50 protein-coding genes are annotated in these 51,397 nt (G+C 65.9%); 30 read left to right on the top strand and 20 right to left on the bottom strand.

What is annotated here, in order from left to right; translation table 11 throughout:
- Positions 1 to 127: 127 nt before the first annotated feature.
- A complete protein-coding gene (locus tag IP86_RS02045) occupies positions 128 to 463 on the bottom strand; it encodes a hypothetical protein (RefSeq protein WP_054160904.1) in 336 nt (111 codons plus the stop codon).
- A gap of 71 nt (positions 464 to 534) precedes the next feature.
- On the opposite strand from IP86_RS02045, the gene IP86_RS02040 reads away from it, so the two are divergent.
- Together IP86_RS02040 and rpoH are read left to right on the top strand one after the other, a co-directional pair.
- A complete protein-coding gene (locus IP86_RS02040; protein WP_054160912.1) occupies positions 535 to 1,509 on the top strand; it encodes an RluA family pseudouridine synthase in 975 nt (324 codons plus the stop codon).
- Between the two features lie 219 nt (positions 1,510 to 1,728).
- The gene (gene rpoH, locus IP86_RS02035; protein ID WP_054160903.1) at positions 1,729 to 2,628 is read left to right on the top strand and encodes an RNA polymerase sigma factor RpoH; all 900 of its coding nucleotides are present in this window, start codon (positions 1,729 to 1,731) and stop codon (positions 2,626 to 2,628) included.
- 295 nt (positions 2,629 to 2,923) lie between these two features.
- Here the strand turns inward: rpoH and IP86_RS02030 are convergent, their stop codons facing one another.
- The 3 genes from IP86_RS02030 to IP86_RS02020 all read right to left on the bottom strand — a co-directional run bounded on the left by IP86_RS02030 (position 2,924) and on the right by IP86_RS02020 (position 6,090).
- On the bottom strand, positions 2,924 to 3,286 hold the full coding sequence (locus IP86_RS02030) for a hypothetical protein (RefSeq protein ID WP_054160902.1): 363 nt from the start codon (positions 3,284 to 3,286) through the stop codon (positions 2,924 to 2,926).
- 268 nt (positions 3,287 to 3,554) lie between these two features.
- Positions 3,555 to 5,168, bottom strand: a complete 1,614-nt coding sequence (locus IP86_RS02025; RefSeq protein ID WP_054160911.1) for a phosphoenolpyruvate carboxykinase — start codon at positions 5,166 to 5,168, stop codon at positions 3,555 to 3,557.
- Positions 5,169 to 5,355: 187 nt separating this feature from the next.
- Positions 5,356 to 6,090 (bottom strand): HugZ family pyridoxamine 5'-phosphate oxidase, encoded by a 735-nt coding sequence (locus IP86_RS02020; RefSeq protein ID WP_054160901.1) that lies wholly within the window; start codon positions 6,088 to 6,090, stop codon positions 5,356 to 5,358.
- 212 nt (positions 6,091 to 6,302) lie between these two features.
- On the opposite strand from IP86_RS02020, the gene IP86_RS02015 reads away from it, so the two are divergent.
- The 5 genes from IP86_RS02015 (at position 6,303) to IP86_RS01995 (ending at position 10,345) form a co-directional block, all read left to right on the top strand.
- On the top strand, positions 6,303 to 7,004 hold the full coding sequence (locus tag IP86_RS02015) for a response regulator transcription factor (protein WP_054160910.1): 702 nt from the start codon (positions 6,303 to 6,305) through the stop codon (positions 7,002 to 7,004).
- Between the two features lie 153 nt (positions 7,005 to 7,157).
- Entirely contained in the window at positions 7,158 to 8,957 is a 1,800-nt protein-coding gene (locus IP86_RS02010) for a sensor histidine kinase (RefSeq protein WP_082363732.1), read from the top strand.
- 10 nt (positions 8,958 to 8,967) lie between these two features.
- Entirely contained in the window at positions 8,968 to 9,432 is a 465-nt protein-coding gene (locus IP86_RS02005) for an HPr kinase/phosphorylase (RefSeq protein WP_054160900.1), read from the top strand.
- Positions 9,433 to 9,620: 188 nt separating this feature from the next.
- Positions 9,621 to 10,022, top strand: coding sequence for a PTS sugar transporter subunit IIA (locus tag IP86_RS02000; protein WP_054160899.1), 402 nt, complete (start codon positions 9,621 to 9,623; stop codon positions 10,020 to 10,022).
- Positions 10,019 to 10,345, top strand: a complete 327-nt coding sequence (locus IP86_RS01995; RefSeq protein ID WP_054160898.1) for an HPr family phosphocarrier protein — start codon at positions 10,019 to 10,021, stop codon at positions 10,343 to 10,345. The genes IP86_RS02000 and IP86_RS01995 overlap by 4 nt, the downstream gene beginning before the upstream one ends.
- Positions 10,346 to 10,542: 197 nt before the next feature.
- On the opposite strand, the gene IP86_RS01990 is transcribed toward IP86_RS01995, so the two are convergent.
- Entirely contained in the window at positions 10,543 to 12,078 is a 1,536-nt protein-coding gene (locus tag IP86_RS01990) for a glycosyltransferase family 39 protein (RefSeq protein ID WP_054160897.1), read from the bottom strand.
- 143 nt (positions 12,079 to 12,221) lie between these two features.
- Here IP86_RS01990 and lepA point away from each other — a divergent pair, with 143 nt between their 5' ends.
- Positions 12,222 to 14,033 (top strand): translation elongation factor 4, encoded by a 1,812-nt coding sequence (gene lepA, locus IP86_RS01985; protein WP_054160896.1) that lies wholly within the window; start codon positions 12,222 to 12,224, stop codon positions 14,031 to 14,033.
- A 5-nt stretch (positions 14,034 to 14,038) separates the two neighbouring features.
- On the opposite strand, the gene IP86_RS01980 is transcribed toward lepA, so the two are convergent.
- Positions 14,039 to 14,668 carry a RipA family octameric membrane protein gene (locus IP86_RS01980; protein WP_054160895.1) on the bottom strand — a complete coding sequence of 210 codons (630 nt, stop codon included), beginning with the start codon at positions 14,666 to 14,668 and terminating at the stop codon, positions 14,039 to 14,041.
- 268 nt (positions 14,669 to 14,936) lie between these two features.
- Here IP86_RS01980 and IP86_RS01975 point away from each other — a divergent pair, with 268 nt between their 5' ends.
- Complete coding sequence (locus IP86_RS01975; RefSeq protein WP_054160894.1) at positions 14,937 to 15,155, top strand: DUF2283 domain-containing protein; 219 nt, start codon at positions 14,937 to 14,939, stop codon at positions 15,153 to 15,155.
- 11 nt (positions 15,156 to 15,166) lie between these two features.
- On the opposite strand, the gene IP86_RS01970 is transcribed toward IP86_RS01975, so the two are convergent.
- Positions 15,167 to 15,445: a DUF2442 domain-containing protein gene (locus tag IP86_RS01970; RefSeq protein ID WP_197279591.1), complete on the bottom strand. Its 279-nt coding sequence runs from the start codon at positions 15,443 to 15,445 to the stop codon at positions 15,167 to 15,169.
- Positions 15,432 to 15,704: a DUF4160 domain-containing protein gene (locus IP86_RS01965; protein ID WP_054160893.1), complete on the bottom strand. Its 273-nt coding sequence runs from the start codon at positions 15,702 to 15,704 to the stop codon at positions 15,432 to 15,434. The genes IP86_RS01970 and IP86_RS01965 overlap by 14 nt, the downstream gene beginning before the upstream one ends.
- 96 nt (positions 15,705 to 15,800) lie before the next feature.
- Here IP86_RS01965 and IP86_RS01960 point away from each other — a divergent pair, with 96 nt between their 5' ends.
- Complete coding sequence (locus IP86_RS01960) at positions 15,801 to 16,043, top strand: antitoxin MazE-like protein (protein WP_054160892.1); 243 nt, start codon at positions 15,801 to 15,803, stop codon at positions 16,041 to 16,043.
- 87 nt (positions 16,044 to 16,130) lie between these two features.
- Here the strand turns inward: IP86_RS01960 and IP86_RS01955 are convergent, their stop codons facing one another.
- Positions 16,131 to 17,978 (bottom strand): phospholipase D-like domain-containing protein, encoded by a 1,848-nt coding sequence (locus IP86_RS01955; RefSeq protein ID WP_054160891.1) that lies wholly within the window; start codon positions 17,976 to 17,978, stop codon positions 16,131 to 16,133.
- 253 nt (positions 17,979 to 18,231) lie between these two features.
- Between IP86_RS01955 and aceK the strand changes: the two genes are divergently transcribed.
- The 4 genes from aceK (at position 18,232) to IP86_RS01935 (ending at position 24,844) form a co-directional block, all read left to right on the top strand.
- A complete protein-coding gene (aceK, locus tag IP86_RS01950) occupies positions 18,232 to 20,103 on the top strand; it encodes a bifunctional isocitrate dehydrogenase kinase/phosphatase (RefSeq protein WP_502693980.1) in 1,872 nt (623 codons plus the stop codon).
- Between the two features lie 338 nt (positions 20,104 to 20,441).
- Positions 20,442 to 21,188, top strand: coding sequence for a sulfate transporter family protein (locus IP86_RS01945; protein ID WP_054160889.1), 747 nt, complete (start codon positions 20,442 to 20,444; stop codon positions 21,186 to 21,188).
- 731 nt (positions 21,189 to 21,919) lie between these two features.
- Positions 21,920 to 22,870 (top strand): alpha/beta fold hydrolase BchO, encoded by a 951-nt coding sequence (gene bchO, locus IP86_RS01940; protein ID WP_054160888.1) that lies wholly within the window; start codon positions 21,920 to 21,922, stop codon positions 22,868 to 22,870.
- A gap of 426 nt (positions 22,871 to 23,296) precedes the next feature.
- Positions 23,297 to 24,844, top strand: a complete 1,548-nt coding sequence (locus IP86_RS01935) for a S10 family peptidase (protein WP_054160887.1) — start codon at positions 23,297 to 23,299, stop codon at positions 24,842 to 24,844.
- Between the two features lie 119 nt (positions 24,845 to 24,963).
- On the opposite strand, the gene nth is transcribed toward IP86_RS01935, so the two are convergent.
- Entirely contained in the window at positions 24,964 to 25,746 is a 783-nt protein-coding gene (gene nth, locus IP86_RS01930) for an endonuclease III (RefSeq protein WP_054160886.1), read from the bottom strand.
- Positions 25,747 to 25,768: 22 nt separating this feature from the next.
- On the opposite strand from nth, the gene IP86_RS01925 reads away from it, so the two are divergent.
- Positions 25,769 to 26,281: a DUF2244 domain-containing protein gene (locus tag IP86_RS01925; RefSeq protein ID WP_054160885.1), complete on the top strand. Its 513-nt coding sequence runs from the start codon at positions 25,769 to 25,771 to the stop codon at positions 26,279 to 26,281.
- 49 nt (positions 26,282 to 26,330) lie between these two features.
- Positions 26,331 to 27,230 (top strand): methylated-DNA--[protein]-cysteine S-methyltransferase, encoded by a 900-nt coding sequence (locus IP86_RS01920; RefSeq protein WP_054160907.1) that lies wholly within the window; start codon positions 26,331 to 26,333, stop codon positions 27,228 to 27,230.
- A 177-nt stretch (positions 27,231 to 27,407) separates the two neighbouring features.
- Here IP86_RS01920 and IP86_RS01915 read toward each other — a convergent pair whose 3' ends face one another.
- The 8 genes from IP86_RS01915 to dnaK all read right to left on the bottom strand — a co-directional run bounded on the left by IP86_RS01915 (position 27,408) and on the right by dnaK (position 34,588).
- Positions 27,408 to 28,028: a 2,3-bisphosphoglycerate-dependent phosphoglycerate mutase gene (locus tag IP86_RS01915; protein WP_054160884.1), complete on the bottom strand. Its 621-nt coding sequence runs from the start codon at positions 28,026 to 28,028 to the stop codon at positions 27,408 to 27,410.
- 33 nt (positions 28,029 to 28,061) lie between these two features.
- Positions 28,062 to 28,877 (bottom strand): 4-hydroxy-tetrahydrodipicolinate reductase, encoded by an 816-nt coding sequence (gene dapB / locus IP86_RS01910; protein WP_054160883.1) that lies wholly within the window; start codon positions 28,875 to 28,877, stop codon positions 28,062 to 28,064.
- 90 nt (positions 28,878 to 28,967) lie between these two features.
- Entirely contained in the window at positions 28,968 to 29,276 is a 309-nt protein-coding gene (locus tag IP86_RS01905; protein ID WP_054160882.1) for a DUF1330 domain-containing protein, read from the bottom strand.
- Between the two features lie 15 nt (positions 29,277 to 29,291).
- On the bottom strand, positions 29,292 to 29,999 hold the full coding sequence (gene pyrF, locus IP86_RS01900) for an orotidine-5'-phosphate decarboxylase (RefSeq protein WP_054160906.1): 708 nt from the start codon (positions 29,997 to 29,999) through the stop codon (positions 29,292 to 29,294).
- 6 nt (positions 30,000 to 30,005) lie between these two features.
- Positions 30,006 to 30,587 (bottom strand): NADPH-dependent FMN reductase, encoded by a 582-nt coding sequence (locus IP86_RS01895; RefSeq protein ID WP_054160881.1) that lies wholly within the window; start codon positions 30,585 to 30,587, stop codon positions 30,006 to 30,008.
- A gap of 121 nt (positions 30,588 to 30,708) precedes the next feature.
- Entirely contained in the window at positions 30,709 to 31,314 is a 606-nt protein-coding gene (locus IP86_RS01890; RefSeq protein WP_054160880.1) for a class I SAM-dependent methyltransferase, read from the bottom strand.
- A gap of 91 nt (positions 31,315 to 31,405) precedes the next feature.
- The gene (dnaJ, locus tag IP86_RS01885; RefSeq protein WP_054160879.1) at positions 31,406 to 32,542 is read right to left on the bottom strand and encodes a molecular chaperone DnaJ; all 1,137 of its coding nucleotides are present in this window, start codon (positions 32,540 to 32,542) and stop codon (positions 31,406 to 31,408) included.
- Between the two features lie 144 nt (positions 32,543 to 32,686).
- Entirely contained in the window at positions 32,687 to 34,588 is a 1,902-nt protein-coding gene (gene dnaK / locus IP86_RS01880) for a molecular chaperone DnaK (protein WP_054160878.1), read from the bottom strand.
- A 381-nt stretch (positions 34,589 to 34,969) separates the two neighbouring features.
- Here dnaK and IP86_RS01875 point away from each other — a divergent pair, with 381 nt between their 5' ends.
- A complete protein-coding gene (locus tag IP86_RS01875; RefSeq protein WP_054160877.1) occupies positions 34,970 to 35,914 on the top strand; it encodes a hypothetical protein in 945 nt (314 codons plus the stop codon).
- A 40-nt stretch (positions 35,915 to 35,954) separates the two neighbouring features.
- Here IP86_RS01875 and grpE read toward each other — a convergent pair whose 3' ends face one another.
- Both grpE and hrcA read right to left on the bottom strand, forming a co-directional pair.
- Positions 35,955 to 36,572, bottom strand: coding sequence for a nucleotide exchange factor GrpE (gene grpE, locus IP86_RS01870; RefSeq protein ID WP_054160876.1), 618 nt, complete (start codon positions 36,570 to 36,572; stop codon positions 35,955 to 35,957).
- 106 nt (positions 36,573 to 36,678) lie between these two features.
- Positions 36,679 to 37,767, bottom strand: coding sequence for a heat-inducible transcriptional repressor HrcA (gene hrcA, locus IP86_RS01865; protein WP_054160875.1), 1,089 nt, complete (start codon positions 37,765 to 37,767; stop codon positions 36,679 to 36,681).
- Positions 37,768 to 37,917: 150 nt separating this feature from the next.
- Here hrcA and rph point away from each other — a divergent pair, with 150 nt between their 5' ends.
- The 13 genes from rph (at position 37,918) to IP86_RS01800 (ending at position 51,327) form a co-directional block, all read left to right on the top strand.
- Positions 37,918 to 38,631 carry a ribonuclease PH gene (gene rph / locus IP86_RS01860; RefSeq protein ID WP_054160874.1) on the top strand — a complete coding sequence of 238 codons (714 nt, stop codon included), beginning with the start codon at positions 37,918 to 37,920 and terminating at the stop codon, positions 38,629 to 38,631.
- A 51-nt stretch (positions 38,632 to 38,682) separates the two neighbouring features.
- Positions 38,683 to 39,315, top strand: coding sequence for an RdgB/HAM1 family non-canonical purine NTP pyrophosphatase (gene rdgB / locus IP86_RS01855; protein ID WP_054160873.1), 633 nt, complete (start codon positions 38,683 to 38,685; stop codon positions 39,313 to 39,315).
- Positions 39,305 to 40,462: a radical SAM family heme chaperone HemW gene (gene hemW / locus IP86_RS01850; protein WP_054160872.1), complete on the top strand. Its 1,158-nt coding sequence runs from the start codon at positions 39,305 to 39,307 to the stop codon at positions 40,460 to 40,462. The genes rdgB and hemW overlap by 11 nt, the downstream gene beginning before the upstream one ends.
- A gap of 231 nt (positions 40,463 to 40,693) precedes the next feature.
- Entirely contained in the window at positions 40,694 to 41,032 is a 339-nt protein-coding gene (locus tag IP86_RS01845; RefSeq protein ID WP_054160871.1) for a P-II family nitrogen regulator, read from the top strand.
- A gap of 72 nt (positions 41,033 to 41,104) precedes the next feature.
- Entirely contained in the window at positions 41,105 to 42,439 is a 1,335-nt protein-coding gene (locus IP86_RS01840) for an ammonium transporter (protein WP_054160870.1), read from the top strand.
- A gap of 312 nt (positions 42,440 to 42,751) precedes the next feature.
- Entirely contained in the window at positions 42,752 to 43,090 is a 339-nt protein-coding gene (locus IP86_RS01835; protein WP_031337443.1) for a P-II family nitrogen regulator, read from the top strand.
- A gap of 39 nt (positions 43,091 to 43,129) precedes the next feature.
- Entirely contained in the window at positions 43,130 to 44,572 is a 1,443-nt protein-coding gene (locus IP86_RS01830) for an ammonium transporter (RefSeq protein ID WP_054160869.1), read from the top strand.
- A gap of 180 nt (positions 44,573 to 44,752) precedes the next feature.
- Positions 44,753 to 45,049 carry a nucleotidyltransferase family protein gene (locus tag IP86_RS01825; protein ID WP_054160868.1) on the top strand — a complete coding sequence of 99 codons (297 nt, stop codon included), beginning with the start codon at positions 44,753 to 44,755 and terminating at the stop codon, positions 45,047 to 45,049.
- A complete protein-coding gene (locus IP86_RS01820) occupies positions 45,039 to 45,392 on the top strand; it encodes a HepT-like ribonuclease domain-containing protein (protein ID WP_054160867.1) in 354 nt (117 codons plus the stop codon). The genes IP86_RS01825 and IP86_RS01820 overlap by 11 nt, the downstream gene beginning before the upstream one ends.
- A 124-nt stretch (positions 45,393 to 45,516) precedes the next feature.
- On the top strand, positions 45,517 to 46,743 hold the full coding sequence (locus IP86_RS01815; RefSeq protein WP_054160866.1) for an aminotransferase class I/II-fold pyridoxal phosphate-dependent enzyme: 1,227 nt from the start codon (positions 45,517 to 45,519) through the stop codon (positions 46,741 to 46,743).
- 16 nt (positions 46,744 to 46,759) lie between these two features.
- Positions 46,760 to 49,243, top strand: coding sequence for a DNA translocase FtsK (locus tag IP86_RS01810; RefSeq protein WP_054160865.1), 2,484 nt, complete (start codon positions 46,760 to 46,762; stop codon positions 49,241 to 49,243).
- Positions 49,244 to 49,467: 224 nt separating this feature from the next.
- Positions 49,468 to 50,211, top strand: coding sequence for an outer membrane lipoprotein carrier protein LolA (locus IP86_RS01805; protein ID WP_502693981.1), 744 nt, complete (start codon positions 49,468 to 49,470; stop codon positions 50,209 to 50,211).
- Positions 50,212 to 50,514: 303 nt separating this feature from the next.
- Positions 50,515 to 51,327: an exodeoxyribonuclease III gene (locus IP86_RS01800; protein ID WP_054160864.1), complete on the top strand. Its 813-nt coding sequence runs from the start codon at positions 50,515 to 50,517 to the stop codon at positions 51,325 to 51,327.
- Positions 51,328 to 51,397: the final 70 nt, after the last annotated feature.

Below are 51,397 nucleotides of genomic sequence, written 5' to 3'. Positions count from 1 at the left end.
CCGTGCTCGGCGTCTCTGGATTGCTTCGCTTCGCTCGCAATGACGGAAAACGCAGCTGATTTCGCTGCGGCCAGGCTCTCAGGACGAGGTCGGTGGCTGTGGACCGGCGCAGCGGCGGCGGAAGCCCCTATGGCTCGTTCGCGAACGTCAGCCGGCCGGCCGGCTTCATGGTTTTGGCGTCGAAGGTGCGGATTTCGGTGGCGCCGGCGATGTCGAGAGTGACGACGATGTGGTCGCCGGCGATGGCGGTGGAGAGGACGCGGGCGCCCTTGGGCAGCCGCAGCGTGGTCTCGGCCGCCACCGGGGCGCTTCCCTCGGCGCGGAAAAGCTTATAGCCGATGGCGATGAGGACCGCCGCCACGGCCAATGTCGTGGTCAGGCCCGCGATCAGCATCATCCGCCGCACCCGCGCAAACAGCGCGGCCTGTTCGGGGGAGGGGTCGGGCAGGGCGGTGTCGGTCATGCAAAGCTCTGGTTTGTCAGTCGGTTGAAGAAAGCGCGCTCGTGAATTGGTCGTCCGAACATCTGCTGGAAGTGGTCGTGGCCGGTGACGAAGGCTCGCCGCGGCTCGACCGGGTGCTGGCCACGCGCTGCCCGGCGCTGTCGCGGTCGCGGCTGAAAGCCCTGATTCTCGACGGCCGGGTCGCGATCGCCGGCAACGCCGTCCGCGACCCCGCTTATCACGCAAGCCCGGGCGAGACGATCACAATCGACGTGCCGCCGCCGGTGGCGCCGGAGCCGCAGGGCGAGGAGATCGCGCTTCACATCGTCTACGAGGACGACGATCTGATCGTGATCGACAAGCCGCGCGGCCTGGTGGTGCACCCGGCGGCCGGCCACGAGACCGGAACCCTGGTCAACGCCCTGATCGCGCATTGCGGCGCCTCGCTGTCCGGGATCGGCGGCGTCCGCCGGCCCGGCATCGTGCACCGGCTCGACAAGGACACCACGGGCCTGATGGTGGTGGCCAAGAACGACAAGGCGCATCAGTCGCTCAGCGCCCAGTTCGCCGACCACGGCCGCACCGGGGAGCTGCGCCGCGGCTATTACGCCTTCGTCTGGGGCGTGCCGAACCGTGCCCGGGGCACCATCGAGGCGCCGATCGACCGGCATCCTTATTCCCGCGAGAAGATGGCGGTGCGCGACGGCGGCCGCGAGGCGATCACCCATTGGGAGGTGCTGCAGACCTTCACGGGCCGCAGCGGCGGCGAGGTGGTGTCGCTGATCGCCTGCCAGCTCGAGACCGGCCGCACCCACCAGATCCGCGTCCACCTGGCGCATCTCGGCCACCCGCTGCTCGGCGACGAGACCTACGGGCCGCATTTCAAGACCAAGGCCAGCCAGCTCAGCTTGGCCGCCCGCGGCGTCCTGACCGAGCTTGGGCGGCAGGCGCTGCATGCCTATCTGCTGGTCCTGGAGCACCCTTCCACCGGCGAGGTCATGGAGTGGCAATCTGCCCTCCCGCCCGACCTGAGCCGTCTCAAGGCGGCACTTTCGGCGACGGAATGACGCAGTCGGGTCAGAAAACGGTAAGCATTTCAGCGCGTTGTTTATACGTCACAGTCAAGTGACAAGACCGTAACTAAACTCGCACGACTAATCTCGTGTATATTGCAGGTGCGTTGGGATGGCTCAACGCGGAACATCGCAGGCCGGTCGGCTTTAGCAGAGCGACCCGTCTGCCAGGCCGCCCGCGGATCGGGGGCCTGAAACCACTGGAGGGCGCTGATGGCCCGTGCAGCTACGTTACCCGTTCTCAACGGTGAATCCGGCCTCGCTCGGTATCTGGCGGAAATCCGCAAGTTCCCGATGCTTGAGCCCGAGCAGGAATATATGTTCGCCAAGCGCTGGCGCGAACACGATGATCGCGACGCCGCGCATCAGCTCGTGACCAGCCACCTTCGGCTCGTGGCGAAGATCGCCATGGGCTACCGCGGCTACGGCCTGCCGATCTCCGAAGTCGTCTCGGAAGGCAATGTCGGCTTGATGCAGGCGGTGAAGCGGTTCGAGCCCGACAAGGGCTTCCGCCTCGCCACCTACGCGATGTGGTGGATCAAGGCGTCGATTCAAGAGTACATTCTGCGTTCGTGGTCGCTCGTGAAGATGGGCACCACCGCGAACCAGAAGAAGCTGTTCTTCAATCTGCGCAAGGCGAAGAGCAAGATCTCGGCGCTGGACGAGGGTGATATGCACCCCGACCAGGTCAAGCTGATCGCCACCCGCCTCGGCGTCGCCGAGCAGGACGTGATCGACATGAACCGCCGCCTCGGCGGCGACGCGTCGCTCAACGCCCCGATCCGCGACGACGGCGAGCCCGGCGAATGGCAGGACTGGCTGGTCGATCAGTCGCCCAACCAGGAAGCCGTGATGGCCGAGCACGAGGAGCTCGATCATCGCCGCCGCGCGCTGACCGGCGCGATCGGCGTGCTCAACCCGCGCGAACGGCGGATCTTCGAGGCCCGCCGCCTCGCCGACGAGCCGATGACGCTGGAAGACCTCGCCGCCGAGTTCGGCGTGTCGCGCGAGCGCGTCCGCCAGATCGAGGTGCGGGCGTTCGAGAAGGTGCAGAGCGCCGTCAAGGGCACCATCGCCCGGCAAGAACAGGCCGCGCTCGAAGCCGCGCACTGACATCCAGGCACGTCCTCGCGCCGATCAAAGACCACGAACCCCGCCCTCACCGGCGGGGTTTTTGTTTTGTCGTTCGAGCTGCTGATCAATCTGACGTTCTTCAAGCGCTCAAAACCAGCGCAACCTCATGGTGAGGAGCATCGCGCAGCGATGCGTCTCGAACCATGGGCCACCAGCACCCGTGGTCTCATCCTTCGAGACGCGCGGCTTCGCCGGGCTCAGGATGAGGATTCAGTGCGTTTGGAAGACGCCACAACGCCGCGATGTATTAAGCGGCTCGAAGATAGGCCGCCCCTCAGCTGCGCTTGGCGTTGCCGGTGACGAGCTGGGTCTGGCCGGTGGCCGGGTCGGTGACGACGTTGCGGATCGAGGCGTTGTCGCCCTTGCCGAGCGTGAACTTGGTGTCGCCGACGCGGAACGAGCCGTCCTTGATCAGCACGCTCTGATACTTCACCGTGCCTTCGCTCTGGTACTTCACCTGCGCGCGAAAGCCCTGCACGTCGTTGACGGTGATCGAGAACTTCTTGGTGTTCGAATAGGTGCCGGTCCAGGTGCCCTGATAGAGCGTGGGATCGACATTGACGTATTTGGTGTTCGACGGCGTCTGCAGCGCCGCGGAAGTGTAGCCGGACGCGAGCACGCTCATGATATCAGCCATCGCCTGCCTCCAGTCTCCCGAGCTACAGCTGGGCGTACTCGACACCCGCGGCAGTTAAGATGGCGTTAAGGTTTGGTTGTTGGCCGTCATTGCCGGGCTTGACCCGGCAATCCATCACTTCGGAAAAGCGCAGCCCCCTTTGGCCCGCTTGCGCGGACGATGGATGCCCGGGTCAAGCCCGGGCATGACGACCTTGTGAGATGAGTCCAACCGAAAAGGGCGGCCCCGCGGGACCGCCCTTCCGGTATCCATCACTCGGCTGCAGCGCTTACTCGGCCGCCAGCTTGACGTCCGGCGCGGCGGCGCGGACTTCGGCGTCGACCTGCGCTTCGAACTTGGCGAAGTTCTTCTGGAACATGCCGACCAGCTTGCGGGCGGTGGTGTCGAACGCCGCCTTGTCGGCCCAGGTCTTCACCGGGTCGAGGATCTCGCTCGGCACGCCCGGCAGCGCGGTCGGGACCGCGAAGCCGAAATACGGATCGGTGCGGAATTCGACATTGCGCAGCGAGCCGTCCAGCGCCGCAGTGAGCAGCGCGCGGGTGACCTTGATCGGCATGCGGTGGCCGGTGCCGTAGATGCCGCCGGTCCAGCCGGTGTTGACCAGCCAGCAGTCGACATTGTGCTTGGCGATCAGCTCGCGCAGCATGTTGCCGTACACCGACGGATCGCGCGGCAGGAACGGCGAGCCGAAGCAGGTCGAGAATTCCGGAGTCGGCTCGGTGACGCCGCGCTCGGTGCCGGCCACCTTGGCGGTGTAGCCCGACAGGAAGTGATACATCGCCTGCGCCGGGGTCAGCTTGGCGATCGGCGGCATCACGCCGAACGCGTCGGCGGCGAGCATCACCACGTTCTTCGGCTGGCCGGCGCGGCCGGTGCGCGAGGCGTTCGGGATCGACTCGAGCGGATAGGCCGAGCGGGTGTTCTCGGTCTTGGAGCCGTCGTCGAAGTCCGGCTTGCGGGTGACTTCGTCGAGCACGACGTTCTCGAGCACGGCGCCGAACATGTTGGAGGCCGCGAAGATCTCCGGCTCGGCTTCCGGCGACAGCTTGATGCACTTGGCGTAGCAGCCGCCTTCGAAGTTGAAGACGCCGTCCTTGCCCCAGCCGTGCTCGTCGTCGCCGATCAGCGTGCGGTTCGGATCGGCCGACAGCGTGGTCTTGCCGGTGCCGGACAGGCCGAAGAAGATCGCGGTGTCGCCGTTCGGGCCGACATTCGCCGAGCAGTGCATCGGCATCACGCCCTTCTCGGGCAGGTAGTAGTTCAGCGTGGTGAACACGCTCTTCTTCATCTCGCCAGCGTACTGCGTACCACCGATCAGCACGATCTTGCGGGCGAAGTCGATCGCGACGACGTTTTCGGAGCGGCAGCCGTGGCGCGCCGGGTCGGCGCGGAAGCTCGGCAGGTCGATGATGGTGAGTTCGGGAACGAAGGAGGCGAGGTCAGCGCGCTCGGGACGGCGCAGCAGCGTGCGGATGAACAGCGAGTGCCAGGCGAGTTCGGTGAAGACGCGGGTCTTGATCTGGAACGACGGATCGGCGCCGCCGTAGAGATCCTGCGCGAACAGCTGCATGCCCTCGGCGTGCTTCAGGAAATCCTGATACAACGTCTCGAACTGATCGGCGGTGATCGACTGATTACCACCCCACCACATGGTGTTTTCGGTGGTGGCGTCGCGGACGGTGAACTTGTCCTTCGGGCTGCGGCCGGTGAACACGCCGGTGTCGGCGCACAGCGCGCCATCGGCGGACAGCACGGCCTCGCCGTTCCTCAGCGCATGCTCGTAGAGCTGCGGCGCGCCGAAATTCCAGTACACGCCTTTGAGATTTTTAAGCCCGAATTTATCGGCGCCATGAGCACCGTTATGCACGCCCGTCTCTTGCACGAATAGATCCTCCTCGAAGTCCGCGTTGTCCCGGTCGCGCGATTGCCGCCAATGCGCTTCAGCCCGCGGTGACGCCAATATATACCGGCTGTGTCCAGTGGCGCGACTCAATAGTGGCGAACGATGGCGTTGCCAAGCCGGGCGGCAGTATTTCGTTTACCGCCGGAGGACATTGAGGTGGCTCAAGTCACGGCGCGGCGCGCGCCATGTCTGCCATGCGTTTGAGCATGTCGCGAAGCTGCGCGGCCGAGGTGACCCGTTGCGGGAAATCGAGTCGCAACATCTGAGCATCTGCCTGCAGATCGAGCCCTTCGGGATCGAGCCCTGTGCAGCGCCAATCTGCCGCGGCGGCGCCGAGCAGCCGGGTCGCATACAAATTCAGCGCGATCAAATGATCTGCATTCAGGTGCTCGACCGCCGATGCTTCGGCATCGAGCAGATCGTCGGCGCCGCCGAGATCGGTGAGGTAGTCCGACGCCGCCAGATCGACGATGCGGCCGAAGCCGGCGACCAGATGCGCGCCGCTGGTAATAATCCGGAACAAGGAAAAATCCTTGAAGTCGATATAGGCCTCGGCGCCCGGATGGGCCGCCAGATACCGCCTGCGCAGCGTCGGCAGCTCCGCCGGATCGGCCGCGACGGCTTCGCCCATCAGCATGATGCGGGCGCCCTGCAGCGGGTCGCCCGCGGCGCGCTCGTCCAGCATCAGCGACACCCGGGGATCGGCCAGCAGGTTGCGGGTGTGGACCGCCAGACGGGAAATCAGCAGCACCGGCGAGCCGTCCGGCGCGCTCGCCAGGTTCACCAGTGAGCAATACGGGGCGCCGCCGTCCCGCATCAGCGTCGCCAGCGCGCCCTCGCGCCGGCGCCGCAGCAGCGATTTGGCGACCCGGGCGGGATCAAAATCGTCAGTCGGCTGCATCGGGTTTATTCCGCCAATCGTGACCGGAGGGGTGTTGATGCCCAGAAAACCGGCCTATATCAATGCCCGCACGCCTCCCGCTCGCGGGTTTTGGGAACCGGCCACATTTCAGCCCAGCTTGCATTGCTCGTTGACTGTGCTTTTTGGGCAACCGCCAACCCGAGATCGCCGAATCGCTTCGCGGTCTAGCCACGCCTTTCGGAAAGAGCTTCATGCCGACAATCGCTTTGGTCGACGACGACCGCAACATTCTCACATCCGTTTCGATCGCTCTGGAAGCCGAGGGCTACCGGATCATGACCTATACGGATGGCGCGTCGGCCCTCGATGGCTTCCGCACCTCACCGCCTGATCTGGCCATCCTGGATATCAAGATGCCGCGGATGGACGGCATGGAGACGCTCCGGCGGCTGCGGCAGAAGTCCGACCTGCCAGTGATCTTCCTCACCTCCAAGGACGAGGAGATCGACGAGCTGTTCGGCCTCAAGATGGGCGCCGACGATTTCATCCGCAAACCGTTCTCGCAGCGCCTCTTGGTCGAGCGCGTCAAGGCGGTGCTGCGGCGCTCGGCGCCGAAGGACCCCGCCGCGGTGCCAAAGGAGAACGACGCCAAGGCGCTCGACCGCGGCCTGCTGCGCATGGACCCGGAGCGCCATACCTGCACCTGGAAGAACGAGCCGGTGACGCTGACAGTCACCGAATTCCTGATCCTGCAGGCGCTCGCGACCCGGCCCGGCGTGGTGAAGAGCCGCAATGCGCTGATGGACGCCGCCTATGACGATCAGGTCTATGTCGACGACCGCACCATCGACAGCCACATCAAGCGGCTGCGCAAGAAGTTCAAGATGGTCGACGACGACTTCGAAATGATCGAGACGCTGTACGGCGTCGGCTACCGCTTCAAGGAAACCTGATCGCGCCGCGGCGGCGATCGGGGCATCGAGCCTGACGCCGCCGTGCCGCTGCGATATGCTGGCGCATGATGCCGAAACGTGGAGACCGCTTTTCGGACAGGATCATGCGGCAACGACAATCGCTGATCGCCAACATCCGGGCAGGCTTGGCCATTGCTGGATCGCACCGCGCCTGATCAAGACCCCCGCGCCGGGGACGAGGCTGCCGCGCCCGACGATGTCGAGGCGACGGCGCCGCAATGGCCGCGGCCGCTCGCCTGGCTGCGCCGCGCCGGGCAGTTCTTCTTCACGCTGAGCTTCTCCAGCCTGACGCGGCGTATCCTGTCGCTCAATCTCGCCGGCCTGCTCGCGCTCTCCACCAGCATCCTCTACCTCTCGCAATTCCGCGCCGGCCTGATCGACGCCCGCGCCCAGAGCCTGCTGGTGCAGGCCGAAATCATCGCCGGCGCGATCGCCGCCTCGGCGACGGTCGAAACCAACACCATCACGATCGATCCGGACCGCCTGCTCGACCTCAAGCCCGGCGAGACCTACGGGCCGCCGGACGAATACGCGGTGCTGGATTTTCCGATCAATCCGGAGCGCGTTGCGCCGGTGCTGCGGCGGCTGATCTCGCCGACCAAGACGCGCGCCCGCATCTACGACCGCGATGGCGTGCTGATCCTCGACAGCCGCAGCCTGTATGGCCGCGGCGACGTGATGCGGTTCGAGCTGCCGCCGCCCGCGACCGAGAAGCCCGGCATCGTCGAGCGGGCGATGATCGCGATCCGCACCTGGCTCAATCGCGGCGACCTGCCGCTGTATCGCGAGCTCGGGCCGGAGAACGGCAACGGCTATCAGGAAGTCGCCGACTCGCTGAAAGGCCAGAAGAACTCGATGGTCCGCATCAACGACCGCGGCGAGGTGATCGTCTCGGTCGCGGTGCCGGTGCAGCGCTTCCGCGCCATCCACGGCGCGCTGATGCTGTCCACCCAGGGCGACGACATCGACCAGATGGTCACCGCCGAGCGGCTCGCCATCCTCAAAGTCTTCGGCCTCGCCGCCGTGGTGATGTTCGTGCTGTCGGTGCTGCTGGCCTCGACCATCGCCGGCCCGGTGCGGCGACTCGCCGACGCCGCCGAGCGGGTCCGCCGCCGCATCCGCGCCCGCGTCGAGATCCCCGACTTCACCACGCGGCGCGACGAGATCGGCCATCTGTCCGGCGCGCTGCGCGACATGACCGATTCGCTCTACAACCGCATCGAGGCGATCGAGGCGTTCGCCGCCGACGTCTCGCACGAGCTGAAGAACCCGCTGACCTCGCTGCGCTCCGCGGTCGAGACGCTGCCGCTGGCCAAGAACGAAAAGAGCCGCGCCCGGCTGCTGGCGGTGATCGAGCACGACGTCAAACGGCTCGACCGGCTGATCTCCGACATTTCCGACGCCAGCCGGCTCGACGCCGAACTGCAGCGCCAGGACGCCGCCCCGGTCGATCTGCGCCGGCTGCTGACGACGCTGACGCTGGTCGCCAACGAGACCCGGCTCGGCACCCATGCGGCCGTCGAGGTCCGGTTCGAGGGCCCGCCGACCGACACCTTCTCGGTGCCGGGTCATGATTCCCGGCTCGGCCAGGTGATCTCCAACCTGCTGTCGAACGCGCAATCGTTCTCCTGCGAGGGCGGCAAGGTGCAGATCGTCTGCCGCCGCCGCAAGACCGAGATCGAGATCGTGGTCGACGACGAAGGCCCGGGCATCCGCGACGACGCCTTCGACAAGATCTTCGAGCGCTTTTACACCGACCGGCCGCATCAGGGGTTTGGCCAGAATTCCGGCCTCGGCCTATCGATCTCCAAGCAGATCGTCGAGGCCCATGGCGGCAAGATCCGCGCCGAAAACCGCCCCGGCCCGCGCGGGCCGGACGGCGAGCCGACCGTCGCGGGTGCGCGCTTCGTGGTCCGGCTGCCGTCGACATGAGCGCGGCAACATGAGCGCGGCGCCGAGCGTCCACGCCACTGCCGTCAGGGTCGGCGGCCGCGCGGTGCTGATCCGCGGGCCCAGCGGCTCCGGCAAATCCCGCCTCGCCTTTGCGCTGATCGTCGCAGGGGGCTGCGGCCAGATCCCGCCGGCGGAACTGATCGGCGACGACCGTGTCTTGCTGCAGCGGCAGGGCGGCGAGCTGTGGGTGCGTCCGGTGCCGGAGCTCGCCGGGCTGATCGAAATCCGCGGCCTCGGCATCCGGCGCTGTCCGGTCGCGGCCGAAGCGGTGGTCGGCCTGGTCGTCGACCTCGCGGCGGACGATGCGGACCGCCTGCCGGCCGCGGCCGCGCTGGCGGTCGGACTGCAGGGCGTCCAATTGCCGCGGGTTCCGGTGGGTGCGGGCTACGATCCGCTACCCCTGGTCGTGGCGGCGCTGACGACGACCGACGCGCTGGCGCCTGCGACACAGTAGGACGATTGTTGGAAGGATTTTGGTAACCATATGAGCCACACTATCGTCACTGATTAGACCCGCCCTGGTTCCCGGTTTGTCCCTTTCTGGCAGGGAGAATCGCGAAGACCCCCTTGCGTAGGGGCTCTGGATGGTCAAAGTGACCCGTTCGCGCGGTGCACCCAAGAAGCGCCCGCGAGGAGTTTCCGATGATTGGTCTGGTACTTGTGACCCACGGGCGCCTTGCCGACGAGTTCAAGGCAGCGCTGGAACACGTGATGGGGCCGCAGAAACAAATCGAAGCCGTCACGATCGGCGCCGAGGATGACGCCGACTTGTGTCGCAGCGACATCATCGAGGCGGTGAATCGCGTCGACAGCGGCGACGGTGTGGCAATTCTGACCGACATGTTCGGCGGCACGCCCTCGAACCTGGCGATCTCCTGCATGAGCCGGCCGAAGGTCGAGGTGCTGGCGGGGATCAATCTTCCCATGCTGGTGAAGCTCGCCAAGGTCCGCGAGGAACGCACCCTGCCCGATGCGATCGCGCTGGCCCAGGAGGCCGGCCGCAAATACGTCACCATCGCCAGCCGGGTGTTGGCCGGCAAATGACCGCAGACGTGCCCCAGACCGCGCCGGACGCACAGGCGGGCACGCCCGCCGGAAAAATCTCCCGCGAAATCCCCGTCACCAACAAGCGCGGCCTGCACGCCCGGGCCTCGGCCAAATTCGTGCAGATGGCCGAGAAGTTCGACGCCGACATCACGGTGACCCGCAACGGCGAGACCGTCGGCGGAACCTCGATCATGGGCCTGATGATGCTGGCGGCCGGCATCGGCACCAGCGTCATCGTCGCGGCGACCGGCCCGCAGGCGAAGGAAGCCGTCGACGCGCTGGCCGAACTGATGGCCGGCAAATTCGGCGAAGAAGAGTAAGCCTCAGAGCCCCTCATCGGTGGATCGAGGCATGATTCCCTGTACACATTGCACTGAGTCCTCATCCTGAGGAACCCGGCGAAGCCGGGTGTCTCGAAGGATGGGGCCACGCGGGATGAGCAGCCCGTGGTTCGAGACGGCGCTTCGCGCCTCCTCACCATGAGGTCGTGTTTGAGGCTCGCCGGTGAGGTCGTCGCTTACTTCGCCGGGCCTTCCGGCAGCACCAGGAAGAACACGTCCTGCACGGTGCCGCCGGCGAGGCCGAACAGCGGGCGGCTGAGCCAGACCTTGCTGCGCAGGATCTGCTTCTGCCCCGCCACGATCTGCTCGGCCTTTGCCAGGCACGGCTGATCCGCCGCGGAACACACCAGCGCGCCGCCGCGCGCCGTGATCTCCGCTTTCAGCGCCGCGATGTCCGAGGTCTCGAACGCCCGCGTATCGGTGCGCAGGTAGTAGGCCGTGGTCTCGGCCAGCACGGTTTCGCCCGCCACCAGGCCGATCCGCTGGCTGCTATGGCGCTGCCACTCCTTGGCGATATCGTCGGCGAGCAGCGAGGCGTATTCGTACGGTTCTGGAGCGTTGGTGGTGTGGATCACCACCGCGACGCCCGGCGCCGCCGCCAGGATCGCCAGCGCCAACGCGGCGGCGCCGATCAGCACCTTGCGAAGCGCCGCGCGGCTGACCTCGATCAGGGGTGACGACAGCAGCACGATCGGCAGCAACGTATAGGCCGGCATCGCCCACAGCGGCACGATGCGCACGCCGGTCAGCAGCGCCACCGGCGCCGGCGCCACCAGCATCAACAGCTGCACCGTGAAGATCAGCCGGCGCTGCGGATCGGCCGGCCAGGCGCTCTCGGCCAGCGCCGCCCGCGACGGCCGCAGCAGCACCGCCCAGACGATCAGCGCCAGCGCCGCGTAGCCGACACAGCCGGCCAGATAGCTCAGCGTGTCGCGCGCGTTATGCAGCAAGCCGTCGGATTCATGCGCGGCCGCATAGGCGAACGACGGAAACCGGTGCTCGACCAGCCACGCCAGATGCGGCGCCAGCACCAGGCCGCCGACCACGATCATCAGCCACGGCGCCGGCGAGGCAAAGAACCGCCCCCGTCGCGCATCCAGCAGCGCGCCGAGCCCGAGCGCGCCGACCAGCACGATCGACCAGTATTTGCCCAGCATCGCGGCGCCGGCGAACAGCCCCGCCAGCGCCGGCCACAGCCAGCCCCGCGCCTCGAACGCCCGTAGAAAGCAATAGATCGTCAACGCCCAGAGCGGCAGCAGCACCGCATTGGCGTTGTATTTCAGCGCGATGAAATTGAAGAACGGGATGAAGGTCAGCAGCGCCAGCCCGAACAGCGCCTTCTCGGGCGCGAGATAGCGCCGCATCGTCCGCCAGGCGATGTAGAGCGTCAGCGCGATATTCACCGTCGCCAGCAGATGGAACGTGACGTCCGACACCGGCACCACGCTGAACCAGGCGCGGGTGACCAGCGCCGAGAACGGCGGATGCTTGTCATAGCCGAACGCCAGATGCCGCGACCAGGCATACAACTCCGAGACGTCGGCGTGGACGTCGCGCGGCCAGGTGGCGATCGTCCGGTAGGCCGTCCAGATCGCCGCATAGACCGCCAGCGACAGCACCACGGTGCGCTCCTGCCGCTGCGGATCGAGCAGCGCGGCGATCCAGCGATCGATCAAGGGCAGGCGGGTGCGGGAGGTGGCGAGCGAGGTCATCCGGACCCTGGGCTGGAGGCATCGGCGGCGGACATGATCCGCTTCCGCCGGCCCCGTCAAGCACGCCAAAAGCGGCGGTTTTTCGGGCGGTTGCGCCGTCCGTTCGCCTTGCCGGGCCGGAGTCCGGGTGCTATCTCGCGGCCATGACCACCGTCCCGATCGACAACATCCGCAACTTCTCCATCGTCGCCCATATCGACCATGGAAAGTCGACGCTCGCCGACCGCCTGATCCAGATCACCGGCGGCATGTCCGACCGTGAAATGGCCGGCAAGGAGCAGGTGCTCGATTCGATGGACATCGAGCGCGAGCGCGGCATCACCATCAAGGCGCAGACCGTGCGGCTGCATTACCGCGCCAAGGACGGCAAGGACTACATCTTCAACCTGATGGACACGCCCGGCCACGTCGACTTCGCTTACGAGGTGTCGCGGTCGCTGGCGGCCTGCGAGGGCTCGCTGCTGGTGGTCGACGCCTCGCAGGGCGTCGAGGCGCAGACCCTCGCCAACGTCTATCACGCGCTCGACGCCAATCACGAAATCGTCCCGGTGCTCAACAAGGTCGACCTGCCGGCCGCCGAGCCCGACAAGGTCAAGCAGCAGATCGAGGACGTCATTGGCCTCGACGCCTCCGACGCGGTGATGATCTCCGCCAAGACCGGCGTCGGCGTGCCCGACGTGCTGGAGGCGATCGTCACCCGCCTGCCGCCGCCGAAGGGCGACCGCGATGCGACGCTCAAGGCGCTGCTGGTCGATAGCTGGTACGACGTCTATCTCGGCGTCGTCGTGCTGGTGCGCGTCGTCGACGGCGTGCTGAAGAAGGGCCAGCGCATCCGCATGATGGGCACCGGCGCCGCCTACGATGTCGAGCGCGTCGGCTTCTTCACCCCCAAGATGGTCAATGTCGACGAGCTCGGCCCGGGCGAAGTCGGCTTCATCACCGCCGCCATCAAGGAAGTCGCCGACACCCGCGTCGGCGACACCATCACGGACGACAAGAAGCCGATCACCGAGATGCTGCCGGGCTTCAAGCCGGCGATCCCAGTGGTGTTCTGCGGCCTGTTCCCGGTCGACGCCGACGATTTCGAAACGCTGCGTGCCGCGATGGGCAAACTACGTCTCAACGACGCCAGCTTCTCGTTCGAGATGGAGACCAGCGCAGCGCTCGGCTTCGGCTTCCGCTGCGGCTTCCTCGGCCTGTTGCATCTGGAGATCATCCAGGAGCGGCTGTCCAGAGAGTTCGATCTCAACCTGATCGCGACCGCGCCGAGCGTGATCTATCACATGAAGCTCACCGACGGCACCGAGATGGAGATCCACAATCCGGTCGACATGCCGGACGTGGTCAAGATCGCCGAGATCCAGGAGCCGTGGATCGAAGCCACCATCCTGACGCCGGACGAGTATCTGGGCAGCGTGCTGAAGCTGTGCCAGGACCGCCGCGGCAATCAGAAGGAGCTGACTTACGTCGGCGCCCGCGCCATGGTGAAGTACGAACTGCCGCTCAACGAAGTGGTGTTCGACTTCTACGACCGGCTGAAGAGCGTGTCCAAGGGCTACGCCTCGTTCGACTATCACCTCACCGACTACAAGCCGGCGGATCTCGTCAAGATGCAGATCCTGGTCAACGCCGAGCCGGTGGATGCCCTCTCGATGCTGGTGCACCGGACCCGCGCCGAAGGCCGCGGCCGCGCCATGGTCGAGAAGATGAAAGAACTGATCCCGCCGCACATGTTCCAGATCCCGATCCAGGCGGCGATCGGCGGCAAGGTCATCGCCCGCGAAACCGTCCGCGCCCTGCGCAAAGACGTCACCGCCAAATGCTACGGCGGCGACATCACCCGAAAGCGCAAACTTCTGGAAAAGCAGAAGGAGGGCAAGAAAAAGATGCGGCAGTTCGGCAAGGTGGACATTCCGCAGGAGGCGTTCATTGCGGCGTTGAAGGTGGATGGGTGAGGCAATTACTTAAACTCCCGGTACCGTCGCGATATCGAGATTTGATCGTCTCTTCTCCGAGAGTTACCTTTCCAACATAGCGCGACTGTGCCGACCGCTGTGAGCAGGGACATTGCAATGAATGTTCCCGAGTACGGCGGATTCAGAAGGTCTTGTTTGACTAAAGTGCGCATTATCAAGATCAGCCACGCGATCGTCACCCCCAGCGCCAGAATATTGTTTATTCTGGAGGGCGAGTAGGGATAAGGCTCCGCCAAGTTGCACCACTTGTATGTCCGCCGATTTATTAGAGTCTTGTACAGCGGTCCCATGATCTCATCTTCCAACAAATCAACATGGCCCTCCCAATTCCGCTGCCAAGTTCCACTACCCCGATTTACAAGATACCAAGCCAACGAAAATAGAAATCCCAAACAACTAACGATGTAAGTATTGGCCAAGTCTGCAGCATCTTTCTGCAGCACAAAATAGCCTGCGAAAGACGCAGCAATAAATGCCCAGAAGTAGGTTGCTCTTTTCCAATACAGCTCAATCTCGAACTTTCGAATATCCAGCGCTTGCTTCAAAGCCTCTTCTCGCACCCTCCCTTTTGGGAATTCAGCAAGATACTTCTCCTGTTCATTTTGTTCGACCATTGTCCGGACTTCCTTGCTTCCAACTCTCTAACAATTGAAATGAGCATGATCTCCCGCACGCGCGCCGATCGTAATGCGTGCCGCTCGTCCTACACACCCTTACATTAGTACGTCGAGCTACACCATTCAGTGAGAAGCGTAGCAAAATCCTGGGGTATTCGTTGCGCCACGCATCTGGCGGGTGCATCTTGAGATTTTCCTGTGCCGGGACAAATTCGAGTACCCCAACTGTAAGCGTATTGTTCGATCGGAACGCGAGGCGAAAGCCATGACCGATATCACTTACGATCCAGAAGCCGACGCGGTTTATATTTCCGTGGCAAAGGGCAAGATCGAAGGTACCGAGGAAGCTGGCCCGTTCATCTACGATGTGGATAGTGAGGGGCGCGTGCTTGGGATCGAGATCCTGACCGCAACCAAAACGCTTGCGCCGGGCGATTGGCAAAATGCGCGCTTGCCCGGTAAGGCGGGCAACGCTGCGGAGTAGCGATCCGCCTGCTACTCCGCCGCATCCCCGACCGGTCGCAACTCGCCGGCGGCTTTCATTTCATCGTGCAGGGCAATCGGGTCCCAGTCATAGCCGTTCGGCCAGGTCGGCACGCCGTTCTCGACAAAAACGCGTTTGAAGTAGGTGGGGTCCTTGAGCGGCTCCAGCATCGGGCCGTGCTCGCTGAGAATATAGCCGAGATCGTGCTCTCCGACGGTGTCATCGGAGAACTCGAGTTTCAGCCGGTGACCATCAAGCGCTGTCGCGCGTCGCACCTTAATCAGCATCATCGTCCGGACCCGCAATTCGCTCGAGCATTTCGTGCCGTCGCGCCCGCTCCCAATTCGCCAGCAGTGCCGCCCGCCGCAACGTTACCCATCGTCGCACGATCAGCATCGCGGTCGGTGGCAGTTTGCCCCGCAACAGACTGGCGTCCTCGATCACCACCAACGCCTCATAACCTTGATAAATCACGTGGACATGAGGTGGGTTATGATCGCGATAATACATCGCGATGGCAATTCCGAGAAAGTACGCGATCGTCGGCACGCCCGCCTCCGCTTCGGTAGCCTCACAATAACACGCAATCGACTGGAAATGACAACCGGCAGTTGAGAACGACGTCCAATCGGTTACGTTGCCGTGATGCCAATTGATCCCGATGAGCTCGGCTCCCAAACGGCGGCCGACCCTGCGGCGACCCTCAAAGAGCGGCTGCGGGCGCAGGGCTTGCGACTGTTAGTGCGCAGTGTCCCTGACTTGCGTAACCCCGACGTTCTGGCCGATCTCCGTCGCGAAGCGGCAATGATGGCGCTTCATCCCGAGGATGATGCGCTTGATGATTGGATCGAGCAGGTCACCTATTGGGAGGCGTGGAGGCACTCGTAGCCCGGATGAGCGTAGCGGCATCCGGGTCTTTGACGATGCGCTGCGCTCCCCGGATGTCGCTTCGCTCATCCGGGCTACGGGACTCCCTCACCCAAACAACATCCGATCCACCGCATGCAGATCCTTCGGGTCGAAGTACTTCGCGACCCATGCGTCCGTGGTGCCGAGGAACCAGCCGGCGTCGACGGCGGCTTGGGCTTTGGAGGCTTTGGGCGGCGTCTTCCTGGTCTTTGACTTCGGCTTGCTCTTGTCGTTGCGGGCGACGCTGTCGAGGAAGTTGAAGTGGTCGACCAGCGCCAGCGCTTCGATGGCGAACACGGTGGCGACGTCGCCGTCGCGGATCGCCAGCAAATTGTCGCCGTTTTTCATCTCGCCGCCGGTGGCGAGGTTGGACGAGCCGCAGAACACCACGGGATCGTCGCCGTTGAAGCCGCAGACCACGAATTTGTGGTGAATCTGGTGTTTGACGCCGCCGATGTTCGGCACCTGGTTGAACGGCGGCGGCAGCTGAGTATTGGCCGGCTTGCCGGTCACCAGCACGCCACTGGTCTTGCCGAGCGGATACAGATAGATGCCGTCCGGATTGTCCGAGATGCCGAAGCTGAAAATGTTGGTGTTCTTGTGCAGCGTCTTCAGCGCCTCGTAGACCGGGCTGTTGCCATTGGCCATCTCCATCACGGCGAACAGCACGCTGCCCTTGCCCTTGCGCACCTTGGCTTCCTTGGCGATGCGATCGACGATCGGATCGAGCGCGCGGGCGGCGCCGTCTTCGTCGTGCGGCGCGAAGGTGAAGTTGGTGGCGGGCGTCGTCTTCGACGTCGTCGAGAAGGTCTGCTGCGACCAGTCGGACTTGATGAACGCCGCTTTCTTGACGTCGGTGTCCCACGCCTCGGCGAACACGCCCGCATAGAGGCCGGCGACCTGTGCGTCATTATAGATCACGATGTGGTTGGAATTGACGTAGAGGCCGGTCACCGAAAAATTGGTCGAGCCGGTCATCACCTTGACGGGGCTGGTCTTGCGGGCGCCGACGCGGGAGACGATGAACACCTTGTCGTGTGCGTAGCGGCCGAAATGGCCGCGCTTGATCAGCTCGCGTCGGCCCGCGGCCTTCTCGAACAGCTCGGTGAATTCGTCCTCCGGCTTGGGCTTGTCTTTGTCGTGATGCAGGTCCGCGTTGTCCAGGATGATGCGGATGCGGCCCTGCCTGGCGAGCTTCAAGAGACGCTGGATCAGGTCGGGCTCGTTGAGGTCGTAGGCGAACACGTCCAGCGTCAGCGCCTTGTCGGCCAGCACCTCGTCGAGAATCGCGAACATCTTCTCGCGCGCGGTGAAGCCGAGCCATTGATATTCGTCCGCGTAGGTGAAGGTCTCGCCGCGCGCATTGGTGCCGGAGACTTCCGACGTGTCGAACAGCAATTCGTGGTCGGACGGCTGGATCTTGGCCTTGAGGCCGAAGTGATTCACGAAGGCCTGCGACTGGGTGTAGCCGCGGGTGAAGCCGAGTTCGAGCCCGGCCTTGGCGAAGTGATTGACCTCGACCTTCACCGCGGCGCTGAGCGACGGATCGAGCGGCAGCAGCGCGCCGTTGTCGAAATAGCGCGGCGTCACCGTGTAGGTGTAGGGGCCGAGAAACGGCGTCAGCCCCTGGTGATTGACGCCCGGCACATGCAACCAGCGGAATTTGTGGATCGGCGCGTTGATGCTGGAGCGCGCCGGCTCCTTCGGATCCTGCGCGTGGTCGGCCGGCGTCTTGAACTGCAGCTCGTTGTAGATGTAGTACGCATCGCGCCCCTGCGGCTGGGCCTGGATGGTGAAGCCGGCGAGGTTCTTGGCGTCCGCCTTGCTGGCGAGGTTGAAGGCCAGCAGCGTCTTGGCATCGCCGCGATACGCAACCAGCGTGAGACTGCCCTTCGTCGCAACGACCTTGGCCATCTCGGCCTCCCTGAAAATGATCTGAAACTATCAAGCTGCTAATCGGCGCATTATCGCACGACGCCGCGCGCCCGCGATCGGCGCGGGAGGTGGCATGGTAGCAAAACGCGGTGACGGTTCTGCTGCGCCGCGGTAGCGCGACTGACCAAATCCGCACAGCCACAGCCGCGCGCCGCCCCAGCCGCGCCGAATTGACGCGCATGGCAAGGCCGATGTTTGCGGCAGATCACATTGCGCCGGAGCGGTTCGCCGCATGCTGGGCAGATCATCCACGACGCCCGCCACACGCTCGATCGCGCGGGCCCGGACAACGCCTATGACCACCCTGCCACTCGCGCCCGACCTCGACTCCGCCATCCGCATCGCCGAGCCGGATCCGGACCTGCTCGACGCGCTGGTGCGCAGCGACGATCCGGACGATCAGGCGCGCATTCTGGCGCGGGTGGTGCTGGCGGCGTTCGATCAGTACTACGCGGTGTCGCGGCGGATTCCGGCGCTCGCCAAGGCGGCGTTCGAGGCGCGCGACTGGCCGCTGACGGTGCGGCTGTCGAAGGCGCGGATCGGGCTCTACACCACCTGCATCGATCAGCTGGTACCGCCGCTGAAGGCCGGCCTGCCGGAGCTGGTCAAGCACGAGCAGCTCTGGCAGCGCGCCGAGGCCGAGCTGCTGGCCGCGATCGCCGGCCGCTACGAGGCCGATTTCGCGTTCGCGTTCTGGCACTCGCTGCGCCGCAAGCTGGTGGACGACGAATGGCGCCCGGTGTCCTACGATTCCGGCCCGGCGGCGCGGCCGCCGGCCTCATCCGCGCCGATCCTCGACGCCACCGTGACGACGCTGCCGATCCGCCCGGCGGTGATCCGCGACATTCTCGCGAGTGCCGGCCTCAACGCGCCGTGGAAGGATCTCGACGGCGACGCCGCGCTCGCCGCCACCGCGATCGAGGCGGCGCTGGAGCCGCTCGGCCCGCGCGACGGCGAACCGGCGCGGATCGAAATCGCGCAGTCCGGCTTCTTCCGCAATCGCGGCGCCTGCCTGATCGGCCGCGTCAAGCTGCGTGATCGTGGCGATATGCCGATCCGCAGCATTCCGCTGCTGATCGCGCTGCTCAACGAGGACGACGGCCTGGTGGTCGACGCCGTGCTGACCGACTCGGACGAGCTGCAATTCGCGTTCTCGTCGACGCTCGCCAATTATCACGCCACCAACCCGCATTATCACGAGCTCGCGCGCCTGCTCTACGAGCTGATGCCGAAGCGGCCGCTCGGCACGCAATATTCCTGCATCGGCTTCCATCACCTCGGCAAGGTCGCGGTGATGACCGAGATCCTGGCCGAGCATCAGCGCAGCAAGGAACGGCTCGCCACGGCGCCGGGCTTCAAGGGCACCGTGGCGATCGCCTTCACCATGCCGTCCTCGGCCTATGTGCTGAAGATCATCCGCGACCATCCGACCGACGACTACAAATTCGATTACTTCGACGGCCTCGACGCGGTGCTGCGCAAATACAATCTGGTGCACGAGATCGACCGCGCCGGCTCGATGCTCGACAACATCATCTATTCCAACGTCAAGCTCGACCGCACGATGTTCGCGCCCGATCTGCTCGACGAGCTGCTCGAGGCCGGCATCGGCACGGTGACGATGGAGCGCGGCGCGCTGGTGTTCCGGCATCTGATCGTGCAGATCAAGCTGACGCCGCTGCCGCTGTATCTGTCGACCGCCAAGCAGGTCGACGCCCGCGCCGCGGTGATCAATCTCGGCGACTGCATCAAGAACAACGCCGCCGCCGACATCTTCAACAAGGACCTCGACGGCCGCAATTACGGCGTCAGCCGCATCCGCAAGGTGTATCTGTTCGACTACGACGCGGTCGAGCCGCTCACCGACGTCAAGGTGCGCACCGCCGACGCGCCGCGCGGCACGTTCGAGGACGGCGTGCTGTTCCGCCCTTCCGACATGCTCGAAGGCCTGCGCATCGACGATCCCGCCCTGCGCCGCGTCTTCCGCGACGCGCATCCGGAACTGCTGCAGGCCGAGTATTGGCAGAGCATGCAGCAGGCGTTGCGTGCCGGACAGGTGCCGCGGGTGATGAACTACCCGGCAAAGCGGCGGCTGCGGGCGTAAAGGTCAAGCTCCCGGTCTTGTTTCCTGGCTCCTGCGTCTGCGCTCCATGGAGCGGGACCCGGCCAAACCAACCAGCCCTCATCCTGAGGAGCCCGGCGACGCCGGGCGTCTCGAAGGATGAGCTGCAGGGCAACGCGCGCACCGAGAGCGTGCGCGGCCCATCCTTCGAGACGCCGCGCTGCGCGCGGCTCCTCAGGATGAGGCGGAGTGTGTGGCGGCCGCTGTGAGCTCCAGCGGAACGCGACCTGCCATCGCGCCCACGACCCCATCCGCCCTTGCCGAACCCCGCCGCCGGCTCTACCTGTTCGAGGCTCTGTTTCGGACGAGGAAGGCCGCCCATGCTCGACGCCGCCATCAAGGCGCTGACTCAGATTCTGTCGCCGCCGATGCGCTCGATTCTGTGGCGTTCGATCGGCTTCGCGCTGGCGCTGATCGCGGTGGCGGCGATCGGGCTGCAGCGGCTGCTGAGCTGGGGCGCGTCCGCCAGCGAGCTGTGGGCCGAGACCGCGCTGGGCGGCTTTCAGACGCCGCTGCATATCCTGTCCTGGGTGATCTCGATCGCGGCCGGGCTCGGCATCGTGGTCGGCGCGGTGTTCCTGATGCCGGCGGTGACCTCGCTGGTGGCCGGCATCTTCGTCGACGAGGCCGCCGAGCATGTCGAGCGCGAATACTATCCGAACGAGCAGCCCGGCGTGGCGCTGCCGGTCGGCATCGCGACGATCGAGACCATCAAGACCGCGCTGCTGACCATTCTGGTGTATCTGATCGCGCTGCCGTTTCTGCTGGTCGGCGGCGTCGGCGTGATCGTGTTCTTCGTCGCCACCGCCTGGCTGCTCGGCCGTGAGTATTTCGAACTGGCGGCGATGCGCTTTCGGCCGGCCACCGAAGCCAAGGCGATGCGGCGCGACAACGCCACCACGGTGTTCATCGGCGGCCTGATCATCGCCGCCTTCGTGTCGATCCCGATCGTCAATCTGGCGACGCCGCTGTTCGGCATGGCCTTCATGGTGCATCTGCACAAGCGCCTGTCCGGCTCCCGCCCGGAAATCATCGCGCCGGACCGGCGGCGGGTGACGATGAGCTGAGCGGCGGTAGGCGCAGATATGAGCTGCGAGCGCGTCCTCACACTCTTCCGTCATTGCCGGGCTTGACCCGGCAATCCATCCCCTTCGCAACACGCTTTTCAGCAGCGCGCTTTCGCGCGCGATGGATGCGCGGGTCAAGCCCGCGCATGACGGCTAGTGGAAACGCAGCGACCGCGCTTACTTCTCGCGCGTCTCGCCGCCGAGGCGGCGCTTCACCGCATGGGCGACTTCCTGCGCGGCGCCGCCGACGATCATCAGCACGAAGCTGGCAAAATGAGACATCTTCATCGCTTGGCTCTCCGTTCGAGCCGAGCGCGCGGCAAATCGCGCCGGTTACCACCATGGCCGATGATAAGCGTGTTCACCGAAAGCGCTCGTTGCGATTGATATTGGACCGCATCTGCCGGCTTCAAACGGGAAATCGCACGTTTCACGGACGATTTCACGCCTGTCACGACGCGCGGACAGTTTTCGTCAGCCGCGCGCGTCATCGATGTGGTGCGGTGTGTGGCGAGTGTCCGGACGAGCTGACGCCTGGTGTCAACCGGGAGCATGAGACCGCAGGCCGCTCGTCCCCATCGGGCGAATCGCCCCCCGACGACGCGCGCCACGAACCCTAACTAATTACCAGCAGCAGATATCCTGTCGCACGCTCGGAACCCTGCGAGTGCTACGCATTTGACAGCCTGCCCCGGCGATGGTGCCATGGGTGCAACAACGAGAACACTGGCATGCCGCGCGCCCTCAACGACAACCATCCGCAGTCCTTCGCGGCGTCGCTCGCCAAGCCGAACTGGATCGACCACGGCCGTGACTGGCCGCATCGCCAGACCAGTAGCTTCGTGCACGCCGCCGGCCTGCGCTGGCACGTGCAGCAGATGGGACGCGGCCCGGTGGTGCTGCTGATCCACGGCACCGGCGCGGCGACGCATTCGTGGCGCACGCTGGCGCCGCTGCTGGCCGAGCATTTCACCGTGGTGGCGCCGGACCTGCCGGGCCACGGCTTCACCGCCACGCCGCAGGCTTCGCGAATGTCGATGGCCGCGATGGCGCAGGATCTGACGGCGCTGCTGCGCGGGCTCGGCCATCGCCCGGTGATGGTAGCGGGCCATTCGGCCGGCGCCGCAGTGGCGGCGCGGATGTGCCTCGACGGCAGCATCGCGCCGGCCGCGCTGGTCGGCCTCAACGCCGCGCTGCTGCCGATCGGCGGCGCCGCCAGCCGCTACATGCTGCCGCTGGCGCGGATGCTGGCAACCAGCGCGCTGGTGCCGCGGCTGGTGGCGCGCTTCGCCCGCAACCCCGGCATGGTGGAGCGCATGATCGCCGACACCGGCTCGACGCTCGATGACGCCGGCGTCGACTATTATCGCCGCCTGGTCGGCAGCCCCGGCCATGTCGCCGCGGCGATCCGGATGATGGCGAGCTGGCGGCTCCACGAACTCGCGGCGCAGCTGCCGCAGCTCGCGCCGCGCCTGCTGCTGATCGCCGGCAGCAACGACAAGACCATCGCCAGCAAGGACGCGACCCGCGTCCAGGCGATGGTCCCCGGCGCCCGCGTCGAAGTGATGCAGGGCCTCGGCCACCTCGCCCACGAAGAACGCCCGCACGACGTCGCCGGCCTGATGACCGAACTGGCGCGCGAAGCCGGGCTGCTGCGTCCGATGGCGGTGGCGGCGGAGTAATCGCCGCTCCGATCACCCCACATCGTCGCCCCGGCTGATCGAAGCACTCTCCCCAACTCCGACGGTCGTCGCCCGGCTTGACCGGGCGACCCAGTATTCCCAGGCATCCATGGCGACACACCGTGGCTATCAACGAACGCTCTGGGATACTGGGCCCTCCGCTTTCGCGGAGGGTGACGGGCGGTGTATGGGGCGCGACCGTGCTTCCCCCGTCATTGCCGGGCTTGACCCGGCAATCCATCCTCTTCGCCAAGGCTCTCGCAGCGCGCTGACGCGCGCGATAGATGCGCGTGTCGAGCCCGCGCATGACGGCCTGTGAGATGGCGCACGTTCTCGTCGCTAAACCGACGTAGTTCGGCGGCATCTATCTTTGGCAATATTTGCCTCGTTGCGTCCAAGCCAACGGGGCCTGCTCAAGGAGACATCATGGTCAGGTCGCTCGGGTTCTGTCGTGCCGCATTGCTGGCGATGCTGGTCGCCACACCGTCGATGGCGCCGTTGCATGCGCAGGACGCCGCGCCGGCAGCCGCGCACAACAAATCCGGCAGCGCATCGGCCGGCAAGGCCGCGGCCGCCGAGACGGACTCCAATCGGCTGCCGCCGGACTCGATCACCAAGCACACGCTGGCGCTGCCGGGGCGCAGCCTCGCCTTCACCGCCACCGCCGGCACCATCCGGCTGTTCAACGACAAGAGCGAGCCGCAGGCCGACATCGCGTATACGGCCTATCAGCTCGACGCTGCGGACGCGCGGACGCGGCCGGTGACGTTTCTGTTCAACGGCGGGCCGGGCGCCTCCTCGGCGTGGCTGCAGCTCGGCGCCGCCGGGCCATGGCGGCTGCCGCTGGCGGGCGACGCGGCATCGGCTTCGGCGACACCGGCGCTGCTGCCGAACGCCGAGACCTGGCTCGACTTCACCGATCTGGTGTTCATCGATCCGGTCAGCACCGGCTACAGCCGCTTCGTCGCCGAGGGCGAGGATGTGCGCAAACGGTTCTATTCGGTCGATGGCGACGTCGCGGCGCTGTCGCTGGTGATCCGCCGCTGGCTGGAGCAGCACGACCGGCTGCTGTCGCCGAAGTACGTGGCCGGCGAAAGCTATGGCGGCATCCGCGGCCCGCGCGTGGTGCGCGACCTGCAGACCAAGCAGGGCGTCGGCATCAAGGGCCTGATCCTGGTATCGCCGGTGCTCGACTTCCGCGAACTCTCCGGCTCGAGCCTGCTGCAATACGTCACGCGGCTGCCCAGCATGGCGGCGGTGGCGCGACAGCAGAAGGGGCCCGAGAAAGGGACGATGACCCGCGCCGCGATGGCCGATGTCGAGAGCTACGCGCGCGGCGAGTATCTGGCGGATCTCGTCAAGGGCGAGGCCGATCAGGACGCGACCAAGCGCCTGTCCGATCGCGTCGCCGCACTGACCGGCATCGATCCGGTCGTCAGCCGCCGATTAGCAGGACGGCTCGACACCTCCGAATTCCAGCGCGAATTCGCCCGCGCCAGCGGCAAGGTCACCGGCCGGTTCGACGGCTCGGTGCAGGGCCTCGATCCTTTCCCGGATTCCAGCGAGGGCCAGTTCGGCGATCCCTCCGCCGACGCGCTGATCGCGCCGCTGACCAGCGCCGCGGTCGACCTTACCCGCAACAAACTGAACTGGCGGCCGAGCGGCTCGTATCAGCTGCTCAACGGCGCGGTCTCCGGCCAGTGGGATTTCGGCCGCGGACGGCATCCCGTGGAGTCGGTGACGCAGCTGCGCGAAATCCTCGCGGTCGATCCGAAGCTGCGCGTGCTGGTCACCGGCGGCCTGTACGATCTCGCCGCGCCGTATTTCGGCAACCAGATCGTACTCGATCAGCTGCCGCCGACGCTGGCGCAGAACCGCGTCAACCTGATCGTCTATCCCGGCGGCCACATGTTCTACGCCGACGACCCGGCGCGTCAGTCGCTCCGCGACGACGTCAAGGCGATGATGAAGTAGTTACTTCGGCAAAGCCCATCCCCGTCATTGCGAGCGAAGCGAAGCAATCCAGCTCAGTGCACGGCGCTGGATTGCTTCGTCGCTGCGCTCCTCGCAATGACGAGAGGGCGGCGAACTAACTACACGGTCTTCTCCGGCCAGCGGCACAGGTCGTTGATCAGGCACACCTCGCAGCGCGGCTTGCGGGCCAGGCACGTGTAGCGTCCGTGCAGGATCAGCCAGTGGTGGGCGTGCTGCATGAACTCCGCCGGGATCACCTTCTCGAGTGCGAGCTCGACCGCCAGCGGCGTATCGCCCGGCGCCAGCCCGGTGCGATTGCCGACGCGAAAAACATGCGTATCGACCGCCATGGTCGGCTGACCGAACGCCATGTTGAGCACGACGTTAGCGGTCTTGCGGCCGGCGCCCGGCAGCGTTTCCAATTCTTCGCGCGTGCGCGGCACCACGCCACCAAAGTCGGTGATCAGCTTTTGCGACAGCGCAATCACGTTCTTCGCCTTGGTGCGAAAAAGGCCGATGGTCTTGATCGCCTCCCGCACCCGCTCCTCGCCGAGCGCCAGCATTTTGGCCGGCGTATCGGCGATCGCGAACAGCGACCTCGTCGCCTTGTTGACGCCGGCGTCGGTCGCCTGCGCCGACAGCACCACCGCGACGAGGAGCGTGAACGGGTTGACGTGCTCGAGCTCGCCCTTCGGCTCCGGGTTGGCCTTGGCGAAACGGGTGAAGGCTTCGCGAACCTCGGCGGCGGTCCAGCGGCGCGGGGCTTTGCTGCGCTTCGGCGGCTGCCCCGAGTTTGCCACAAGCTTTTTCGGCTGCTTCGGCTTCGCAACTGGGGCGGCCGCGGCCGTCTTGGCGGATTTCGGGGCGACGGGAACGGAGAGTCGGCGCGTGGATTTCGGCATGGAGGAGGTATAATATTCCGCAATGATCACAGACAGCGATCTTGATCCGGATCGGCCGCAACCGAAACTGTTTTCGGCATTGCTCAAGCCGCATCGCGCCTTGAGTCACAAGGCTTTTCTGGTGCTGATGGGGTGCCTCGGCACGATCAGCTTCGCGGCCGGGATCGGGTTCTGGATGATGGGCGCCTGGCCGGTGTTCGGCTTCTTCGGCCTCGACCTGCTGGCTGTCACCATCGCTTTCCGGGTGGTCTTCGCGCGCGGCCGCGCCAGTGAGGAAATCTCCATCACGCCCAATGAGTTACGCATCCGCCGCACGTCGCATCGCGGCGACGTCGCCGAATGGGTGCTGAACCCGCTCTGGGTCCGGCTGGAAAAGATCGTGCATGCCGAATTCGGCATCGAGCGGCTATATCTGGTCTCGTCCGGCCGCCGCGTCAGCATCGCCAGCTTCCTCGGCGCCGACGAAAAGGCGAGTTTCGCCAATGCGTTGAGTGCCGCGCTCGACGCCGCCCGGCGCGGCCCGGTGTACAACTGAGGCCGGAAACCGGGTGGCGACGGCCGTCCCGCCGGCTATCATCGGCCGCATGATGAACCTCGCCGTCTCCGACCACATCCTCGCGAAACCCGGCCCGCGCGATGCCGCGCTCGCCGACTACGACTGCGTCCGCCGCGCCATCGCGTTCATCTCGCAGAAGTGGAAAACCCAACCCGCCGTTGAAGATATCGCCGACGCCGCCGGCCTGACGCCCGACGAACTGCACCATCTGTTCCGCCGCTGGGCCGGGCTGACGCCGAAGGCGTTCATGCAGGCGCTGACGCTCGACCATGCCAAGAGCCTGCTGCGCGATTCCGCCAGCGTGCTCGATGCCGCGCTGGAATCGGGACTATCAGGCCCCGGCCGGCTGCACGATCTGTTCGTGACGCATGAAGCCATGTCGCCGGGCGAATGGAAGAGCGGCGGCGCCGGGTTGACGCTGCGCTACGGCTTTCATCCCTCGCCGTTCGGCACCGCGGTGGTGATCGCCTCGGAGCGCGGCCTCGCCGGGCTCGCCTTCGCCGACCCGGGCGAGGAGCAGGCAGCGTTCGTCGATCTGCAGCAGCGCTGGCCCCGCGCGACCTGCTTGGCCGATCAGGACTTCACCGCGCCGTTCGCCAGCCGCGTGTTCGACCCGGCGCAATGGCGCGCCGAGCAGCCACTGCGCGTGGTGCTGATCGGCACCGATTTCGAAGTGCGGGTGTGGCAGACGCTGCTGAAGATCCCGATGGGCAAGGCGCTGTGCTACTCGGACATCGCCAACCGCATCGCGTCCCCGAAGGCCTCGCGCGCGGTCGGCGCCGCGATCGGCAAAAACCCGATCTCCTTCGTGGTCCCTTGCCACCGAGCGCTCGGCAAGAGCGGCGCACTCACCGGCTATCACTGGGGTCTGACCCGCAAGCAGGCGATGATCGGCTGGGAAGCGGGACGGATCGGGGCCGGCAGTTAGTTCCTCCTCCCGGGCAAGGCCGGAAGGACACAGATCAACGTTGTTGCGAGCCGACGGGTCGGCGCAAAGCGCCGCCCGATGACAGGCTCCGCGAAACAATCTAGCTTCGTGCACTGAGCTATGGATTGCTTCGTCGCTGCGCTCCTCGCAATGACGAGGAGAGAGTTCGCGAAATGATCAGGCGAGATCGACCACCGACGCGACGGTCGAGTCCGCGTTGAGGCGGTACACCACCGGCGCGCCGGTGCCGAGTTCGCGCTTGAGGATCTGCTCGGGCGTCAGCTTTTCCAGCACCATGATCAGCGCGCGCAGCGAATTGCCGTGCGCCGCCACGATGGTGCGCTCGCCGCGCAGCACGCCGGGCAGGATTTCCTGCACGTAGTAGGGCAGGGTTCGCGCCAGCGTGTCCTTGAGGCTCTCGCCGCCGGGCGGCGGCACATCGTACGAGCGGCGCCAGATGTGGACCTGCTCCTCGCCCCATTTGGCGCGCGCGTCGTCCTTGTTGAGACCCGACAGATCACCGTAGTCGCGCTCATTCAGCGCCAGGTTCTTGGTGGTCTTCAGCCCGGTCTGGCCGAGCTCGGCGAGCATCAGTTCGAGCGTGGTCTGGGCGCGGGTCAGCACCGAGGTGAAGGCGACGTCGAACGACAGACCTTCGGCCTTCAGCTTCTGGCCGGCGGCCTTCGCTTCGGCGATGCCCTTTTCGGTCAGGCCCGGATCCTTCCAGCCGGTGAACAGGTTCTTGAGGTTCCATTCGCTCTGGCCGTGGCGGACCAGGACGAGAAGACGATCGCTCATTGTCGGAATTCCGTTTCTTGCTGCGATACCTGATTAGAAGTCGGCGAGCCCGAGCACGTCGGCCATCGAGTACAGACCCGGCTTCTTGCCGTGCGCCCACATCGCCGCCTTGAGCGCGCCATGGGCAAAGATCATGCGGTCTTCGGCCTTGTGGCTGAGTTCGATACGCTCGTAGGGGCCGGCAAAGATCACGCTGTGATCGCCGGTGACCGTACCGCCGCGCAGGGACGCGAAACCGATGTCGCCGGTCTCGCGCGCGCCGGTGATGCCGTCGCGGCCGCGGGCCGAATGGGTTTCCAGATCGACCTTGCGGCCGGCCGCCGCGGCTTCGCCGAGCAGCAGCGCGGTGCCGGAGGGCGCGTCGATCTTGGCACGGTGATGCATCTCGACGATTTCGATGTCGAAGCTGTCGTCGAGCGACTGCGCGACGCGCTTGGCCAGCGCCGCCAGCAGATTGACGCCGAGGCTCATATTGCCGGACTTCACCACGATCGCCTGCTTGGTGACGCTTTGGATCACCGCATTGTCGGACGACGACAGCCCAGTGGTGCCGATGACGTGGACGATGCCGCGCTGCGCCGCGATCGCCACATTGGCCAGGGTGGCGGCCGGCACGGTGAAATCGAGGATGCCGTCGGCATCGGCCGAGAGCTTCCACAAATCGCCGGACAGCTGAACGCCATTGGCCGGCAGACCAGCCAGCACGCCGGCATCCTGGCCGAGCAGTTCCGATCCGGGCGCTTCCAGCGCGCCGGTCAGCACCACGCCTTTGGTCTCGCTGATCGCCCGCGTCAGGGCGCGGCCCATGCGGCCGCCGGCTCCGGCAACGATCAGGCGCATCTCGGACATCGGCTCACGATCCTCTTTCTAGGCGCGGTATAGCGGCGCGATGACAACGCGGCAACTCACCGGACGGCGAAGCCGCACCGCGACCGGCGCTCAGCCAGGCTGCGGGCCGTCATAGCCCTCGATGATGATCAGGTCGCTCTCCGCGTAGGGAGCGCGAGCTTTGACCAACGCCTGATATTCCGGGGAATGAAAGCAGGCGAGGGCCGTGGCGTAGTCCTTGAACTCGATCACCACGTTGCGGCTGCGCGACGAGCCTTCGGCGGTCTCGAAGGATCCGCCGCGGACCAGGAACCGGGCGCCGAATTTGGCGAATACCGCGCCATTGTGAGCGACGTAGTCACGCTTGTAGGCGTCGAGGTCGTGCACATCGACCCGCGCCACCCAGTAGCCTTTGGCCATCGTTCTCTCCCGTCGTTATTTCGCAGCCGCGATCTCGGCGACGATCGCATCGGCCGCCTGCTTCGGATCGGCCGCTTCCATCACCGGGCGGCCGACCACCAGATAGTTGGCGCCGGCGGCAATTGCCCTGCCGGGCGTCATGATGCGCTTTTGATCACCGGCAGCCGTGCCGGCCGGCCGGATGCCCGGTGTCACCAGCGCCATGTCAGGGCCGATCAGGCCGCGCAGGTGGCCGGCCTCCTCGGGGGAGCACACCAGGCCGTCGACGCCGATCGCCTGCGCCTGCCGGGCGCGCGCTTCGACGAGGTCGCGGACGCCGAGCGCGTAGCCGGCGTCGGTGAGATCGCGGTCGTCATAGGAGGTCAGCACGGTGACGGCGAGGATCTTCGGGCCCGACGTGCCGCGGGCCTCGACGGCGGCCCGCATGGTCTGCGGATAGGCGTGCACGGTGAGAAAGGTCGCCCCCAATGAGCTCAGACTCTCGACGCCGCGCGCAACCGTGTTGCCGATGTCGTGCAGCTTGAGGTCGACGAACACCTTCTTACCGGCCCTGGCGAGCTTCTCGACCAGCGGCAGGCCGCCCGCATAAGCGAGCTGATAGCCGATCTTGTAGAAGCCGACGCTGTCGCCGAGCCGGGCGATCATCGCTTCGGCGGCCTCGACGCTCGGCACGTCGAGCGCGACGATCAGCCGGTCACGATCTGCGGGGTCGGCCTGCGCCATGTTCAATTACCTCATCATCTGCTGGGCGAAGTCGATCAATTGCCGGACCATCGCGTCCATCGCGGCAATGTCGGCGGCAAGCTTCAAGCGGTCGCTCTCGTCATAGGCTTGGTGGGCGAACGACAGGGTGAGCTGGTTGGGGATCACCGGCGCGCGGCAGCCCGACAGGATCAGCCGCAGCGCCGCGAGACAGCGCGCGCCGCCGAGCTTGCCTTCGGAAGCCGCGGCGAGCGCGAAGACGCGCTCGCGAAACACCTGACCCTGGGTCTCGTGCGGATCCTCGACCCGCGACACCCAGTCGATTGCATTCTTCAGCAGCGCCGGCGGCGCGGAATTGTACTCCGGGCTGACGATCAGCACGCCGTGATGCGCGCCGATCATCCGCTTCAGCTTGACGGCATTGGCCGGCACGCCAGACTTTGCCTCGAGGTCGCCGTCGTAAATCGGCAGCGGGTAGTCGGCGAGAGAGATCCGGGTGACGTCGACATCGGCGCGGGCGAATTCATGCGTTGCGGCCGCCGCCAGCCGCACATTGTGCGAGCCGGTGCGCAGCGAACCGGGAATGACGAGGATCTTGACCGCGGACATGATGCCGATCTCCTGCCGGCCAGCGCGAGCATGGCCGCGCTTTGTTTAGCGAAGTTGGGCGGCAGGGAAACCGAAATTCTCAGGAGGGATCAGGGAGCGCGGGGCGGCGGCGAGCGGCGGCTCAGCCCTTGCGATAGACCCAGACGCGGGCGGGCGGAATATTCATCCAGATCCGCTCGGAGGCCTCGGTGGCGACGCCGGGCAGGGATTTGGGGATCGGCGGGGCGACCGAATAGGTGAACTGCACGAAGGGCGCGCCGGGTTCGAGCAGGTTGAAGGAGTCCCGGATCAGCTTCATCCGCGTCAGCATCGGCTTGGTGACCAGCGGCAGGCCGGAGACCACCGCGGTCGCGGGATCCGGCAGGATCTGCCACAGCGTGTCGCGCAACCTGTAGGCATCGCCTTGCACGATGGTGGCTTGCGGATAGCGTTCGCGCAGCAGCGCGCAAAAACTCGGGTTGTACTCGACCAGCACCAGTCGCTTCTGATCGACGCCATGCTCGACCAGCGCGTTGGTGATCGCGCCGGTCCCCGGCCCAAGTTCGATGACGGGCCCCGTCGAGTCGATGTCGACATATTGGGCCATGGTCCGGGCGAGCAGCTTACCCGAAGGCATCACCGCGCCCATATGCAGCGGCTTTTCGATCCAGGAACGAAGGAAGCGAACCTCGTCATCAAGAGGACGGGGCGGCTTCTTCAACGCACGAGCCGTGGACTGCAAAGCCATTCCGCTACCAAACCGGGAGGTATTTAGCCCAGTGTCAAATTATTGTTACATCACAACTATAGGGCACTTCCCAGCCGGTCAAGTTAGACGGTTAGGGAGTGCTTGCGCGGGAGCCGAAGAAGTCCTTGACCTTGGAGAAGAAACCCGCGGCCTCGGGTTGGGTTGCACCGGACGATAATTTTTCAAATTCCGCCAGCAGCTCCTGCTGCTTCTTGGTCAGATTTTGCGGCGTTTCCACGGCAACCTGAACGTACATGTCGCCGACCTGACGCGAGCGCAGCACTGGCATGCCTTTTCCCGCGATGCGGAATCGTCGTCCGGTCTGCGTGCCCGACGGCACTTTCACCTTGGTCTTGCCGCGTTCGATCGTCGGCACTTCGAATTCGCCGCCGAGCGCCGCGGTGACCATCGAGATCGGCACGCGGCAATGCAGGTCGGCGCCGTCGCGCTGGAAGATGTCGTGCGGTGCCAGTGACAGGAAAATGTAGAGGTCGCCAGGCGGGCCACCACGGACGCCGGCTTCGCCTTCGCCGGCCAGACGGATGCGGGTGCCGTCTTCGACGCCTTGCGGAATGTTGACCGACAGCGTCCGCTCGCGCGTCACCCGGCCGGAGCCGGTGCAGGACGGGCAGGGGTCCTCGATGGTCTGGCCGCGGCCCTGACAGCTCGGGCAGGTGCGCTCCAGCGTGAAGAAGCCCTGAGCCTGACGCACGCGCCCGGCGCCGCCGCAGGTCGAACAGGTCTTCGGCTTGGTGCCGGCCTTGGCGCCGGTGCCGGAGCACGACTCGCAGGTGACCGAGACCGGAATTTCGATCTGCGCGGTCTTGCCCTTGAAGGCGTCCTCGAGGGTGATTTCCATGTTGTAGCGCAGGTCGGCGCCACGTTCGCGGCCGGTGCCGCGGCCGCGCTGCCCGGCCATGCCGAACAGGTCTTCGAAAATGTCCGAGAACGACGAGGCGAAGCCGGCGCCGAAGCCCGCGCCGCCGCCCATGCCCTGCTCGAACGCGGCGTGTCCGTAGCGGTCGTAGGCGGCGCGCTTGTCGCCGTCCTTCAACACCTCATAGGCCTCGTTGATCTCCTTGAACTTGATCTCGCTGGACGCATCGCCCGGATTGCGATCCGGGTGCCACTTCATCGCCAGCTTGCGGAAAGCGCTCTTGAGCGTCGATTCGTCGGCGTTGCGCTCGACTTCAAGGGTTTCGTAGTAGCAACGCTTGGTCGTGGACATCCGTCAAACCTGCTCGACTCGTTCGATCCCTGCGGCAGCGTGCAGCATTCATGCCGCTCCTCGCCCAACGACAACGACCCCCACCCGATGATCGCAAGGTGCGCTCGTCAGATGGGGGTCGCGGTTCCGGTCTCCTAAGCGGGCTTAGGCCGACTTCTTGTTGTTCTTGTCGTCGTCGACTTCGGTGAAGTCGGCATCGACGATATCGTCCTTGGCGGCGTGCTTGGCCGCGTCGGACTCGGCCTGCTGCTTGTACATCGCCTCGCCGAGCTTCATCGAAGCCTGCGCCAGCGTGTTGCTCTTGGCCTTGATGGCCTCGGCGTCGTCGCCCTTCAGGGCTTCACGCAGGTCGCCCAGCGCGTCCTCGATGGCGCGGCGCTCGCTCTCTTCGACCTTCGAACCGTGCTCCGCCAGCGCCTTCTCGGTGGAGTGCACCAGCGCGTCGGCGTGGTTCTTGGCGTCGACAGCTTCGCGGCGGCGCTTGTCCTCGGCCGCGTTGGCCTCGGCATCCTTGACCATCTTGTCGATGTCGGCGTCGGACAGACCGCCCGAAGCCTGGATGCGGATCTGCTGCTCCTTGCCGGTCGCCTTGTCCTTGGCCGAGACGTTGACGATGCCGTTGGCGTCGATGTCGAACGTCACCTCGATCTGCGGCATGCCGCGCGGCGCCGGCGGAATGCCCATCAGATCGAACTGGCCGAGGATCTTGTTGTCGGCCGCCATCTCGCGCTCACCCTGGAAGACCCGGATGGTGACCGCGTTCTGATTGTCCTCGGCGGTCGAGAACACCTGGCTCTTCTTGGTCGGGATCGTGGTGTTGCGCTCGATGATGCGGGTGAACACGCCGCCCAGCGTCTCGATGCCCAGCGACAGCGGGGTAACGTCGAGCAGCAGCACGTCCTTGACGTCGCCCTGCAGCACGCCGGCCTGGATCGCCGCGCCGATCGCCACGACTTCGTCCGGGTTGACGCCCTTGTGCGGCTCCTTGCCGAACAGCTGCTTCACCACTTCCTGGACCTTCGGCATGCGGGTCATGCCGCCGACCAGCACCACTTCGCCGATCTCGCCGGCGGTCAGGCCGGCATCCTTCAGCGCCTTGCGGCACGGCTCGATGGTCTTCTGCACCAGATCGTCGACCAGCGCTTCGAACTTGGCGCGGGTCAGCTTCATGGTCAGATGCTTCGGACCGGACTGGTCCGCGGTGATGAACGGCAGGTTGATCTCGGTCTGCGTGGTCGACGACAGCTCGATCTTGGCCTTTTCGGCGGCTTCCTTGAGCCGCTGCAGCGCCAGCTTGTCGTTGCGCAGGTTGATGCCCTGCTCCTTCTGGAATTCGTCGGCGAGGTAGTTGACCAGACGCATGTCGAAGTCTTCACCGCCGAGGAAGGTGTCGCCGTTGGTCGACTTCACCTCGAACACGCCGTCACCGATCTCCAGGATCGAGACGTCGAAGGTGCCGCCGCCGAGGTCGTACACCGCGATGGTGCCGGACTTGGTCTTGTCGAGGCCGTAGGCCAGCGCGGCCGCGGTCGGCTCGTTGATGATACGCAGCACCTCGAGACCGGCGATCTTGCCGGCGTCCTTGGTGGCCTGGCGCTGGGCGTCGTTGAAGTAAGCCGGGACGGTGATGACCGCCTGGTCGACCTTCTGGCCGAGATGCGCTTCGGCGGTCTCTTTCATCTTCTGCAGGATGAAAGCCGAGACCTGCGAGGGCGAGTAGGTCTGGCCATCGGCCTCGACCCAGGCGTCGCCGTTGCCGGCCTTGACGATCTTGTAGGGGACGAGCTTCTTGTCCTTCTCGACCATCGGGTCGTCGTAGCGGCGGCCGATCAGGCGCTTGACGGCGAAGAAGGTGCGCTCGGGATTGGTGACCGCCTGACGCTTGGCCGGCTGACCGACCAGCCGCTCGCCGTCGTCGGTGATCGCGACGATCGAGGGGGTGGTGCGCATGCCCTCAGCGTTTTCGATGACTTTCGAATTCTTGCCGTCCATGACGGCGACGCACGAATTGGTGGTGCCGAGATCGATCCCGATGACCTTTCCCATGGTGCTCTATCCTTCTTTCTGCGGCGGGTCGGGCGGGCCCTGGCGGCGCACCAGTCCAAACCCCCAAATATCAAATGCGCGCGAGTGTGCGGCGGTGAGCCTCATATAGGAGGGGGGGTGGTGGCCGCAAGGACTGCCGCAGGGCTCCGATCACGAAAACATGGGCTTTGATGAATCCCGGGCGGCGCTCTCGGCAGCCGCGCGGGAGGGGCGGTTGGCGGGCAGCTTGCGGCGCCTCGTCCCACGCTGCGGTTGCGCCTTGACGGCGGGACAGGACGTGATCTGGTGGCCTTTCGACGAAGCATCCGCAACGCAGCATCCGGCTTTGGGCCGGCGGTGACAGACCATCGAACGGCCGCATTGCGATCTCAGGACACTCCGATGAGACAGATAGCGCGCCTTCTTGCGATCGCCTTGGCGGTCGCCGCCGCCGGCCCCGCGTTTGCGGCCGACACGATCTATCCTCGGGGCATTCGGGTCGGCGTCACTCCGATGCCGGGACTGACCGAGTCGCAGAGCTTTCTGGGCTTCGAATCGCCCGGTCACGGCGTGAAGGTGCTGCTCGCCGAGCTGCCCGGCCCGGCCTATGGCGAAGTCGAAACCGCCTTCAAGGCGCTGCCCGACGACGCCACCGTGAAGGTGAAGCCGCAGAGCCTGGAGACGGCCGCGGGGACCGCCTACTACACGGCCGAAGACGGCGTCGCCGGCACCGACAAGGTCCGGCGCTACTCGCTGATCGTGCCCGGCAGCAAGGCATTTTCCGGCTATGTGGCGGTGCAGGTCGCCGAGAGCGAGGCCGGCACCTATTCGGAAGACGCCGTCAAGAAGATGCTCAGTTCGGTCACGGTCCGGCAGAACGTGCCGGTCGCCGAGCAGATCGCCCAGATGCCGTTCAACGTCAGCGAGCTCGCGGACTTCAAGACGGTGAGGACGCTGGCGCCCGGCGCCGCGATGCTGCTCGCCGACGGCAACGAAGACACCGGCATCGAAGCCGCGCCGTTTATGGTACTCGGACTGATCGGCTCGGTGCCGGAGCAGGCCGACGACCGGGCCCGCTTCGCTCAGCAGGCCGCCGCCACCATTCCGGGGCTACGCGAAGCGAAGATCACCAGCTCCGAGCCGATCCGGATCGACAGCCAGCCCGGCTTCGAAACCCGGATCGAGGCGATCAGCGGCAAAGACAATACGCCGGTCACGGTGGTGCAGTGGCTGCGGTTCGGCAGTTCGAACGTCGCGCTGCGGGTGATCGGGAGCTCTCCGCGCGACAAATGGGCGGAGGCGTTTCCCCGCTTCCGCAAGGTCCGAGACGGACTGAAGCCGCGCTGATCGCGCGGCTTCGTTAGCCGTCCGGCTCTAGCGCTACGGCTCAGGCCGCGCCGCCGGACTCGCCGCCAGCAGCGGCAGCGGGCTTGGCGCCGCCCTTCGCGACCCCGACCAGCGCCGGGCGCAGCACGCGATCACCGATCGTGAAGCCAGCCTGCACGACCTGCACCACGGTGCCGGCCGGCACCGACGGATCGGGCACTTCGTACATCGCCTGCTGGAAATTCGGATCGAACTTCTGGCCCTGCGGGTCGAACTTCTTCACGCCGTTCTTCTCCAGCGCATTCAGCAGCGACCGCTCGGTGAGTTCGACGCCTTCGATCAGCGCCTTGAGGCCGGCGTCGGCATTGGCGCGAGCTTCGGCCGGCACCGCATCGAGCGCGCGCTGCAGATTGTCGGCGATGTCCAGCACGTCGCGCGCAAAGGCGGTGACCCCATAGGTCCGCGCGTCGGCGACCTCCTTCTGGGTGCGCCGCCGCAGATTCTCCATCTCGGCCAGCGTGCGCAGCATCTTGTCGCGCGCCTCGGCGGCTTCCTTCGCCAGCGCCTCGTTGGCGCCGTCTTCCGGATCGTCCGGCATGATGTACGGCTTGGAAACGACCGGATCGGCGGCCTGCGCCTCGTCCTGGTTGTTGTCCTTGGGTCCGTTGGAATCGGTCATCACGCTACCTTTTTGAAGAAAACGTCAGCTTTGGCCACGATTGGGCTGGCCGGGATATCGTGGTTTATACGGCGAAAATCAAGCGAGCGAGGCAAGCGAGGCGGCGTCAGCCGCCCAGCATCTGGCTGACCACCCGCGCCGTATAATCGACCATCGGAATCACCCGCGCGTAGTTCAGCCGCGTCGGGCCGATCACGCCGAGCACGCCGACGATATGGCCGGCGCCGTCGCTATAGGGCGCGATGATGGTGGAGGAGCCCGACAGCGAGAACAGCTTGTTCTCCGAGCCGATGAAGATCCGCACGCCCTCGGCGCGCTCGGCGCGGCCGAGCAGATCGACCACGCCGCGTTTGGTTTCCAGGTCGTCGAACAACAGCCGCACCCGTTCGAGATCTTCCAGCGCATGCAGATCTTCGAGCAGGTTGGAATGGCCGCGCACGATCAGCTGGCGGTCCTCGCCCTCCCCGCCGGACCAGCTGGCGATGCCGGCCGAAATCACCTTCTGGGTCAGCGCGTCGAGCTCGGCGCGGTTCTGGGTGAGCATGGTTTCGAGTTCGAGCCGCGCCTCGGCGAGGGTGCGACCGCGAATTCGGGCGTTGAGGAAGTTCGAGGCCTCCGTCAGCGCCGAGGACGGCACCCCGGGTGGCAGCGCCAGCACGCGGTTCTCGACCTGGCCGTCCTCGGCCACCAGGATCACCAACGCACGCTCCGGCTCCAGCCGGACGAATTCGAGATGCTTGAGGCGGACGTTGGACTTGGCGGTGAGCACGACCGCAGCCGCCCGGGTCAGCCCCGACAGCCGGGTCAACGCCTCGCCGAGCGCGGCTTCGACGGTCTGGGCCCGGCCGACCGAGGACAGCTGCGCCTGGATCGACTGCCGCTCCGGCTCGGTGAGATCGCCGACCTGCATCAGCGCGTCGACGAAAAAGCGCAGGCCGAGCTCGGTCGGCAGCCGGCCGGCGGAGGTATGGGGCGCATAGATCAAGCCGAGCTGCTCCAGGTCGGCCATGACGTTACGGACCGAGGCCGGTGACAGCGGCACCGAGATCAGTCGCGAGATGTTGCGAGAGCCAACCGGTTCGCCGGTCGCCAGATAGCTTTCGACGATCTGGCGAAAGATCTCGCGCGAGCGCTCGTTGAGCTGGGCCAGGGCCGAATTGGGCGCGATCAGGCCGATCGGATCGTGGTGAGCCAACTTGTCCTCCGTTACGCCTCTAATTTGTCGTCGCTTGCGGCCGGTTACAAGAAGGCAGGGAGTTGAAGGGCCCCCGCCCTTGCCGCTGCGGCGCTCCGCCCCTAAAAGCAGCCTGGATTGCCATTTCCCGAAATCGACGGAGGATTTCCCATGCGGCCAAGCCGCCGTGCGCCCGACGAATTGCGCGCCGTGTCGCTCGAACGCGGCGTCGTCAAATATGCCGAGGGTTCCTGCCTGGTGAAATTCGGCGACACCCATGTGCTGGTGACCGCGACGCTGGAAGAGCGGCTGCCGCCGTGGCTGAAGGGCCAGGGTCGCGGCTGGGTCACAGCCGAATACGGCATGCTGCCGCGCGCCACGCTGGAACGCACCCGCCGCGAGGCCTCGGCCGGCAAACAGAACGGCCGCACCGTGGAGATCCAGCGCCTGATCGGCCGCTCGCTGCGCAGCATCGTCGACCTGCAGGCGCTCGGCGAGCGCCAGATCACCGTCGATTGCGACGTGCTGCAGGCCGATGGCGGCACCCGGACCGCCTCGATCACCGGCGCCTGGGTGGCGCTGGCCGACTGCCTGAATTGGATGAAGGCGCGCAACATGACCAAGGGTCAGGTGCTGCGCGACAACGTCGCGGCGATCTCCTGCGGAATCTACAACGGCACGCCGGTGCTCGATCTCGACTACGCCGAGGATAGCGAAGCCGAGACCGACGCCAATTTCGTCATGACCGGCGACGGCCGGATCGTCGAGGTGCAGGGCACCGCCGAAAAGACCCCGTTCTCGCAGGACGAGTTTCTGGCGCTGATGGCGCTGGCCCAGAAGGGCGTCAGCCGGCTGGTCGATCTGCAGAAAATGGCGGTGGCGTGAGTCATTCTTGCCACCCATTAGCGGCCTCTTCTGAGCTACGCTGAGTCCGCCATGCATCGTCGAATCACCGGCAAGCTCGTGATCGCCACCCATAATCCCGGCAAGCTGGCCGAGATGCGGGAGCTGCTGGCTCCTTACGGGATCGAGGCGGTGTCGGCCGGCGAACTCGGCCTCGGCGAGCCCGATGAGACCGGCGATAGCTTCCAAGCCAATGCCCGGATCAAGGCGGAGGCAGCCGCACAGGCGGCGCAGCTGCCGGCCTTCGCCGACGATTCCGGATTGGCGGTCGATGCCCTGAATGGCGCGCCTGGAATATATTCCGCGCGCTGGGCCGGCGAGACCAAGGACTTCGGCGCCGCCATGGCGCAGATCGAACGGCTGCTGCAGGAGCGCGGTGCCATGGCGCCGGCGCAGCGCAGCGTGCATTTCGTCTCGGCGCTGTGCGTCGCCTGGCCGGATGGCCATATCGAGGAAGTGGAGGCCCGCGCCGACGGCACGCTGGTCTGGCCGCCGCGCGGCACCGCCGGCTTCGGCTACGACCCGATGTTCCTGCCGGACGGCCATGATCGCACCTTCGGCGAGATGACCAGCATCGAAAAGCACGGCCTGCCGCCGCTCGGGCTCGGCCTGTCGCACCGCGCCAAGGCGTTCGTCAAACTGGCGGAGATCTGCCTTGCCGGCTAGCTCCGATCAGGATTTCGGCGTTTACGTGCACTGGCCGTTCTGCCTGTCGAAGTGCCCGTATTGCGACTTCAACAGCCATGTCCGTCACGCCGCGATCGACGAGGACCGCTTCGCCCGCGCGTTCGCGCGCGAGATCGAGACCACGGCGGCCCGGATCGGTCCGCGCGAGGTGACGTCGATCTTCCTCGGTGGCGGCACGCCGTCGCTGATGCAGCCGCAAACCGTCGGCGCGATCCTCGATGCGATCGGCAAATATTGGCGCGTCGCGCCGGACGCGGAGATCTCGCTCGAAGCGAATCCGACCAGCGTCGAGGCGACGCGGTTTCGCGGCTATCGGAGCGCCGGCGTCAATCGCGTCTCGCTCGGCGTGCAGGCGCTCGACGACGCGTCGCTGAAAACGCTCGGCCGGCTGCATACCGCGCAGGAAGCGATGGACGCGGTCGCGATCGCCCGCTCGGCATTCGATCGCTACTCGTTCGACCTGATCTATGCCCGCCCCGGCCAGACCCCGGCGATGTGGGAGGCCGAACTTCGCCGCGCCATCGGCGAGGCGGCAGAGCATCTGTCGCTGTATCAACTGACGATCGAGGCCGAGACGCCGTTCTTTGCGCTGCATCGCGCCGGCAAGCTGCAGACCCCGGACGACGCGGTCTCGCGCGCGCTGTACGACGTGACGCAATCGGTCTGCGCCGAACTCGGTCTGCCGGCCTACGAGATTTCCAACCACGCAAGGCCGGGCGCCGAGTGCCAGCATAATCTGGTGTACTGGCGTGGCCAAGAATATGCCGGGATCGGCCCCGGCGCGCACGGCCGGCTCGACATCGGCGGGGCGCGCTACGCCACCGCGACCGAACGCAGGCCGGAGAGCTGGCTGATGCGCGTCGAGGGCAGCGGCCATGGCATTATCACCGACGAGCGCCTCAACAGTGAAGAGCGCGCCGACGAGTTCCTGCTGATGGGGCTGCGGCTGGCCGAAGGCATCGATCCGCGCCGCTATCAGGCGCTGTCGGGGCGCCCGCTCGACCCGAAACGGATCGCGCTGCTGCGCGAGGAAGGCGCCATTGCGGTCGATGCCGACGGCCGGCTGCGCGTGACTCTGGCGGGCTTTCCGGTGCTCGACGCGGTGGTGGCCGATCTGGCCGCCTGAACCCAGAGCAAGGACTGGCCGTCCGTTCAGGCGAGAGCCGCACCGCTTCCGATCCTGGGACATCCTGAACCGAGAACGTCCCGGCCTGCCTCCTTCCGCGAGCCGCCACTTCCTTAATCGTCAATCCGCTTATTTTCTGCGCGCCTTGCCGCGAAACACGGCATATATACGGCCGGAGGTACCGCGCGGCGCGGTGCCGCACCTTGTTGCGCGCAGATTTGGGGCCATCGCATGAAACTCGTCGTCGCCATCATCAAACCGTTCAAGCTCGACGAGGTGCGCCAGGCGCTGACCGAGATCGGAGTGCACGGCATGACCGTGACCGAAGTGAAGGGCTACGGCCGGCAGCGCGGCCACACCGAGATCTATCGCGGCGCCGAGTACATCGTGAACTTCCTGCCCAAGCTGCGGATCGAGATCGCGGTCGACAGCGCGCTGGCCGACAAGGCCGTCGAGGTCATCACCCGCGGCGCCCGCACCGGCCAGATCGGCGACGGCAAGATCTTCGTCACCCCGATCGACCACGCGCTGCGGATCCGCACCGGCGAAACCGACGCCGACGCGCTGTAGGCTCACCTCACGTCTCACCGCAAATCGAACGGCGGTGCCGGGGCGCCGCGATATTCCGACGGGGCAGGCATCATGACCGGGTCGATCAGCCGTGCGGCACAGGCTGCAACGGGCTTCTTTGGTGTGGCATTGGCGTTGGCGGCGGGCGGCCTCGGGATCTCGCCGGCCCTCGCCCAGGACACGCCGGCAGCGTCGGCGATCAGCGCCGCCGACACCGCCTGGATGACGGTCGCCACCGCCTTCGTGCTGATGATGACGATCCCCGGCCTGGCGCTGTTCTACTCCGGCATGGTGCGCAAGAAGAACGTGCTGGCCACCATGGCGCAGAGCCTGGCCGCAGTGGCGCTGATCTCGCTGTTGTGGGTAGCGTTCGGCTATTCGCTGACCTTCGTGGGCGGTGGCGCCTTCATCGGATCGTTCGACCGCGTCTTCCTGATCGGCATGACGATGGACAGCGTCAATCCGGCCGCCAAGACCATCCCCGAAGCGCTGTTCATGCTTTACCAAATGACCTTCGCGATCATCACCGTCGCGCTGGTCGCTGGCTCGGTTGCGGACCGGATGCGATTTTCGGCCTATCTGCTGTTCTCGGTCGCCTGGTTCGTGGTCGTCTATGTGCCGCTGGCGCACTGGATCTGGGGCGGCGGCTTTCTGGCCGGCTGGGGTGTGCTGGATTTCGCCGGCGGTCTGGTGGTGCACCTGTCGGCTGGCACCGGCGGACTGATCGCCGCATTGGTGATCGGACGGCGCCATGGCTACGGCATGGAGAACCTGTCGCCGTTCGACCTGTCGCTCGCCGTGATCGGCACCGGCCTGCTGTGGGTCGGCTGGTTCGGCTTCAACGGCGGCTCGGCGCTGGCGGCGGATTCACGAGCCGTCTTCGCCATCACCGCCACGCATCTGGCCGCCTGCGCCGGGGCGCTGACCTGGGGCGCGATCGAATGGGCGTCGCGGCGCAAGCCCTCGGTGCTCGGCATGATTTCCGGCGCCGTCGCCGGGCTCGGCACCATCACGCCGGCGTCCGGCTATGTGCAGCCCTGGCACGGCGTGGTGATCGGCGTGATCGCCGGCGGCGTCTGCTACTGGGCCTGCATCTGGCTCAAGCACCGGCTGCGCTACGACGACTCGCTCGACGTATTCGGTGTCCACGGCATCGGCGGGCTGACGGGCACGTTGCTTGGCGGGTTTTTCGCCACCGCAGCCATCGGCGGCGTGGCCGGCGCGTTCGAGGGCAACTGGCTGCAGCCGTTGATTCAGCTCGCCGGTATCGCGGTAACCTTGCTTTGGACCGCAATTGCGACGTTCGTCCTATTGAAGGCGGTCGGCCTGTTCGTGGCGCTGCGCGTGTCGCGTGAGCACGAAATAGAAGGTCTCGACATTTCGCAGCATGGCGAGGCGCTGCAATAGCCTCACCCTATATTATGATACCTTTATCGCTGCCTGCCCGCTGAGCACGATTGTGTCGAGACGCTGTCGTGCTCAGCGTTTGACCATAATTGCCCATAAAACGAGCGCGACGGAATAGCGCAGCCGGTGCTGCGCTGCGGGCGCCGCTCAAAGTTTCGATTTCCTGAACGATTCCAGCGCTCCGCCCGACTGGCACGGCATTTGATTCTAGGGGGCGTGGCTGTGCCCGCGTAGTGATGTTCTCCGCGTGGGGATTTTCAGTCGAGATCGAGCCCAGACCACGTTGGCCGGGCCCTAGCGGGGATAAGACCCATGAAAATTGTTATGGCAATCATTAAGCCATTCAAACTTGAAGAAGTCCGTGATGCCCTGACCGCCATCGGCGTTCACGGCCTGACGGTGACGGAAGTCAAGGGATATGGCCGTCAGAAAGGCCACACGGAAATCTACCGCGGTGCCGAATATGCGGTGAGCTTCCTGCCCAAGATCAAGATCGAGGTCGCGATCGCCACCGAGCAGGTCGAGAAGACCATCGAGGCGATCACCAGCGCCGCCAAGACCGGCCAGATCGGCGACGGCAAGATCTTCGTCATCGGCCTCGACCACGCCGTGCGCATCCGCACCGGCGAAGCCGACGCCGCGGCCCTCTGATTCGCGCTCACCCTCACTTCTTCACTCAGGAGACAACAAATGACGTTCAAACGTCCCTACGGCGCGGGACTGGCCGTTCTTGCTGCGAGCGTATTTGCCGCAACGGCCGCCTATGCCGAGCCCACGGTCAACAAGGGCGACAACGCCTGGATGATGACCTCGACGGTTCTGGTCCTGCTGATGACCATTCCGGGCCTGGCGCTGTTCTACGGCGGTCTGGTTCGCTCCAAGAACATGCTCTCGGTGCTGGCCCAGGTGTTCTACACCGTCTGCATCGTCACCCTGATCTGGGTGGTCTACGGCTACAGCCTCGCCTTCACCGGCGGCTCCGACTTCATCGGCGGTTTCTCCAAGGCGTTCCTCGCCGGCGTCACCACCGACTCCAAGGCCGCGACCTTCTCGGTCGACGCCAACATCTCGGAGATCGTCTACATCTGCTTCCAGATGACCTTCGCGGCCATCACCCCGGCGCTGATCGTCGGCGCTTTCGCGGAGCGGATGCGGTTTGCCGCGGTGGCGCTGTTCGTGCCGCTGTGGGTGACGCTGATCTACTTCCCGATCGCCCACATGGTCTGGTACTGGCCGGGCCCGGACGCGATCACCGACGCCGCCAAGGCGCTCGCTGCCGCCACTGACGACGCCGCCAAGGCGGCCGCGCAGGCCAAGCTCGACGAAATCAACGCCGACGCCGGCTTCATCTTCAAGAAGGGCGCGCTCGACTTCGCGGGCGGCACCGTGGTGCACATCAACGCCGGCATCGCCGGCCTGATCGGCGCCCTGCTGGTCGGTCGTCGCACCGGCTACGGCAAGGAGCTGATGGCCCCCCACTCGCTGACCATGACGATGATCGGCGCCTCACTGCTGTGGGTCGGCTGGTTCGGCTTCAACGCCGGCTCCAACCTCGAAGCTTCGGGTGGCGCTGCGCTCGCCATGATCAACACCTTCGTGGCAACCGCCGCGGCGGCGCTGGCCTGGATGTTCGCCGAATGGATCTTCAAGGGTCACCCCTCGCTGCTCGGCGCGCTGTCCGGCGCAGTGGCGGGTCTGGTCGCTGTGACTCCCGCGGCGGGCTTCGCGGGTCCGATGGGCGCGATCGTGCTCGGCCTGGTGGTCGGCGTGGTCTGCCTGTTCTTCTGCACCGTGGTGAAGAATGCGCTGGGCTATGACGACTCGCTCGACGTGTTCGGCGTCCACGGCGTCGGCGGCATCATCGGCGCGCTCGGCACCGGCATCCTGGTGAACCCGGCGCTCGGCGGCACCGGCGTCTACGACTACGTCGCCGGCAAGGTCGGCGACTACGACTTCGGTGCGCAGATGATCTCGCAGTGCTGGGGCGTCGGCACCACGGTGCTGCTGTCCGGCATCGGCTCGGCGATCCTCTACAAGGTCGTCGACGTGATCGTCGGCCTGCGTGCCCCGGTCGAAGTCGAGCGCGAAGGCCTCGACCTCGTCGAGCACACCGAGCGCGCCTACAACATGTAAGTCCATCCGGCGCGGCCTTCTCGAGAGGCCGCGCCGCCAGCTACGGGTCAGGCAGATACCCGGCAATGCTTGATCCGTTGAGGGGCCCCAGCTTCAGGCTGGGGCCCCTTTCTTTTGAGGGCGCATCCGGTGCAGTCGGACCACCATCGCGAACCAGTACCGCTGTGCTATACTGTGCCAATGGATCGGACACTCGCGCTCGACATCCTTCGCAAGTCACAACCGGCGCTGCGCCAGCGCGGCGTCCGCCGGGCCGCCCTGTTCGGGTCGGTGGCGCGGGGAAATCATCGGCCGGACAGCGACATCGACATCATGATCGAGATCGACCCCGACGCACACGTGACCGTGTTCGACTACGCGGACCTGAAGGACTACATCGCCGGCCTGTTCGACCGCCCGGTCGATGTCGTCAACCGCGCCCAGCTCAAGCCCCAGGTTGCGCCGACTGCCGTTGCCGACGCGATCTATGCGTTCTGAGCAGTCCGATCTGGCGCTCCGCGATATCCTGCATCACATCGATCTGGCGGTCGCCTTCATTGCCGAGGCGGATCTGACCACCTTCAAAACCGACTTGCGTACGCAGTACGCGGTCACCCGCTGTCTGGAGATCATTTCCGAAGCGTCGCGCCGCGTCGCAGAGGAGGTTAAACGCCGCCATCCCATGATCGGCTGGCGGCAGATCGCTGCCGCAGGCAACGTCTATCGACACGACTATGAAGAGGTCGCGGCGCAGATGGTTTGGGACACGGTCCATCGTGCGTTGCCCGAGCTGCGCGAGGCCGTCAGCCATGAGATTGGTGGAACCTCGCCGGGCCGCTGACGTCGTTTCAGCCCCCGCCCGTCGATGGTTAATCGCGTCTTAACCTCGCCGTATCTATGGTGGCTGATCTGTTTGCGCTCGATCCATCCTGGCGGTCGGGTGTTTCTGAAAGCTGGCGTTTGCGATGGTTTTGTCCGCCTCCCCCTCCCCGGCGCGTGCGGCCGGCAGTCCCGAGGCTGCCGGACAGAGCGAGCGTTCGCCGTTTGCGCGGCTGACTGAGCTGCTGGCGCCGCATCAACCCGGCGAAAAGCTGATCAACCTGTCGCTCGGCGAACCGCAGCATCCGATTCCCGGCTTTGTCGGCGAGGTGCTGGCGCGGCACACCGCAGAGTTCGGCCGCTACCCGATGGCCAAGGGGATCGCGCCGTTCCGCGAGGCGGCGGCGGGATGGCTGGCGAGACGTTTCACCCTGCCCCGCACGCCCGATCCCGAGACCGAGGTATTGGTACTGAACGGCAGCCGCGAAGGGCTGTTTCTCGCCGCGGTCGCGGCAGCGCGCTACGTCGGCTCGCGCAGCGGCACCCCGGCCATCCTGATGCCGAATCCGTTCTACCCGGCCTATGCGGCCGGCGCCCGCGCGGCTGGCTGCGAAGCCGTGTTCCTGCCGACGACGCGCGCCAACGGCTTCCTGCCCGATCTGGAATCGCTCGACGCCGCGACGCTGGCCCGCACCGTCGCGATCTTCATCGCCTCGCCGGCCAACCCGCAGGGCTCGGTCGCCTCGAGCGATTACTACGCGAAGCTGAAGCAGCTCGCCGATCGCTACGGCTTCCTGATCCTGAGCGACGAATGCTATTCGGAGATCTATACGCGCGAGGCGCCCGGCAGCGCGCTGCAAGCCGCCGGCGATGACTTCCGCAATGTCGCGGTGTTCCAGTCGCTGTCCAAGCGCTCCAATCTGCCCGGCATGCGGGTCGGCTTCGTCGCCGGCGATGCGGGTTTCCTCAAGGCGTATCACGAGCTGCGTAACGTCGCGGCGCCGCAGGTGCCGGTGCCGCTGCAGCATGTGGCGATCGCGGCCTATGCGGACGAGGCGCATGTCGAGGAAAACCGTCGGCTGTACCGGCTGAAATTCGACCTCGCCGATCAGATCCTCGGATCGCGCTACAATTATCAGCGCCCCGCCGGCGGCTTCTGCCTGTGGCTCGATGTCTCCGCCTATGGGGGCGACGAGGCTGCGACCGTGAAGCTGTTCCGCGAAGGCGGCGTCCGCGTCATCCCGGGCAGTTACTTGGCCCGGCCGCAGCCGGATGGCAGCAATCCGGGCGCCGGCTATATCCGGGTCGCGATGGTGCAGGACAGCGAGACCACCGCCGAAGCATTGCACCGTCTGGTGCGGATCCTCGATTGAGTCGCGGGGCACAGCAGTGAGTATGCCGGCGATCGAACGTGTCATCCCCCTGGTCGGGCATTTGCCGACGTCGCTGCGCGACGCGCTGGCGCGGCGCCTGCGCGAGCTCGCCGGGTTCGGACTGATTGCGATCGCCGCCGCCGCCGCCGCCGCGCTGGCGACGTGGTCGGTGCAGGACCCGAGCCTCAGCCACGCGACCTCACGCACCATCCACAATCTGATGGGCTATCCGGGCGCGATCGGCGCGGATCTGTCGATGCAGATCCTCGGCCTCGGGGCGATCGGCCTGCTGATGCCGGTCGCGACCTGGGGCTGGCGGATGATCAACCATCGTCCGTTCGATCGTCGCGCGCTACGGTTCGCCGGCTGGATTCTCTGCACCGTGTTTGCGGCGGGCCTCGCGAGCTCGTTCCCGCACGACACCGCGTGGCCGCTGCCGACCGGCCTCGGCGGTGTGGTCGGTGATGCGCTGGTCCGCGCCCCCTCGCTTGTCTTCGGACCGGGGCTGATCTTCCGGGTGATTCTCACCCTCGTGCTCGCCGCAGCGACGGCGGTGACCTTCCTGATCGCCAGCGGCTACGGCTCGCGCGAGCCGGAGATCGACGACAGCATCACCGAAGATACGCCGCTCGACGAAGAGGACGATCGCGACGAAGGCTCGGTGTCGCTGGGCTGGCTGGCGCATGCGGCGCTGTCCGCCAAGGCGCGGCTGTGGCGGCTGATCAAGCTGAGCTATCGCGGCCTCGTCAGCAGCGGCTCGACCGGCCGCAGCGCGGCGGCATTCGAACGCCAGGAGCCGAAGCTCGGCAGCGGCCGCACCGCGCCCTCGATCGTGCCGCGCGACGAACGCGACTTTGACGACGAGCCGGAGCACGACGAGGAGCCGATCGAAGACGAGATCGAGAACGACGAAGAGGAAGAGGCGCCGGCCCCGCGCGCCCGCAAAAAGGCCGCGCCGCGGCCGGCCCCGAAGAAGCCGACGAGGTTCGATCTGCCCTCGGTCAACGTGCTGTCGGTGCCGAAGGCGTCCGATCGCAAGCCGCTCAGCAAGGCCGAGCTCGAGGCCAATTCGCGAGCCCTGGAAGGCGTGCTGCAGGACTTCGGCGTGCGCGGCGAAATTGTCAAAGCGAGCCCCGGCCCGGTGGTGACGCTATACGAGCTCGAGCCTGCGCCGGGCATCAAGTCGTCGCGGGTGATCGGTCTCGCCGACGATATCGCCCGGTCGATGAGCGCGCTGTCGGCCCGCGTCGCCGTGGTGCCCGGCCGCAACGCGATCGGCATCGAATTGCCGAACGCGAATCGCGAGAAGGTGTATTTGCGCGAACTGCTCAGCGTGAAGGACAACAACGAGACCGTGCACAAGCTGCCGCTCTGTCTCGGCAAGAACATCGGCGGCGATTCGATCATCATCGATCTCGCCCGCACCCCGCATATGCTGATCGCCGGCACCACCGGCTCGGGTAAGTCGGTGGCGATCAACACCATGATCCTCAGCCTGGTGTACCGGCTGCGGCCGGATCAGTGCCGGCTGATCATGGTCGATCCGAAGATGCTCGAACTCTCGGTCTATGACGGCATTCCGCACCTGCTGACGCCGGTCGTCACCGATCCGAAGAAGGCCGTGGTCGCCCTGAAATGGGCAGTGCGGGAGATGGAAGAGCGCTACAAGCGCATGGCCAAGCTCGGCGTGCGCAACATCGACGGCTACAACACCCGGCTCGGCGAAGCCAAGGCCAAGGGCGAAGAGCTCACCCGCACGGTGCACACCGGCTTCGACAAGGAGACCGGCAAGGCGATCTACGAGGAAGAGAAGCTCGACCTCGAGCCGCTGCCCTATATCGTCATTATCGTCGACGAGATGGCCGACCTGATGATGGTGGCCGGCAAGGACATCGAGGGCGCGGTGCAGCGCCTGGCGCAGATGGCCCGCGCCGCCGGCCTGCACGTGATCCTCGCGACGCAGCGCCCGTCGGTCGACGTCATCACCGGCACCATCAAGGCCAACTTCCCGACCCGCATCTCCTTCCAGGTGACGTCGAAGATCGACAGCCGCACCATTTTGGGCGAGATGGGCGCCGAGCAGCTGCTCGGCCAGGGCGACATGCTGTACATGGCGGGCGGCGGCCGCATCAGCCGCGTGCACGGCCCGTTCGTGTCCGACGAGGAAGTCGAGAAGGTCGTCAAGCATCTCAAGGCGCAGGGCGCGCCCGAATATCTCGAAGCGGTCACCGCCGAAGAGCCGGCCGAGGGCGAAGACGGCGCGGTGTTCGACGCCACCGGCATGGGCGGCGATGGCGGCGGCGATCTGTTCCAGCAGGCGGTCGCGATTGTCAAACGCGACCGCAAGGCCTCGACAAGCTACATCCAGCGCCGGCTGCAGATCGGCTACAACCGCGCCGCCTCGCTGATGGAGCGGATGGAACTGGAAGGCATCGTCGGCCAGGCCAATCACGCCGGCAAGCGCGAGATTCTCGTCGCCGAAGAAGACTCCAACTTTTGAAGCGCGGGATCAGCGACATGCAAATCGCCCGACGGGAGTCGCGAAATCGCCACAGCGCCACGGTAGCGGCTGAGGGATGGCGCGCCGGATCCGCGGCTTCCGCGCAGGACATTGCATTGACGAACGATTCCAAGGATTTGGCGCCGAGACCGGCGATCCTCACCGGGCTGCGCGGCACGATCGCGGCCGGCGTCGGGCTATGGCTGGCGTTCGCCCCTCAGGCGATGGCGGAGCCGACGCCGGTGCCGAAGCCATCGCCAAAGTCCGGCGAGCGGCAGATCAGTGCAGCCGATCCGGCCCGCCAGACGCGGCCGCCGCAGCCGCAGCCCGCGGCGCCGATGACCAAGCTGACGACGCCGCCCGAGCCGATCATCCCGGACCCGCGGCGCAACGTGCCGGCCTCGATCTTCACCACCTTCGACGCCAAGCAGAAGGCGGACGCCGCGCGGGTCAGCGCCTATCTGTCGTCGCTGTCGACATTGGTCGGCAACTTCGTCCAGGTCGGACCGGACGGCAGCAAGCTGAACGGCGATTTCTACATCATGAAGCCCGGCAAGGTCCGGTTCGAATACGACAGCCCGAGCCCGATCTCGATGATCGCCGACGGCCAGTCGTTGGTGGTGCGCGACCGCAAGCTGGCGACCCAGGACGTCTATCCGCTGTCGCAGACGCCGCTGCGTTATCTGCTCAGCGACAAGATCGATCTCTTGCGCGACACCAACGTCGTGGCGATCAGCTCCGACGATCTCTACATCTCGATCATCATCGAAGAGAAGAACGCCGTGATCGGCACCAGCCGGCTGATGTTGATGGTCGGCGTCAAGGACGGCCAGCTCAAGCAATGGACCGTCACCGATCCGCAGGGCTACGACACCACGGTGGCGATCTACAATCTCGACACCACCCGCCGGCCCGATCCGACGATGTTCAAGATCGATTACACCGACTATTCGACGCCGCCGGGCTAGAGATTTCCATCGACTGTTCTCGATGGTCCGCTGCGCGGACGATAGATGCGCGGGTCAAGCCCGCGCATGACGCTGTGATTGGGGTCGTCGCTTTCGCAGTCACGCAAATTCCTGAATGACCTTCATTGCCGGGCTTGACCCGGCAATCCATCTTCTTCGCGGAATGCTCGCCACCTAGCAAAACGCTGCGGTGACTGGCCGGTTGTTCACACCGGCAGCTTGCGTCCGCCCCTGTGCCGCGCAAGAAGGGGGCTGCATCGTCAGACCGTCGGTGTCCTCCTCCCTTCCTGCAACCGGCCTCCCATGCGCTTCACCCTGACGACCTGGAACATCAATTCGGTGCGGCTGCGCATCGATCTGGTGGCGAAGTTTCTCAAGGCGCAGCGGCCGGATGTGCTGTGCCTGCAGGAGACCAAGTGCCCCGACGACGCGTTTCCGCTGAAACGCTTCAAGCGGCTCGGCTACGAGCACATCGCGCTCAACGGCCAGAAGGGCTACCACGGCGTCGCGATCATTTCGAAGATCCCGTTCGTCGCGCGCGACGTCCGCACCTTCTGCGACATCGTCGACTCGCGGCACATCTCGGTGTCGCTGAATACGGCCGATAACGACCCACCGCTGGTGCTGCATAATTTCTACGTGCCGGCCGGCGGCGACATTCCGGATCCGGCCGTCAATCCGAAATTCAAGCACAAGCTGTCGTTCCTCGACGAGATGAAGGCGTGCGAGCCGCTGCATCCGTCCGGCGATCAGCGCCACATCCTGGTCGGCGATCTCAACGTCGCGCCGCACGAGCACGACGTCTGGTCGCACAAGCAGTTACTCAAGGTCGTGTCGCACACGCCGATCGAATGCGACAAGCTGCTCGCCGTGCTCCGCGCCGGCAACTGGGTCGACGTCGCGCGCGAGCGTATTCCGATGTCCGAGAAGGTCTACACCTGGTGGAGCTACCGCGCCGCCGACTGGACCGTCGGCGACCGCGGCCGCCGGCTCGACCACATCTGGGTGTCGGAAGCGCTGAAGGATCGCGTCACCGACTTCAAGATCCTGCGCGACGCCCGCAGCTGGGAACGCCCGAGCGACCACGTCCCGGTGACGATGTCGATGGAGCTGTGAGTTCATCCGCAAACTCACACCAAGCACAGCGCGCCCCCTCTCCCGCTTGCGGGAGAGGGCTGGGGTGAGG

This window comes from Rhodopseudomonas sp. AAP120, assembly GCF_001295845.1.
Lineage (GTDB): Bacteria > Pseudomonadota > Alphaproteobacteria > Rhizobiales > Xanthobacteraceae > Rhodopseudomonas.
The sequence above is the reverse complement of the archived record's forward strand: the minus strand, read 5'-3'. Positions and strand labels throughout refer to the sequence as shown.

Coding starts and splice junctions, on each gene's coding strand:
- IP86_RS02045 (WP_054160904.1), bottom strand. CDS start 463: ATGACCGACACCGCCCTGCCCGACCCCTCCCCCGAACAGGCCGCGCTG.
- rpoH (WP_054160903.1), top strand. CDS start 1,729: ATGGCCCGTGCAGCTACGTTACCCGTTCTCAACGGTGAATCCGGCCTC.
- IP86_RS02030 (WP_054160902.1), bottom strand. CDS start 3,286: ATGGCTGATATCATGAGCGTGCTCGCGTCCGGCTACACTTCCGCGGCG.
- IP86_RS02020 (WP_054160901.1), bottom strand. CDS start 6,090: ATGCAGCCGACTGACGATTTTGATCCCGCCCGGGTCGCCAAATCGCTG.
- IP86_RS02015 (WP_054160910.1), top strand. CDS start 6,303: ATGCCGACAATCGCTTTGGTCGACGACGACCGCAACATTCTCACATCC.
- IP86_RS02005 (WP_054160900.1), top strand. CDS start 8,968: ATGAGCGCGGCGCCGAGCGTCCACGCCACTGCCGTCAGGGTCGGCGGC.
- IP86_RS02000 (WP_054160899.1), top strand. CDS start 9,621: ATGATTGGTCTGGTACTTGTGACCCACGGGCGCCTTGCCGACGAGTTC.
- IP86_RS01995 (WP_054160898.1), top strand. CDS start 10,019: ATGACCGCAGACGTGCCCCAGACCGCGCCGGACGCACAGGCGGGCACG.
- IP86_RS01990 (WP_054160897.1), bottom strand. CDS start 12,078: ATGACCTCGCTCGCCACCTCCCGCACCCGCCTGCCCTTGATCGATCGC.
- lepA (WP_054160896.1), top strand. CDS start 12,222: ATGACCACCGTCCCGATCGACAACATCCGCAACTTCTCCATCGTCGCC.
- IP86_RS01980 (WP_054160895.1), bottom strand. CDS start 14,668: ATGGTCGAACAAAATGAACAGGAGAAGTATCTTGCTGAATTCCCAAAA.
- IP86_RS01975 (WP_054160894.1), top strand. CDS start 14,937: ATGACCGATATCACTTACGATCCAGAAGCCGACGCGGTTTATATTTCC.
- IP86_RS01970 (WP_197279591.1), bottom strand. CDS start 15,445: ATGATGCTGATTAAGGTGCGACGCGCGACAGCGCTTGATGGTCACCGG.
- IP86_RS01960 (WP_054160892.1), top strand. CDS start 15,801: ATGCCAATTGATCCCGATGAGCTCGGCTCCCAAACGGCGGCCGACCCT.
- IP86_RS01955 (WP_054160891.1), bottom strand. CDS start 17,978: ATGGCCAAGGTCGTTGCGACGAAGGGCAGTCTCACGCTGGTTGCGTAT.
- aceK (WP_502693980.1), top strand. CDS start 18,232: ATGCTGGGCAGATCATCCACGACGCCCGCCACACGCTCGATCGCGCGG.
- IP86_RS01945 (WP_054160889.1), top strand. CDS start 20,442: ATGCTCGACGCCGCCATCAAGGCGCTGACTCAGATTCTGTCGCCGCCG.
- bchO (WP_054160888.1), top strand. CDS start 21,920: ATGCCGCGCGCCCTCAACGACAACCATCCGCAGTCCTTCGCGGCGTCG.
- IP86_RS01935 (WP_054160887.1), top strand. CDS start 23,297: ATGGTCAGGTCGCTCGGGTTCTGTCGTGCCGCATTGCTGGCGATGCTG.
- nth (WP_054160886.1), bottom strand. CDS start 25,746: ATGCCGAAATCCACGCGCCGACTCTCCGTTCCCGTCGCCCCGAAATCC.
- IP86_RS01925 (WP_054160885.1), top strand. CDS start 25,769: ATGATCACAGACAGCGATCTTGATCCGGATCGGCCGCAACCGAAACTG.
- IP86_RS01920 (WP_054160907.1), top strand. CDS start 26,331: ATGATGAACCTCGCCGTCTCCGACCACATCCTCGCGAAACCCGGCCCG.
- IP86_RS01915 (WP_054160884.1), bottom strand. CDS start 28,028: ATGAGCGATCGTCTTCTCGTCCTGGTCCGCCACGGCCAGAGCGAATGG.
- dapB (WP_054160883.1), bottom strand. CDS start 28,877: ATGTCCGAGATGCGCCTGATCGTTGCCGGAGCCGGCGGCCGCATGGGC.
- IP86_RS01905 (WP_054160882.1), bottom strand. CDS start 29,276: ATGGCCAAAGGCTACTGGGTGGCGCGGGTCGATGTGCACGACCTCGAC.
- pyrF (WP_054160906.1), bottom strand. CDS start 29,999: ATGGCGCAGGCCGACCCCGCAGATCGTGACCGGCTGATCGTCGCGCTC.
- IP86_RS01895 (WP_054160881.1), bottom strand. CDS start 30,587: ATGTCCGCGGTCAAGATCCTCGTCATTCCCGGTTCGCTGCGCACCGGC.
- IP86_RS01890 (WP_054160880.1), bottom strand. CDS start 31,314: ATGGCTTTGCAGTCCACGGCTCGTGCGTTGAAGAAGCCGCCCCGTCCT.
- dnaJ (WP_054160879.1), bottom strand. CDS start 32,542: ATGTCCACGACCAAGCGTTGCTACTACGAAACCCTTGAAGTCGAGCGC.
- dnaK (WP_054160878.1), bottom strand. CDS start 34,588: ATGGGAAAGGTCATCGGGATCGATCTCGGCACCACCAATTCGTGCGTC.
- IP86_RS01875 (WP_054160877.1), top strand. CDS start 34,970: ATGAGACAGATAGCGCGCCTTCTTGCGATCGCCTTGGCGGTCGCCGCC.
- grpE (WP_054160876.1), bottom strand. CDS start 36,572: ATGACCGATTCCAACGGACCCAAGGACAACAACCAGGACGAGGCGCAG.
- rph (WP_054160874.1), top strand. CDS start 37,918: ATGCGGCCAAGCCGCCGTGCGCCCGACGAATTGCGCGCCGTGTCGCTC.
- rdgB (WP_054160873.1), top strand. CDS start 38,683: ATGCATCGTCGAATCACCGGCAAGCTCGTGATCGCCACCCATAATCCC.
- IP86_RS01845 (WP_054160871.1), top strand. CDS start 40,694: ATGAAACTCGTCGTCGCCATCATCAAACCGTTCAAGCTCGACGAGGTG.
- IP86_RS01840 (WP_054160870.1), top strand. CDS start 41,105: ATGACCGGGTCGATCAGCCGTGCGGCACAGGCTGCAACGGGCTTCTTT.
- IP86_RS01835 (WP_031337443.1), top strand. CDS start 42,752: ATGAAAATTGTTATGGCAATCATTAAGCCATTCAAACTTGAAGAAGTC.
- IP86_RS01830 (WP_054160869.1), top strand. CDS start 43,130: ATGACGTTCAAACGTCCCTACGGCGCGGGACTGGCCGTTCTTGCTGCG.
- IP86_RS01825 (WP_054160868.1), top strand. CDS start 44,753: ATGGATCGGACACTCGCGCTCGACATCCTTCGCAAGTCACAACCGGCG.
- IP86_RS01820 (WP_054160867.1), top strand. CDS start 45,039: ATGCGTTCTGAGCAGTCCGATCTGGCGCTCCGCGATATCCTGCATCAC.
- IP86_RS01815 (WP_054160866.1), top strand. CDS start 45,517: ATGGTTTTGTCCGCCTCCCCCTCCCCGGCGCGTGCGGCCGGCAGTCCC.
- IP86_RS01805 (WP_502693981.1), top strand. CDS start 49,468: ATGGCGGAGCCGACGCCGGTGCCGAAGCCATCGCCAAAGTCCGGCGAG.
- IP86_RS01800 (WP_054160864.1), top strand. CDS start 50,515: ATGCGCTTCACCCTGACGACCTGGAACATCAATTCGGTGCGGCTGCGC.